General features: G+C 69.8%; 42 protein-coding genes (1 of these 42 running past the window's edge). 22 read left to right on the forward strand and 20 right to left on the reverse strand.

From position 1 onward, the window contains the following. The first annotated feature begins 34 nt into the window (after positions 1–34). Both FF041_RS39175 and FF041_RS21045 read left to right on the forward strand, forming a co-directional pair. Positions 35–7,018 carry a non-ribosomal peptide synthetase gene (locus FF041_RS39175; protein ID WP_323392301.1) on the forward strand — a complete coding sequence of 2,328 codons (6,984 nt, stop codon included), beginning with the start codon at positions 35–37 and terminating at the stop codon, positions 7,016–7,018. Between the two features lie 153 nt (positions 7,019–7,171). Next, positions 7,172–8,161, forward strand: a complete 990-nt coding sequence (locus tag FF041_RS21045) for a 2OG-Fe(II) oxygenase family protein (RefSeq protein WP_194292111.1) — start codon at positions 7,172–7,174, stop codon at positions 8,159–8,161. Positions 8,162–8,391: 230 nt separating this feature from the next. Here FF041_RS21045 and cmcH read toward each other — a convergent pair whose 3' ends face one another. From cmcH to FF041_RS21065, 4 genes are all read right to left on the reverse strand, one after another. Then, positions 8,392–9,957: a 3'-hydroxymethylcephem-O-carbamoyltransferase gene (cmcH, locus tag FF041_RS21050; RefSeq protein ID WP_153524213.1), complete on the reverse strand. Its 1,566-nt coding sequence runs from the start codon at positions 9,955–9,957 to the stop codon at positions 8,392–8,394. Positions 9,958–10,220: 263 nt separating this feature from the next. Next, complete coding sequence (locus tag FF041_RS21055) at positions 10,221–11,159, reverse strand: 2OG-Fe(II) oxygenase family protein (RefSeq protein ID WP_153524214.1); 939 nt, start codon at positions 11,157–11,159, stop codon at positions 10,221–10,223. Positions 11,160–11,299: 140 nt separating this feature from the next. After that, complete coding sequence (locus FF041_RS21060) at positions 11,300–12,274, reverse strand: CmcJ/NvfI family oxidoreductase (protein ID WP_228388457.1); 975 nt, start codon at positions 12,272–12,274, stop codon at positions 11,300–11,302. Between the two features lie 46 nt (positions 12,275–12,320). Further along, positions 12,321–13,031 (reverse strand): CmcI family methyltransferase, encoded by a 711-nt coding sequence (locus FF041_RS21065; protein ID WP_153524215.1) that lies wholly within the window; start codon positions 13,029–13,031, stop codon positions 12,321–12,323. Positions 13,032–13,963: 932 nt separating this feature from the next. On the opposite strand from FF041_RS21065, the gene FF041_RS21070 reads away from it, so the two are divergent. The 4 genes from FF041_RS21070 (at position 13,964) to FF041_RS40370 (ending at position 21,240) form a co-directional block, all read left to right on the forward strand. Beyond that, complete coding sequence (locus tag FF041_RS21070; protein WP_153524216.1) at positions 13,964–14,899, forward strand: 2OG-Fe(II) oxygenase family protein; 936 nt, start codon at positions 13,964–13,966, stop codon at positions 14,897–14,899. Positions 14,900–14,913: 14 nt separating this feature from the next. Then, positions 14,914–16,452, forward strand: a complete 1,539-nt coding sequence (gene amaB, locus FF041_RS21075) for an L-piperidine-6-carboxylate dehydrogenase (RefSeq protein ID WP_153524217.1) — start codon at positions 14,914–14,916, stop codon at positions 16,450–16,452. A gap of 330 nt (positions 16,453–16,782) precedes the next feature. Further along, the gene (locus FF041_RS21080) at positions 16,783–18,180 is read left to right on the forward strand and encodes an MFS transporter (protein WP_153524218.1); all 1,398 of its coding nucleotides are present in this window, start codon (positions 16,783–16,785) and stop codon (positions 18,178–18,180) included. Positions 18,181–18,714: 534 nt separating this feature from the next. After that, complete coding sequence (locus tag FF041_RS40370; protein ID WP_323392302.1) at positions 18,715–21,240, forward strand: D-alanyl-D-alanine carboxypeptidase; 2,526 nt, start codon at positions 18,715–18,717, stop codon at positions 21,238–21,240. A 174-nt stretch (positions 21,241–21,414) separates the two neighbouring features. On the opposite strand, the gene bla is transcribed toward FF041_RS40370, so the two are convergent. Further along, positions 21,415–22,362 (reverse strand): class A beta-lactamase, encoded by a 948-nt coding sequence (gene bla, locus FF041_RS21090; protein ID WP_153524219.1) that lies wholly within the window; start codon positions 22,360–22,362, stop codon positions 21,415–21,417. 408 nt (positions 22,363–22,770) lie between these two features. Between bla and FF041_RS21095 the strand changes: the two genes are divergently transcribed. Together FF041_RS21095 and FF041_RS21100 are read left to right on the forward strand one after the other, a co-directional pair. Beyond that, a complete protein-coding gene (locus FF041_RS21095; protein ID WP_153524220.1) occupies positions 22,771–23,961 on the forward strand; it encodes a glycoside hydrolase family 5 protein in 1,191 nt (396 codons plus the stop codon). A gap of 230 nt (positions 23,962–24,191) precedes the next feature. Further along, complete coding sequence (locus FF041_RS21100; protein WP_153524221.1) at positions 24,192–25,082, forward strand: NAD(P)-dependent oxidoreductase; 891 nt, start codon at positions 24,192–24,194, stop codon at positions 25,080–25,082. A 192-nt stretch (positions 25,083–25,274) separates the two neighbouring features. Here FF041_RS21100 and FF041_RS21105 read toward each other — a convergent pair whose 3' ends face one another. From FF041_RS21105 to FF041_RS21115, 3 genes are read right to left on the reverse strand one after another with little or no spacing between them, the layout of a single operon-like run. Beyond that, positions 25,275–25,937, reverse strand: a complete 663-nt coding sequence (locus FF041_RS21105) for a M15 family metallopeptidase (protein WP_153524222.1) — start codon at positions 25,935–25,937, stop codon at positions 25,275–25,277. Further along, positions 25,934–26,386: a hypothetical protein gene (locus FF041_RS21110; protein ID WP_228388459.1), complete on the reverse strand. Its 453-nt coding sequence runs from the start codon at positions 26,384–26,386 to the stop codon at positions 25,934–25,936. The genes FF041_RS21105 and FF041_RS21110 overlap by 4 nt, the downstream gene beginning before the upstream one ends. Before the next feature lie 12 nt (positions 26,387–26,398). Continuing rightward, on the reverse strand, positions 26,399–28,813 hold the full coding sequence (locus tag FF041_RS21115) for a glycoside hydrolase domain-containing protein (RefSeq protein ID WP_323392304.1): 2,415 nt from the start codon (positions 28,811–28,813) through the stop codon (positions 26,399–26,401). Between the two features lie 757 nt (positions 28,814–29,570). On the opposite strand from FF041_RS21115, the gene FF041_RS21120 reads away from it, so the two are divergent. After that, positions 29,571–30,251, forward strand: coding sequence for a tetratricopeptide repeat protein (locus FF041_RS21120; RefSeq protein WP_153524223.1), 681 nt, complete (start codon positions 29,571–29,573; stop codon positions 30,249–30,251). 6 nt (positions 30,252–30,257) lie between these two features. Beyond that, positions 30,258–31,532, forward strand: coding sequence for a glycosyltransferase (locus FF041_RS21125; RefSeq protein WP_153524224.1), 1,275 nt, complete (start codon positions 30,258–30,260; stop codon positions 31,530–31,532). Between the two features lie 35 nt (positions 31,533–31,567). On the opposite strand, the gene rfbD is transcribed toward FF041_RS21125, so the two are convergent. The 4 genes from rfbD to rfbA are packed head-to-tail and all read right to left on the reverse strand — an operon-like array spanning position 31,568 to position 35,057. Continuing rightward, positions 31,568–32,503, reverse strand: coding sequence for a dTDP-4-dehydrorhamnose reductase (gene rfbD / locus FF041_RS21130; protein ID WP_153524225.1), 936 nt, complete (start codon positions 32,501–32,503; stop codon positions 31,568–31,570). Then, entirely contained in the window at positions 32,500–33,474 is a 975-nt protein-coding gene (rfbB, locus tag FF041_RS21135) for a dTDP-glucose 4,6-dehydratase (protein WP_153524226.1), read from the reverse strand. Before rfbB ends, rfbD begins: the two co-directional genes overlap by 4 nt. Then, positions 33,459–34,082, reverse strand: coding sequence for a dTDP-4-dehydrorhamnose 3,5-epimerase family protein (locus FF041_RS21140; RefSeq protein ID WP_323392306.1), 624 nt, complete (start codon positions 34,080–34,082; stop codon positions 33,459–33,461). The genes rfbB and FF041_RS21140 overlap by 16 nt, the downstream gene beginning before the upstream one ends. 45 nt (positions 34,083–34,127) lie before the next feature. Next, entirely contained in the window at positions 34,128–35,057 is a 930-nt protein-coding gene (rfbA, locus tag FF041_RS21145) for a glucose-1-phosphate thymidylyltransferase RfbA (protein ID WP_153524227.1), read from the reverse strand. A gap of 502 nt (positions 35,058–35,559) precedes the next feature. Between rfbA and FF041_RS21150 the strand changes: the two genes are divergently transcribed. After that, on the forward strand, positions 35,560–36,876 hold the full coding sequence (locus tag FF041_RS21150) for a collagen-like domain-containing protein (protein ID WP_323392308.1): 1,317 nt from the start codon (positions 35,560–35,562) through the stop codon (positions 36,874–36,876). Between the two features lie 172 nt (positions 36,877–37,048). Here the strand turns inward: FF041_RS21150 and FF041_RS21155 are convergent, their stop codons facing one another. Beyond that, complete coding sequence (locus FF041_RS21155; protein WP_153482571.1) at positions 37,049–38,155, reverse strand: magnesium and cobalt transport protein CorA; 1,107 nt, start codon at positions 38,153–38,155, stop codon at positions 37,049–37,051. 164 nt (positions 38,156–38,319) lie between these two features. On the opposite strand from FF041_RS21155, the gene FF041_RS21160 reads away from it, so the two are divergent. Beyond that, on the forward strand, positions 38,320–39,447 hold the full coding sequence (locus FF041_RS21160; RefSeq protein WP_153524228.1) for a winged helix DNA-binding domain-containing protein: 1,128 nt from the start codon (positions 38,320–38,322) through the stop codon (positions 39,445–39,447). Between the two features lie 83 nt (positions 39,448–39,530). Here the strand turns inward: FF041_RS21160 and FF041_RS21165 are convergent, their stop codons facing one another. The 3 genes from FF041_RS21165 to FF041_RS21175 form a co-directional block, all read right to left on the reverse strand. Further along, the gene (locus FF041_RS21165) at positions 39,531–40,862 is read right to left on the reverse strand and encodes a diaminopimelate decarboxylase family protein (RefSeq protein ID WP_153524229.1); all 1,332 of its coding nucleotides are present in this window, start codon (positions 40,860–40,862) and stop codon (positions 39,531–39,533) included. Between the two features lie 89 nt (positions 40,863–40,951). Further along, positions 40,952–41,356 carry an SAV_915 family protein gene (locus tag FF041_RS21170; protein WP_407698180.1) on the reverse strand — a complete coding sequence of 135 codons (405 nt, stop codon included), beginning with the start codon at positions 41,354–41,356 and terminating at the stop codon, positions 40,952–40,954. Between the two features lie 231 nt (positions 41,357–41,587). Beyond that, positions 41,588–42,457 carry a response regulator transcription factor gene (locus tag FF041_RS21175; protein ID WP_153524230.1) on the reverse strand — a complete coding sequence of 290 codons (870 nt, stop codon included), beginning with the start codon at positions 42,455–42,457 and terminating at the stop codon, positions 41,588–41,590. A 125-nt stretch (positions 42,458–42,582) separates the two neighbouring features. Here FF041_RS21175 and FF041_RS21180 point away from each other — a divergent pair, with 125 nt between their 5' ends. Both FF041_RS21180 and FF041_RS21185 read left to right on the forward strand, forming a co-directional pair. Then, a complete protein-coding gene (locus FF041_RS21180; RefSeq protein WP_153524231.1) occupies positions 42,583–44,262 on the forward strand; it encodes an AMP-binding protein in 1,680 nt (559 codons plus the stop codon). Between the two features lie 89 nt (positions 44,263–44,351). Next, entirely contained in the window at positions 44,352–46,061 is a 1,710-nt protein-coding gene (locus tag FF041_RS21185) for an AMP-binding protein (RefSeq protein WP_153524232.1), read from the forward strand. Positions 46,062–46,173: 112 nt separating this feature from the next. Here the strand turns inward: FF041_RS21185 and FF041_RS21190 are convergent, their stop codons facing one another. From FF041_RS21190 to FF041_RS21200, 3 genes are all read right to left on the reverse strand, one after another. Beyond that, a complete protein-coding gene (locus FF041_RS21190; protein WP_153524233.1) occupies positions 46,174–46,680 on the reverse strand; it encodes a GNAT family N-acetyltransferase in 507 nt (168 codons plus the stop codon). Between the two features lie 147 nt (positions 46,681–46,827). Next, on the reverse strand, positions 46,828–47,772 hold the full coding sequence (locus tag FF041_RS21195; protein WP_153524234.1) for a hypothetical protein: 945 nt from the start codon (positions 47,770–47,772) through the stop codon (positions 46,828–46,830). 97 nt (positions 47,773–47,869) lie between these two features. Then, entirely contained in the window at positions 47,870–48,709 is an 840-nt protein-coding gene (locus FF041_RS21200; RefSeq protein WP_153524235.1) for a TIM barrel protein, read from the reverse strand. A 123-nt stretch (positions 48,710–48,832) separates the two neighbouring features. Between FF041_RS21200 and FF041_RS21205 the strand changes: the two genes are divergently transcribed. The 8 genes from FF041_RS21205 to FF041_RS40095 all read left to right on the forward strand — a co-directional run bounded on the left by FF041_RS21205 (position 48,833) and on the right by FF041_RS40095 (position 57,050). Beyond that, entirely contained in the window at positions 48,833–49,084 is a 252-nt protein-coding gene (locus tag FF041_RS21205; RefSeq protein WP_323392311.1) for a hypothetical protein, read from the forward strand. After that, positions 49,081–49,473, forward strand: coding sequence for a helix-turn-helix domain-containing protein (locus FF041_RS21210; protein ID WP_153524236.1), 393 nt, complete (start codon positions 49,081–49,083; stop codon positions 49,471–49,473). The genes FF041_RS21205 and FF041_RS21210 overlap by 4 nt, the downstream gene beginning before the upstream one ends. A gap of 207 nt (positions 49,474–49,680) precedes the next feature. After that, a complete protein-coding gene (gene uraD, locus FF041_RS21215; RefSeq protein WP_323392312.1) occupies positions 49,681–50,232 on the forward strand; it encodes a 2-oxo-4-hydroxy-4-carboxy-5-ureidoimidazoline decarboxylase in 552 nt (183 codons plus the stop codon). Between the two features lie 28 nt (positions 50,233–50,260). Further along, complete coding sequence (gene uraH / locus FF041_RS21220) at positions 50,261–50,671, forward strand: hydroxyisourate hydrolase (RefSeq protein ID WP_153524237.1); 411 nt, start codon at positions 50,261–50,263, stop codon at positions 50,669–50,671. Positions 50,672–50,679: 8 nt separating this feature from the next. After that, positions 50,680–51,588, forward strand: a complete 909-nt coding sequence (gene pucL, locus FF041_RS21225) for a factor-independent urate hydroxylase (RefSeq protein ID WP_153524238.1) — start codon at positions 50,680–50,682, stop codon at positions 51,586–51,588. A gap of 122 nt (positions 51,589–51,710) precedes the next feature. Continuing rightward, positions 51,711–53,087, forward strand: a complete 1,377-nt coding sequence (locus FF041_RS21230) for an 8-oxoguanine deaminase (protein WP_153524239.1) — start codon at positions 51,711–51,713, stop codon at positions 53,085–53,087. Positions 53,088–53,296: 209 nt separating this feature from the next. After that, positions 53,297–54,736, forward strand: coding sequence for a nucleobase:cation symporter-2 family protein (locus FF041_RS21235; RefSeq protein WP_323392315.1), 1,440 nt, complete (start codon positions 53,297–53,299; stop codon positions 54,734–54,736). Between the two features lie 160 nt (positions 54,737–54,896). After that, on the forward strand, positions 54,897–57,050 hold the full coding sequence (locus FF041_RS40095; protein WP_267133210.1) for a HEAT repeat domain-containing protein: 2,154 nt from the start codon (positions 54,897–54,899) through the stop codon (positions 57,048–57,050). A 159-nt stretch (positions 57,051–57,209) separates the two neighbouring features. Here the strand turns inward: FF041_RS40095 and FF041_RS21245 are convergent, their stop codons facing one another. Then, a protein-coding gene (locus FF041_RS21245) for a TIGR03086 family metal-binding protein (RefSeq protein WP_153524241.1) crosses the window boundary here: on the reverse strand, positions 57,210–57,671 show its 3' portion. It continues 201 nt past the right edge of the window; the window shows 462 of its 663 coding nt (coding positions 202–663); its start codon lies beyond the right edge, outside the window; it ends in the stop codon at positions 57,210–57,212.

A 57,671-nucleotide genomic window follows, 5' to 3' on the forward strand; every position in this document is an offset into this window, starting at 1 on the left:
CGCCAACCAGCTCGCCCACTATCTCCGCTCCGTCGTGCAGCTGAAGCCGAACGACCTGGTCGGCCTGGTGCTGGACAAGAGCGAGCTGATGATCACCGCGATTCTGGCGGTGTGGAAGACCGGGGCGGCCTATGTGCCGATCGACCCGGGCTACCCCGACGACCGCATCGCGTTCATGCTGGAGGACACCTCGGCACGGCTGGTGGTGACGGGCCAGGCCCACAGCGAGCGGCTGCGCGGGCTGCCCGGCGCGGACGTGCTGCCGGTGATGGACATCGAGCTGCTGCCGATGGGCTACCGGTCGACCGAGAACCCGGTCACGGCGGTCACCAGCACCGACCTGGCGTACGCGATCTACACCTCGGGCACCACCGGCAGGCCGAAGGCGGTGCTCGTCGAGCACCGGGGAGTGGTCAACCTCCAGGCATCCCTGGCGAAGCTGTTCACGCTCGACAGGAGCGAGGGCGAAGAGGCCCTGCTGTCGTTCTCCAACTACGTCTTCGACCACTTCGTCGAGCAGATGACCGACGCCCTGCTCAACGGGCAGAAGCTGGTCGTCCTCGACGACACGATGCGCACGGACGCCGAGCGTCTGTACCGGTACATCAACGACGAGAAGGTCACCTACCTCTCCGGAACGCCGTCGGTCCTCTCGCTGTACGACTACTCGACGACGACGTCCCTGACCCGGATCGACGCCATCGGCGAGGACTTCACCGAGCCGGTGTTCAACAAGATCCGCGGAATGTTCCAGGGCACCATCATCAACGGGTACGGCCCCACCGAGATCTCGATCACCAGCCACAAGCGGCCGTACACGGTCGGCGAGCGCCGTTCGACCAAGAGCATCGGCCACCCGGTCGACAACTACACGGCCTACGTGCTCAACAAGTCGATGCAGCGCGTCCCGGTCGGCGGGATGGGCGAGCTCTACATCGGCGGCGTCGGCGTCACCCGCGGCTACCTCAACCGGGACGATCTGACCACGGACCGATTCGTGGACAACCCGTTCCAGACCCCCGAGGAGAAGGCATCGGGGCGGAACGCCCGCGTCTACAAGACGGGCGACCTGGTCCGCTGGCTTCCCAATGGCGAGCTGGAGTGTCTGGGCCGTACCGACCTCCAGGTCAAGATCCGCGGCCAGCGCGTCGAACTCGGCGAGGTCGAGGCGGCCCTGTCCTCCTATCCCGGAGTGACCCGCTCCCTGGTGATCGCCCGCGAGCACCAGGACGCCGGGCTCACCACGCAGAAGTACCTGGTCGGCTTCTACGTCGGCGACGGCGAGCTCGACGAGCAGGACCTGAAGCAGTGGATGCGCCGGAAGCTGCCCGAGGCCGTCGTCCCCTCCCGCGTCCTGCGGATCACCGACATCCCCGTGACCCCCAGCGGAAAACTCGACGTCAAGCGGCTCCCGGAGACGGACTTCGCGCCGGGCGACAGCGCCGAGTACATCGCGCCGTCCAACGACGTCGAAGCCAAGCTGTGCGGCATCTGGTCCACCGTGCTCGGCGTCCCCCCGGAGCGCGTCGGCGTACAGGACGACTTCTTCGCACTCGGCGGCGACAGCCTCCGCGCGATGGTGCTCGCCCAGGCCATCACCACCGGCTTCGGCCGCGGCCTCGGCGTCGCCACCGTGCTCCAGCACACGACCCTCGGGGCCCAGGCGAAGCACATCCGGGAATCGGCCGCACAGGCCGACGACGAGCACATCGAGCCGGCCGCCGGATACGCCGCCACCGGCGCCGAGCACCCCCCGGTGTCGCTCGCCCAGGAACGCCTGCTCTTCATCGACGAATTCGAGGGCGGAACCGCCGCCTACAACATCCCCTTCGTCCTCCGGATCGCCACCGGCGACGGCGTGGACCAGGACTCGATCACCCACGCCCTGCGGGCGCTGGTGCGGCGCCACCCCGCGCTGCGCACCCTGCTCACCACCGACGACGACGGCGTCCGGCGGCAGCGCATCCTGCCCGGGGACGACGCCTCGGCCGCGTTCGGCGTCCCCGTGCACACGGCCGGCGGCGTCGCCGAGCTGGACGAGAAGCTCGTCGAGCACTCCGGATATGTGTTCCGTCTCCACGAGGAGCTCCCCGTCCAGGCGGACCTGTTCGAGCTCGCCACGGGGCCCGGCAGCCTGTATCTGAGCATCGTGCTCCACCACAGCTGCTTCGACGGCTGGTCCTGGAGCGGCTTCCGCGAGGAGCTGGCCGCCCTGCTCCACGGGGTGCCCGAGACCGAGCTCGGCACGGTCCACGGAACCTACGCGGACTTCGCCGTATGGCAGCGCCAGTATCTGAGCGGCCGGCGGCTGTCGGCGCTCACCGACTACTGGACCGACGCGCTGGCCGGGTTCGAGACGGTCAGACTGCCGCTGGACCGCCCGCGCCCGCCCCGGTTCGACTACCGCGGCCGGGAGATCGAATTCGACCTCGACGAGCGGACCATGGACGCCCTGAAGGCCCTGGCCCAGTCGGAGCGGGTGAGCCTCTACAGCGTGCTGCTCGGCGCGTGGAACCTCATGCTCCACCAGTACACCGGCCAGCGCGACTTCGTGGTGGGAACCCCCTCCGCCAACCGGGGGCGCCCGGAGTTCGACCGTACGGTCGGATTCTTCGCGAACCTGCTCGCGCTGCGCACCCGCATCGACGCGGAGGCGACGCTGACGGAGTACGTCCGCTCGGTCGGCGCGGACGTCGTGGCGGCACAGGTCCACGGCGAGCTGCCGTTCGAACAGCTCGTCAAGGAGCTCCAGCCGGAGAAGGACCCGAGCCGCCACCCCGTCCTCCAGATCAACTTCACCCTCCAGAACGTCACGGACCGCGCCCACGGCACAGCCCCGTCGGAGCAGCGGCCGGCGCTGATCGACTACAAGCCGGACGGCGGCGGCTGGACGGCCACCAAGTTCGATCTGTCGGCCACCATCACCGACACCCCGGACGGGCTGACGGGCAATCTGACCTACGCCGCGTCCCTCTTCGACGACGAGAGCGCCGAAGGGTTCATCGCCACGTTCCAGCACATCCTCGGGGAGTTCGCCCGGCTCGCCCCCGCCGGGGGCCGGGCCAGGCTCGCGGACGTCACCGGCCTGACCGAAGCGGAACGGGCGGCGCTGCTGGCCGGCGCCGGGACCGCGGCCCCCACCGCCCCGTCCCGGACGCTGCCCGCGGTGTTCGAGGAGCAGGCGGCGGCCTGGCCGGACGAGATCGCGGTGGTGTACCGCGACACCCGGCTGACCTACCGCGAGCTCAACGAGCGGGCCAACCGGCTGGCGCACCATCTCCGCTCCGTCGTGCAGCTGAAGCCCGGCGACCTGGTCGGCCTGGTGCTGGACAAGAGCGAGCTGATGATCATCGCGATTCTGGCGGTGTGGAAGGCCGGGGCGGCGTATCTGCCGATCGACCCGGGCTACCCCGACGACCGGGTCGCCTTCATGCTGGAGGACACCCGGGCGCGGCTGGCGGTGACCGACCGGGCCCACGGCGCATGGCTGCGCGGGCTGCCCGGCGCGGCGGAGCTCCCGGTGGTGGACATCGACACGGCGCCGCTGGACCACGGGCCGGCCCAGAACCCGGTCACCGCGGCCACGAGCACCGATCTCGCCTACGCGATCTACACCTCGGGCACCACCGGCAAGCCCAAGGCGGTGCTCGTCCCGCACCGTGCGGTCGACAGCTTCCGGGAGCAGCTGGCCGGACGCTACTTCGCAGCGCCCGACGCCGGACGCCAGGGCGTCCTGTTCCTGGCCAACTACGTCTTCGACTTCTCCGTGGAGCAGCTGGCGCTGTCGGTCCTGGGCGGCCACACCCTCATCGTCCCGCCGCCCTCGCTCGTCCACGACGACGGTTTCTACGACTACGCCAACCGCGCGGGACTGACCTATGTGAGCGGTACGCCGACCCAGATCCAGCAGTTCGACCTCGCGCGGCTGACGGGACTGAGCACGGTGCTCGTCGCCGGAGAGGCGTTCCACGAGCACCACTTCGAGAAGATCCGGAGCGAGTACACCGGACCGATCGTCAACGCCTACGGCACCACGGAGACCGCCGTCTACAACACGGGCCGGCGTTTCGAGCCCGGCGAGCCGTACCGGAACACCATCGGAGCGGCCCTCGGCAACACCCGGCTCTATGTGCTCGGCGACTCGATGAACCTGGTCCCCCCGGGAGCGGTCGGCGAACTCTACGTCGCCGGCGAATGCGTCACCGACGGATATCTCAACAGGCCGGAGCTCACGGACGAGCGCTTCCTGCCGAACCCGTTCCGGACCGAGGCCGAGCACCGCGACGGCCGCTGCGCGGTCCTCTACCGGACCGGCGACCTGGTCCAGCGGAACCGGAACAGCGATATCCAGTACGTGGGACGCAACGACGCACAGGTCAAGGTCAACGGCCTCCGCATCGAACCCGGCGAAGTGGAAGCGGTCCTCGCCGACTGCCCGGGGGTACGGGAGTGCGCCGTCGTCGCCGCGGCGGACGAGCGCACGCCCGACAGCAGGCTGCTCGTCGGCTACTACGTGGCGGACGCCGGCGCGACCGTCGACGAGGACGGGATCTTCGCCGCCCTGCGGGCGAAGCTGATGCCCAGCATGGTCCCCTCGCTGCTGGTCCGGCTCGACCGGCCGCTGCCGATGACCGTCAACGGAAAACTCGACGCCAAGGCCCTGCCGAAGGCGGCCCTCTCCGCGAAGCGGGAGACCTACACCGCCCCGCGCAACCGCACCGAGGCCCGGCTCTGCCAGCTGTGGAGCGCCCGGCTGCCGGGCGGCACGGTGGGCATCGACGACGACTTCTTCCGGTCCGGCGGCGACAGCATCAGCGCCCTGCATCTGGCGAGCCAGGTGCAGCGGGAGGTCAAGCGGAAGGTCAGCGTCAAGGACGTCTTCGACTTCCCCACCGTCCGGCTGCTGGCCGACAACGTACTGGCCGCCCCGGCCGCCCCCGCCGGGGCCGAGGGCGACGGAACCGAGGCCCCCGAGCAGGGCCGGCTGAGCGGCGACTGCCCGCTGCTCCCCGTCCAGGAGTGGTTCTTCGCCAAGCCGCTCGCGGACCGCGGCTGGTGGAACCAGAACTTCGCCGTCAGGACCCCGCAGCTCGATGTGACGAGGCTGCGTCAGGCCCTGGCGGAGCTGATCGACCACCATGACGCGTTCCGGCTGCGCTACACCACCGGGTCCGGCGACGACGGCCACCGGATCACCCAGACCTACGACGAGGGCCGCCAGGACGTCGTCCTGCGCGAACTCAACGTCAGCGGTCTGCGGGAGGAGGACATCAGCCGGCGGCTCGCCGACTGGCAGAGCGGCTTCGACCTGGAGCGCGGCCCGGTCCACTGCGTGGCGTATCTCCACGGCTTCGAGGACGGGACCGCCCGGGTCTGGTTTGCCCTGCACCATCTGATCGTCGACACCGTCAGCTGGCACATCCTCGCCCAGGATCTGGAGATCCTGTACCACGGCGGGCAGCTGGAGGAGAAGACGAGCAGCTACCGCCAGTGGGCCCAGGCGCTGAGCCGCTATGTCCCCAGCGAGGACGAGCGGCGGCTCTGGGCGGAGACCGCCCAGAGCATGGCGTCGACGGCGCCGGCCGCGCTGTCGCCGGCTTCGAGCGGCGCGGCGACGCACCGCGAGGAGTTCGCCCTGAACCCGTCGGACACCCAGACCCTGCTCACCGAGAGCCACCGGGCGTACGACACCACCATGAACGACCTGCTGCTGACGGCGACCGGATACGCGCTGCGGTCGATCACCGGGCTGGCGACGAACCATGTCACGGTCGAAGGCCATGGCCGGGAGCTCTTCGACGGGGCCCCCGACGTCCGGGACACGGTCGGATGGTTCACGACGATGCATCCGCGGGCCGTCGAGGCGGACCCCGACGATCTCGGGCGCAGCATTCTCGGGACGCGGGAGGCCGCCCGCCGGGTACCGCACCACGGTGTCGGATACGGCGCCCTCTTCGGCCGGTACGGCGGCGAGCGCGCGCCGCTGCCGCTGGTCAGCTTCAACTATCTCGGGCGGATCTCCGACGAGGGGGAGGGGACGCCGGACCTCCCGGTGGGCTGGCAGCTCGACTCGGCGATGTCGGGCAGCGACATCTCGGACCGCAACCGGGGAGCCGACCAGTTCAGCGTCGATGTGACGATGAGGTGCACCGGCGGCCGGCTCGTCACCGTGGTCGACAGCCGGCTGGACCGGGCCGTCACCCAGCGGTTCACGAGCGAGCTGAAGGTGTGGCTGGAGCGGCTGACGGCCCATACGTCGGCCGTGGCGAGCAGCGGGAGCGAGCGGGAGCAGGCGGGGCCGGCGGAGGCGCCCGCGGGCGTCTTCGATCCGTACATCCTCGTCAACGAGGAGAGCGCGGAGCGCACCCTCTTCGTCTTCCCGCCCGGCGAGGGCGGCGCCGAGAGCTATCTGAGCAATATCGCGCAGCGGCTGCCCGGCTACCGGCTCGTGCTGTTCAACAATGTGCATCTGCACTCCCCGATGGAGTCGTTCGAGGAGCTGGCCCGGTTCTATCTGGGGCACATCCGCAGCCTTCAGCCCGCCGGCCCGTACAGCTTCCTCGGCTGGAGCTTCGGCGGAGTCCTCTCGCTGGAGGTGTCGCTTCAGCTGGCGCGCGCGGGCGAGAAGATCGACAACCTGTTCCTCATCGACCCCTACTTCGACGCGCGGAATTCATCGGCCCGGATCGGGCTTCCCGGCGTCGAGGACATCCTCGATCCGATCAACTACCACTACACGCCGGACCAGGAGGATCTGGAGCGGCTCAGGGCTGGACTCGGCCGGCTGATGATGTTCAAGGCGGGCGAGCCGAACGAGATCGTCCGCGACGAGCAGCAGGCCCGGCTGTTCGAGTTCTATCTGCGGTCGCCCTACAACGGCCTGGACTCGCTCCTGCCGGCCGAGTCGATCGAGATCCACCAGCTGAGTGGTGAGACCCACCATTCATGGGTACGGAACGAGCGCCTGGTCACCGGCATATGCGAACGCGTCTCCGCGTCGCTGTCGGAAACCCGGTGAAGTGAACAGACGGATGGCGGAGCCGGCGTCGGCCGGCTCCGCCCGCGTCCAGCAGATAGCGGTCGCGCGCTCGTACGGCGCGACCGCCCGGGAGGGCGTGCCGCGCGCCCTGCCCAGTCACCAGCGCCAGGTGCGGAGTACACGGAGGTTTGCATGCCCATTCTGATGCCGTCGGCGGAAGTTCCGACCATCGACATCTCGCCGCTGTCCGGAGACGACGCGAAGGCGAAGCAGCGGGTCGCGCAGGAGATCAACAAGGCTGCCCGCGGGTCCGGCTTCTTCTACGCGTCGAACCACGGTGTGGACGTACAGCTGCTCCAGGACGTGGTGAACGAGTTCCACCGGAACATGAGCGACCAGGAGAAGCACGACCTGGCGATCAACGCGTACAACAAGGACAACCCGCATGTGCGCAACGGCTACTACAAGGCGATCAAGGGGAAGAAGGCCGTCGAGTCCTTCTGCTACCTGAACCCGTCGTTCTCCGACGACCACCCGATGATCAAATCCGAGACCCCGATGCACGAGGTGAACCTCTGGCCGGACGAGGAGAAGCACCCGCGGTTCCGGCCCTTCTGCGAGGACTACTACCGGCAGCTGCTCCGGCTTTCCACGGTGATCATGCGGGGGTACGCGCTGGCGCTGGGCCGGCGCGAGGACTTCTTCGACGAGGCGCTCGCCGAGGCCGACACGCTGTCCTCCGTGTCGCTGATCCGCTACCCCTATCTGGAGGAGTATCCGCCGGTCAAGACGGGCGCGGACGGTACCAAGCTGAGCTTCGAGGACCATCTGGACGTCTCGATGATCACCGTGCTGTACCAGACCGAGGTGCAGAACCTCCAGGTCGAGACGGTCGACGGCTGGCAGGACATACCGAGGTCCGACGAGGACTTCCTGGTGAACTGCGGTACGTACATGGGCCACATCACCCACGACTACTTCCCGGCCCCGAACCACCGGGTGAAGTTCATCAACGCGGAGCGGCTGTCGCTGCCGTTCTTCCTCAACGCCGGGCACAACAGCGTCATCGAGCCGTTCGTGCCGGAAGGCGCGGCCGGGACGGTGAAGAACCCGACGACGTCGTACGGGGAGTACCTTCAGCACGGCCTCCGTGCGCTGATCGTCAAGAACGGCCAGACCTGAGCCGTCGAAGGGCCCGCTGAGGGCCGGTGAGACCGATGATGTGGTGGACGGAGTCTCCGTCCACCACATCAGTCGTTTCCGGGGCGCCGCGGAGGTCCCGGCGAGAAGCGGAGAGCGGGACGCGCACGCCTGCCGCTGGGCATGCCGAGGGCAGCGGGCATGCCGAAGGCGGCGGCCCACCAGCTCGGCCGCCGCCCTGTCGCGCCTAGGTCGTGTCTAGGAGACCGTGACTAGGAACCCTCGACGCGCTGGTACCAGGTGTCGCCCACGACCATGTCCCGGATTCCCCGCGATTCGCAGTAGAACGCGAGATCGGACGTACGGTTGATGAAACCGTCCCCGTTGAAATTCAGCGACGTGTTGCACAGCACGCCGTATCCGCGCTTGGCGGCGAACGCCGTCAGCAGCCGGTGCAGCCGGGGGTTGCCCGAGTCCCGTACGGTCTGGACGCGGGCCGAGCCGTCGACGTGCGTCACGGCGTGCAGACCGCTGTTCTCCCGTACATGACGGAAGTACAGCATGTGCGGATCCTCGAAGTCCTGGTGGAAGACGGCTCCGAGGTCCTCGACCCGGGCGACGGGCGCGATGGGCCGGTAGTCCTCGCGCTGCTTGATGGTGTTGAGCCGGTCGCGGGTGTCCAGGGCGAACGGATCGGCCAGCAGCGACCGGTTGCCCAGGGCGCGCGGCCCGATCTCCCAGCGGCCCTGCACCCAGGCGACGACCCGGCCGGCGGCCAGGGCCGTGGCCAGGGCGTCGTCGTCGAGCGGCATGGAGCGCCAGCGGGCGGCGTCGGGCTGGGCGTCGGTGACGAAGTCGAGTCCGCTGTACACGTTCCAGTCGATGTGGGGATCGCCCGTGAACGTCGAGAGCGCGTCGATGGCGGTGCCCAGCGCCGAACCGGAGTCGTTGGTACAGGGAGCGACGAAGACCGAGGAGAAGTGACCGAGGTCGGCCCACTGGCTGTTCCAGTCGCAGTTCAGCCCGCAGCCGCCGGAGATGTACAGCGGGCTGCCCTCGGGGGTGTGCTCGCGCGCGGCCTGGGCGAACGTCTCGAAGAGGCGCTCGGTCAGCAGCGCGGCGGCGTTCTTGCACTCGATCGACTCGACGCCCGCGTTGAACAGGACCGAGTCCCGGTACTCGGCCTTGGGCGCCGGGTACATGGAGTCCTGCTTCAGTATCCGCTCGACGACATCCCTGATGTCGGGGCTCGCGTCCGCCGAGTTGCCGAACGCCGCCAGGGCCATCAGCTTGCCGGCGTCGTTCAGGCGCGGCTTCGCCCCGGTCTCGGCGAAGGTCGGGTCGGCGAGCCCGAAGAGGAAGGCGTAGCGCGCACCGGGCTCCGAGAGAACCGGGACCTTGCGGATGATCCGGTTCTGGGAGTCGACGAGATAGAAGGCGCCGACGTCGCCCTCCCAGACGAGGACCGTCCGCACGGGTGCGGCGTCCCTCGGAGCCATTCCGAGCGCCATGTAGATATGCGACCGCTCATGCGTCGAGCTGAAGAACTTGACCTCTTTGCCGAAGAAGCGGGAGGTGGTGACGGTGGGCTCCTGGATGCCCTCGTACCCCGCACCGGTGTACGAGATGCCCCGGGGGCGCAGGTCGCTCCAGCCGCCGAGCGCCACCACGTCCGGAATGGCGTCCAGCCGCTCGGCGATATCGAGGATGGTCGTCGGCAGCAAGGGCGTGTACCGGGGGCGTGAGTCCTTCTCCGACTCAAGCGAGTAGAGCAGCTGACGATTGTCGATCGCGGCGACGGCGCCGTCGTGACCCGGCTTCAATGCAACGACGAGCATTCCTATCCTTCCAACGCACTGGACCATCGTCGATGGTCAGGTGTGATCTGATTCCCTGGCCTGGCTGAGGCGGCGGCAGCGCCTTCGTGCGGGAGGGCTCTCGACGACCGCGCTCCTGGGGTGAGTGACCGCGACGGCGGGCGAACGGCCGTCCAGCGGCATGAGCCGGACCAGGACCTCGCGGACCCGTTCCGGCTCATGTAGCTCGCGTGTCCCCCGCCTCGGTCACAGCGTCATCAACACTGTGTCCCTCGCGGCGGTGCCTACGACTCGGTGGTCGCGTGCATCGTGACGTAGTTGGTCCCGATCCACTCCCCGAACGTCGCGGTCTCGGCGTCGAGGCTGACGTCGAGGCCGTACGACCGGGCCTTGGGGACCGAGAACGAGAAGTCGGTCGAGGGGCGGAGGAAGAAGACGCTGGACGTCCGGCCGCTGCCCTCCCGCATGCTGGCGTCCGGGGACCTGACGTGGTGGTTGGGCGCGGGGACCGCGCCCTGGGTGGCCAGCGGGGCGATCGCGCCGCACAGCACGACCACGGCGTCCTGCACGACCGGCAGATCCACCATCTTGCCGCCGATCTCGGCCTGGAGGCTCACGAACCCGTTGGCGCACGGGGTCTGGTGGATGAAGGTGATGATGGAGAGGTCGTAGTGCGGGGCCATCCGCCGTGGCTCCTGCTCGGCGGAGCGGTGCTCCGGGACCTCGGGGAAGTACCGCAGCCGCAGCACGGGGTCGCAGTCCAGCAGCTTGTCCATGTCCCCGGCGTCATAGGTGCCGGCCGAGTTCAGGACCATCCGCGCGGTTTCCTGCGCGGCGGCGTAGAGGCTGTCGAAGTACTCCGTCCACACGGTCTCGAACCGCTGCGAGGGGAAGAGATTGTCCGAGATCCCCATGGAGAAGGACATCGAGTAGTCCGTGTAGGTGCCGGTGTTGGTCACCTGGGCCGTGCTCTCGGCCTCCAGCGCGGAGTAGCCGCGGCGCATGGTCGCTATCTTCGTGGTCACGGCCTGCTTCTCCTCAGGAGTGCCGTGAGCGAAGAAGTCCATCGCCGTGTCCGTGGCCAGCTGGTGCTCTTTCTCGCCCGCACCGTAACCGGTGAGGTAGAAGACGCCCATCTCCGTCACGCACTTGCGGAACTTCTCCTGGTCGACGCCTTTCCGCAAATCGGCGAGACTGAAGATTGGTACCGTCGTGTCTGCCATGTTCACCTGCTCCTTCTCAGCATTTCTGGCACCCCCGACAGCCGTTCGGCCTCGCCCTCGGTTTATACGGGTGGATACCGGTGCATCCGGGCACGTTATATGCCGCCCGGCCGTGGACTCGGTCCGCGGCCGGGCGGCGATTATTTATGGAAGAGTAGTGCGCGCATTTCCAGGGAAGTTCGCAGATGTCCCGTGGTCGGTCCTTTTTCGTCGAAAAAGGCCGTGTGCGGACAGAGGCCGGCTACATCGGCGAGGCCGGGCCGCTCCGTGTCTTCGCCGAAAAGCGCCAGGTCACGACTTGCGCTGTCGTAACACTTGAAGAACATCACTTCATCGGGCGAGAGCGATCCCCAGTAGTACCAGCGGTGGCCGGGGTTGTACCGGACAGAGTAGTTCTCACGGTCCTTGAGCCACGCGGGGAAGTCCAGCCGGGTCGCCACCAGATCGGCGGAGAGATTCACCGACCGGTAGTCGCAGACGGCGAGCGGAAAATTCCGAACGGGCTCGATCAGCGGTCGCCAGATGTTGATGATCTGAAACCTGCGGAATCGGCGTCCTGGCTCCCCGTACTCCGCGGCGCGGGCCAGGGCGCTCTTCGGGCTCTGGTCGACATGCACACGCAAATGCGGTGATTGGGAGGACGGATCGCCCGGAATTCCTGCGTCCTCGCGCCGCACGGTAGCGTCGAAGAACTCTATCGTGTCGGCGCCGGTGAGGGATTTCAAGAGCTCTTCCGTCTCACGCTGATAGCGTTCGATCGACGGTGCGGAGCGCTCCACGAGGTCTCGGTGATCCACCCGAGTAGGGGCCGTGATCTTTTCGAAACCCATGGTGTCGAGTTTCGGCAGGATCGTGCTGCCGCGCACATCGGTGATGGTTGTCTCGGTGGCGACCTTACGGAAATTGAAGAGCACCTCGGGCGGCTGGGATACGGCGTCGATGCACCAATCGTCGTCTCCGCTCGTCGGTGTGAGCGGTGCGCTGTAGTACAAGAGACTCGATATGGCTGACATGACCACCCATTCCGCTGAACCTTGAAGCTCTCTTTGCTGCCCGAACGCGATTGCGTGCGGGCTGGCAGGGATTCCCGGTCCGCCCTGTGCCGCGGCCTGCATACGCGTATGCCTACGCGTATGCCTGGGCGTACGCGTGCGCCTACGCTTACGGCTTCGGCGTCGACCGGCGGAAGACGCCGCGGTCCAACTGGGAGCCGGCGTTGCTGTACATCATGTCCATGGTCAGCACATCGCTGAATGCCGCGAGATACTCGGTCAGCAGCTTGGGGGTGTACCGGTACCAGTACGGAATCATGTCCTCGATAATAAAATAGTCACCCTGTTCGAGCAGATGGTCGACCGCCCATTTCATGATGTTGAACGTGTTGACGTGTGCGTCGTCGATGACGATCAGCGGGTGAAGCGCTTCGCGGAGGGGCTCGAAGGTCTTCAGGTCGGAGCAGTCGGCCTCGTAGAGGGTGATGTTCGACATCTCGGATTCGGGGATCTGACATCGGGAGAGATCCCGGTCGATTCCGATGACCTGGCAGTCGAATCCCATGAGCTTGGCCATGTCGCGGAACCAGACCAGCGAGCCGCCGTTGAATACGCCCAATTCAACGATCGTGGCGGGGCGCAATTCACACAGCATATCGTGGTACGCTGCCTGCGCATCCGGGTCCTTGAGCATCTTCAAGCCGCGCCACTGATAGCGGGCGAAATCCGAGTACCCAAGATCGCGCGGCGCTTCGGCCCACTTGTCGAGAGGCCAGTCGCGCGGCCTGTCCGTGAGAACGGGCGGGTGGTAAGCCGGGTCTTCTCCTAGGCCCCGGAATGTGTTCAAATCTATGAAGTCTTCACGAGAGTAGTCGTTCATAGCGCTCTCCCTTGGGTTTTAGATGGGCTATTGCTGATCTTGCGGTGTCGGCACGGGGAGCTCGATCTCCCTGATACCGCGGTGACCGGCTGTCGGCGACCGCCGGGTAGCGCGGGCGGAGCAAGCGGGGCGCTCGGCGCGCAGACGCGGGGCATGACGCGGCTCTCCGGTGTCGAGCGGCAGTGCCTGTATCGCGAAATTATGGTCCAGCCAATTTCGATTCGCCCGTCGAACCGGTCCCGTCCGGCGATCTGGACAGTACGTTGTCGGCAAATAGATGGGCTGTCAAGACCCGATGATCACGATAGTTTTTTGGTGATCGGGAGTGCGCATGAGAGCAATTTCTGGCGTGCCATGACGGTGAACTGGTTATTTTGGACTCTCAATGCTGGCCCACACTGCTCTTGAGATCCTCTTCGAGCTCTCTCGGAGTACTCTTCATGGTTTTCTGTCAACGCAGGGAAAGGGCCTGTTCGAGATCGCGTGACGGCTGCTACTGTGCTTCACGTCGATCGAATGCCGGCGGGCCTTGTTTATCTGAATTCAGCGGGAGATACACGATATGGCCGTTGCCGACCGGGATGGCGCCTGCGGCCGAGTGCCGCTCGGCCTCACTGTCGTCAACCTTGACTCCGACTCCGGCGGATCGCCGCCGCGCAGGGCCTTCGAGCACATCACCGCCCACCGCACCCGCCTCGCCGCCGAGCCGGCGGAGCGTGACCGTGACCGGGGCCGTCGGCCCCGAGGCGTCCGTACCGCGCGTCCGCGCCGGATGAGATCCCGCCGACCGGCCACGATCATTCAGCGCTTGCGCTGAAGGGGCCGACGGGAAACCGGCGCCCCGATGCGGGACCGGGAACCGGTCCGCCGATGCGTCTATTGCTTTCCACTGTGTTGTTGACCACCGGTTATGAGAGGAGCAGTGAGTGTCGATGGACACGACGGTGCCGACGTTCAGCCTGGCCGAGCTTCAGGAGGGGCTCCACCAGGAGGAGTTCCGCAGCTGCCTGGCGGAGACAGGTCTCTTCTATCTGACGGACAGCGGCCTGTCGGACGCCGATCAGAAATCCGCCAAGGACGTCGCCATTGACTTCTTCGAGCATGGCACCGAGGAGGAGAAGCGGGCCGCCACCTCCACGATTCCCACCATTCGCCGGGGGTTCACGGGGTTGGAGTCGGAGAGCACCGCACAGATCACCAACGCCGGAACCTACTCCGACTACTCGATGTGCTACTCGATGGGGCTGGCGGACAACGTCTTCCCCCCGGGGGACTTCGAGCGGGTCTGGACGCACTATTTCGGCCGTATGTATGACGTCACCCAGGAAGTGGCGCGGCAGGTCCTGAAGACGACCGGAACCGAACCGGTGGGCGGCGTCGAGTCCTTCGTCGACTGCGAACCCCTGCTGAGGTTCCGGTACTTCCCCGAGGTCCCCGAGGACCGCAGCGCCGAGGAGCAGCCCCTGCGGATGGCGCCGCACTACGACCTGTCGATGGTGACGGTGATCCAGCAGACGCCGTGCCCGAACGGGTTCGTCAGCCTCCAGGCCGAGATCGGCGGCGCGTTCGTGGACCTGCCGGCCAAGCCGGACGCGGTCCTCGTCTTCTGCGGAGCCATCGCGACCCTGGTGACCGGCGGCCAGGTGAAGGCCCCGAGGCACCATGTCGCGGCGCCGAACCGGGACCAGATCGCCGGCAGCGGCCGTACGTCCAGCGTCTTCTTCCTCCGCCCCGACTCGGACTTCAGCTTCTCGGTCTCCCTGGCCAGAGAGTGCGGATTCGATATCAGCCTGGACGGGGAGACCGCCACGTTCAAGGACTGGATCGAGGGCAACTATGTGAACATTCGCAGGACGTCCGAGGCATAGAGAGAGCAGCCGCAATGCTTGCAGCAGCAGTCAGCAGTACCGATGGCATACGCACCAGGGCGAAGACCGCTCTGACGCGCTGCGGAGTCGACCTCGCCGTGTTCAAGGGCGACGCCATCACCGCCCGTACACCGATCACCGGCGGGGATCTCTTCGCCCTCCGTGCCGACGGGCCGGAAGCCGTCGACCGGGCCGTCGAGGCCGCGCAGGCGGCGTTCCACGACTGGCGTACCACCCCGGCTCCCCTGCGGGGCGCGCTGATCAAGCGATTCGGCGAACTGCTGGGCGAGCACCAGCAGTATCTCGCCGATCTGGTCACCGTCGAGGCCGGGAAGATCCGCTCCGAGGCACTGGGCGAAGTGCAGGAGATGATCGACATCTGCGACTTCGCGGTGGGCCTCTCCCGGCAGCTCTACGGCCGCACCATGCCCTCCGAGCGCCCCGGCCACCGGCTGATGGAGACCTGGCACCCCCTGGGGGTGGTGGGGGTGATCTCCGCCTTCAACTTCCCGGTCGCCGTGTGGGCATGGAACACCGCGGTGGCCCTGGTCTGCGGTGACGCCGTGGTCTGGAAGCCGTCGGAGCTCACCCCGCTGACCGCGCTCGCCTGCACCGCGCTGCTCGACCGCGCCATCGCCGAGACCGGCGTGCCGGCCGGCGTCCATCAGCTCGTGCTCGGTGCGGCGGAGGCCGGCGCACGGCTCGTGGACTCCCCGCGGGTGCCGCTGATCAGCGCGACCGGCTCGACCCGCATGGGCCGCGAGGTGGCCCCCCGGGTGGCCGCCCGGTTCGGCCGGAGCATCCTGGAGCTCGGCGGGAACAACGCCGCCGTGGTGACCCCGTCGGCGGACCTCGATCTCACCGTCAACGCCGCCGTGTTCGCGGCGGCGGGCACGGCGGGCCAGCGGTGCACCACGCTCCGCCGGCTGATCGTGCACGAGTCCATCGCGGACACCGTCGTCGAGCGGCTCGTCCGCGCCTACGGTCAGCTCCCGATCGGCGACCCGTTCCAGGACTCCACCCTGGTCGGCCCGCTGGTGAACGAGGCCGCCCACACCCGGATGCGCGAGTCCCTCGACCGCGCGGTCGCGGAAGGCGGCACCCTGTGCGCCGGCGGCGAACGGCAGCTCGCCGAGGCGGCGCCGGACGGCTACTACGTCCAGCCCGCCATCGTACGGATGCCCGCGCAGACCGCCGTGGTGCGTGAGGAGACCTTCGCGCCGATTCTGTACGTCCTCACCTACCGCGACCTCGACGAGGCGATCCGGCTGCACAACGACGTACCGCAGGGGCTGTCGTCCGGGATCTTCACGGCCGACCAGAGCGAGGCGGAGCGGTTCCTGGCGGCCGACGGCGCGGACTGCGGCATCGTCAACGTCAACATCGGAACCTCGGGCGCGGAGATCGGCGGCGCGTTCGGAGGAGAGAAGGAGACCGGCGGCGGACGCGAGTCCGGTTCGGACTCCTGGCGGGCCTATATGCGCCGCGCGACCAACACGGTCAACTACTCCGGGCAGGTCACGCTGGCGCAGGGCGTGAACTTCTCCCAGTAGAGCGGCTGCCGGACCGCACGGGGCTCCCGCCCCCCCGGCCGCATGGCCTGTTCCGGGGCGGCCCCGTACACCCCCGGCTTGATGGGTGCCGCCCGTGGCCGGGGGCTCGACCGAGCCCCCGGCCACGGCCCCGCGCCAGGGCACCCGAGCCCCGCGGGACCGGGGGAGCGGAGCAGCCCTCCTCCCGGGGCCCGGGACAAGGGCTTGTCATCGCACGGAGTGCGCCCATGCCCACGCCCATGCCCATGCCCACACCCACACCCACACCCATGCCCGCGCTCGCCGGAGCGCGGTGATCGATACGTATACGTAACGGGGGGAAAGTCAGCCATGCAGGGGAGATCTGCCGCCGTGACGGCGCTCGCGTTGGCATGTGCGGCGCATTTCCTGGTGGTGTTCGACGTCTCGGTGATGACCGTCGCGCTGCCCTCGATCCAGTCGGATCTCGGGTTCGCCCCGGAGAGCCTGCAATGGGTGGTGAGCGGCTACACCCTGGCCTTCGCGGGCCTGCTGCTGCTGGGCGGGCGGCTCGCCGACCTCTATGGTCACCGGCGGGTCTTCGTGAGCGGCCTCGCGGTGTTCACCGTCGCCAGCCTCATCGGCGGGCTCGCCGTCACCCCGGCGATGCTGATCGCGGCCCGCGCGGCGCAGGGGATCGGCGCGGCCGTGCTCGCCCCGCTGTCCCTGACCCTGCTGACCACCACGTTCCCCGAAGGCCCGCGGCGCACCCGGGCGCTGACGATATGGACCGCGGTGGGCCTGGCCGGCGGGGCGTCGGGCAATATGCTCGGGGGAGTGCTGACCGAGTATCTGTCCTGGCGCTCGGTCCTGCTGATCAATGTGCCGATCGGGGTTCCCGCGATGCTGCTGGCCGTCCGGGTGATCGCCCGGCGGACCGGCCCCCAGCGACGGGTCCGCCTCGATCTGCCCGGGGCGGTGCTGGCCACGGCCGCGCTGACCCTGCTCACCCTCGGCGTCGCCCAGGCCCACACCCACGCCTGGTCCGACCCCCGTACGGCGCTGCCCCTCCTCGGCGGGCTCGCCGCCCTCGCCGCGTTCGCGGTCGTCGAGACGAGGTACGCCCCGACACCGCTGATACCCCCGCGCCTGTTCGGACTCCCCGGGATCGGCTGGGGCAATCTGGCGATGCTGCTGGCGGGGGCGAGCCAGGTCCCGGTCTGGTACTTCCTGACCCTGACCATGCAGGACGTGCTGCACTACAGCGCCGCGCAGACGGGCCTCGGCTTTCTGCCGCACGCGGTGGTGATGCTGGTGGTCGGGCTGCGTCTCATCCCCTGGCTGATGCAGCGGGTGCAGGCCAGGACCCTGATAGCCGCCGGGGCGCTCATCGCCGCGTCGGGATTCTGGTGGCAGAGCGCCATCACCCCGGACAGCGGCTATCTCACCGGCATCTTCGGCCCGGCCGTGGCGATCTCGCTGGGGGGCGGACTGCTCAGCACCCCGCTGATCACCACCGTCACCGCGGGCGTCGACTCCGCCGACGCGGGCGCGGCCTCCGGGCTCATGAACACCACCCGGCAGTTCGGCGGCGCGTTCGGCCTCGCCGTGGTGCTCACCCTCACCACGACCGCCTCCGGCACGCCCGCCGCACTGGCGGAGAGTTACGGAAACGCGTTTCAGGCCATCGCCGTGATCCTGCTCGCCCTCGCCGCGCTCACGCCGGTGCTGCCCGTTCTGCGCGAGCGCCAGCACGCCGCCCAGCGCTGACGAACGGCCTGCCCATGGGCGCCGGCGGGGGAGGGGACACCGGTCATCGGAGTGCGGGCCGGTGCTCGCGATGGTGTGGCGGGCCGCCCGCCGAGCCACGCGGAGAGGCGCCCAACTCTCGGCCGGGTCAGCCCGATCGCCTTCGAACAGTGATCGGTTAAGCTGGCCGCCGCCGGACAGTCGACGGTGTCAACGCTTCGGGAGCACGCCCGTATGCCGGACCGACGCCCTCGGCAGGAGTTCGGCAGACGACCCACTCGAACGACATCACCACCCAGCCGGCGTGCGTCCCTCGCACATTCACCCACGAGCAGTTCTGGGCATATCGGATCGCCAGAGATCCCGGATTGTCCGGCGATAAGCACCAGCCCCCGGCATCAGGACACGCGCCGTAGCCAGTCCGGGCAGGAAGCAGTGTTGCGGCGTATGAAGGAGACATCAATGGCGGGCCGATGCCCCGACACACCCGATCAGAACAACTCGCCGAAAGAGACCTCCGGCAAGGGACGTGACACGAGCCGTGAGGCGGCCCCCGTGACGCGCGCCGAACCGTCCGGGGAGAAGGCGTCGTCGGGCGCTGCGGGGGAAGAGCCGGCGCGCACGGCGGCCGACCGCGCGACCACGCCCGAGACCGCGGCGGCGTCCGGATTAATCGCCATCGAGTCCCCGGCGGCGCTGGACGCCTCCGAGGCGTCGCGGGACAGCGATGACGAGGTGAGCACTCCCGCCGGGGAGACCGCGGACGGGGCCGAGCCGGTTGGCCCGGCCGACGCGGACGTCGATGCGGCAGCGGGAGGGAACGCCGGAGTGTCCGGGGCCGTGGACGAGAGCGCGGACGCGGGAGCAGGAGACGGAGACGGAGCCGGAGCCGGAGCGGGAGACGGAACCGGAACCGATGTACGCGGGTCCGCCCCCGCTCCTCGGTCCGAGGCGGCCTCGGAGGGGCGCACCTCCGGGGCAGAGGACACCGATGCGGAGGTCTCCGACACGGGACTTCCCGACGCGGGAGTCCCTGACGCGGGAGTCCCTGACGCGGAGGACGCCGATACGGAGGTCGCCGAGACGGCCGAGACCTCTGTGACAGTCCAGCTCCGTGTGCCCGCGAAGACAGCCGGGACAGCCGGGACGACTGTGCCGGGCAAGACGCCTGTGTCAGCGGAGCGGAACGAGCGCGGAGCCGGTCGCGAGCCTTCTTCCGGCGATACGGAGTCCTCGGACGTCACTCAGGTGTTCGCGGCACCGGTCGTCCGGGACAAGACCGTCGCACCCGGCGGACCCTCCGCCGGCCGGGAAGCGGGGGACGCCAAGGGCGCTTCCGGCGATGCTGAGGCCGGCGATGCCAAGGACGCCTCCGCGGACGGATCGAGCGGCGACGCCAAGGGCGCCACCGCCGATTCCGCTACCGCCGAATCCGCCACCGCCGAATCCGCCACCGCCGAATCCGCGACAGGCGACGCCGAGGACGCTCCCGCCGGGCCAACCGCGGATACGCGAAAGCGCTCCGGCTCCGTGGACGCCGACACGGAACTCGTGGCGGTGAACTTCGCCGGCACGCCTCCGGCCGAGCCGGTGGCGCGTAAGCGCCCCGTGCCCGCCGCCGTGTCCACGGCGAAGGCCAAGGCCGGCTCCCCGGCCGTCGCCCCTGCCCCGGGAGCCCCCTCCGGGCGTTCCTCCGTACAGAGCGATTTCGGCCAAAGCAATTCGGGTCAGAGCGGCTCCGGCCCGCGGCCCGCCGCCCAGAGCGTCATGCCGCCGCCCCCGCTCGACCTGCTCGCGCAGCTGACCAACACTCCCGCGCCGCCCCCATCCCCGACCCGTACCCTGGTGCGCAGGCTCAAGATCTGGACCCCGCTCGTGGCACTGCTCGGACTCGTCCTCCTGGCCGCACAGATACTCCGCCCGCTCCCCGAGCCGGTTCTCGCCTTCGACAAGGCCCCGTCCTCCTACACCTTCGGAGGCGGTGAGCTCTCCATCCCCTGGCCCGGTGAGGGGCAGGCCGCCGTCACGGTCGCGGGCTCGGGCGCGGTCGAGACGTTCGGAAAGCAGAAGCCCGTCCCGACGGCGAGCATCGCCAAGATCATGACGGCCTATGTGATACTCCGCGACCACCCTCTCAAGAAGAACGAGAAGGGCCCCCTGATCACGGTCGACGCCCAGACGGTGGAGGACGGCAAGGCCCCGGACGAGTCGCGTATCGAAGGGCTCAGGGTCGGCCAGACGTTCAACCAGCACGACATGCTGAAGATGCTGATGATCCCGTCGGGCAACAACATCGGCCGGCTGCTGGCCCGCTGGGACTCCAAGTCCCAGCGCCAGGAGCCTTTCATCAAGAAGATGAACGACGCGGCCAAGGACCTCGGGATGAAGGACACCGTCTACACCGACCCGAGCGGTCTGGAGAAGGAGACCGTCAGCACCGCCGTCGATCAGCTCAAACTGGCCGAGGCGGTCATGAAGTTCGGCGCCTTCCGTGAGGTCGTGGCCCTGCCCAACGCCGATATCCCCGGTTTCGGGCGTATCTACAACAACAACGACCCACTGATCATGGCCGGGCTGAGCATCAGGGGCATCAAGACCGGCTCCAACACACCGGCCGGAGGCACGCTGTCCTGGGCGGCCTACAAGACCGTGGACGGCAAGGACCAGCTGATCCTCGGCACGATGATGGATCAGCACGCCCCTCCTCCGGACCCCAACGGCGCCAACAGCCTCGTTCTGGTCCAGGAGAGAAGCAAGAAGGTCATCGCGGAGGTGCGGGAGGCGCTCACCTCCGCCACCGCGATCAAGAAGGGCCAGGTTCTCGGCCATGTCGATGACGGCTTCGGCGTCCGGACACCGGTCGTGGCGACCAAGAGCGTCAAGGCGGTGGGTCTCGTCGGCCAGAAGCTGAAGCTCACCGTGCGCGGTGACGGAGAGACCATCTCCCCGACCGCGAAGGCCGGCACCGTGGTCGGCGAGTTGACCCTGGGCACCGGAGCGGCGAAGCGGAAGGTGCCGGTGGCTCTCGACGCCGACCTCGTGGAGCCGTCCTTCCGTACGAAACTGACCCGGCTCGGATGAGCCGTACGGAGCGGTCCGGTGCCCACTTCCCTGGGTGCCGGACCGCTCCGTGCTGATCAGGCGGCACACACGTGCGGGGCGGGTGGCGGAGCACCTCACCGCGAGCCCTTCAGCTGAGCCCTTCAGCCGAGCCTTTGAGCGGAGCACTTCACCGGAGCCCTTCAGCCGAGCCGCTCAGGTGAGAGCGGAGACGATCCGCGCGGTGGCTTCGGCGATCAGGGTCTCCTTGGGCGGGGTGTCCTGTCCGGGGCGGTCGGACATGATGGCCACCACGAGCGGGGCCTGTCCGGGCGGCCAGACGACGGCGATGTCATTGGCCCTGCCGTAGCGGCTGGTTCCGGTCTTGTCCGCCACCGTCCAGGCCCGGGGGACTCCGGCCCGGATGCGCTTGTCGCCGGTCGTATTGCGTTCGAGCCAGTCCTTCAGCAGGGCGCGCTTGTCAGCGCTGAGCGCGTCGTCGAGCACGAGTCTGCGGTAGTCGCCCCCGATCGCCCGGGGCGTGGTGGTGTCGCGCGGGTCCCGTGGGGGGACGCGGTTCAGCTCGGGCTCGTAATGGTCCATCCGGCTGACGGTGTCGCCGAGCCCGCGCAGATAGGCGGTCAACCGCGCCGGACCGCCGATGTCGCGCATCAGCAGATTGCCGGCCGTGCCGTCGCTGTGGCGGATGGCGGCGTCACAGAGCTGTCCGATCGTCATTCCGGTCCCGATATGGTCCCTGGTGATCGGCGAGATGGAGTTGACGTCGGCCTGGGTGAAGGTGACGCGCTCGCTCAGACGGCTGAGCGGGTTCCGGTGCAGGACCGCCGCCACGGCGAGCGTCTTGAAGGTGGAGCAGAACGCGAAGCGTTCGTCCGCGCGGTAGGCCACCGTGGCGCCGGTGCCGGTCGCCAGGGCGTACACGCCCAGACGGGCGCCGTGTTTCCGTTCGAGAGCCGCCAGCTGCGAACTGTCCAGGACGCGGGAGGGGCGGCGACTCGGCGCCGGGGAGCCGGTGGAAAGGCGATCCGGCGCCGGGGCCGCCCCGGAGGCTGAGCGATCACCCGTGGCGCACCCCGCCAGCGGCAGGAGCGCTGCTGCTGCCAGCAGAGCACGGCGGGACGGACCGGACTGCTCGAACGACATGCGGGAGTACCTGCTTTCACTCGCCCGGGGCCCTGCGCGATCACGGTCTCAGGGCGAGACACACTACTGGCGTCCCCCCGGACCACCGGGGATCGCCGCGCTCCCGCCGGGTGCGCGGGCCCTGGGAACCGGAGTCGAGGGGCCGTGGGGAGGGTTCTCGCACAGGGGGATGAAGGGGTACCCGGCGAAGTCCCGGGTGGACGCGGTCCGGTGAGCCACGAGGCCCCCGGGGCGGGTGAGGTCGTGGGATGCTCACCATGATCGTGGATTTCCGCGATACCCGTCGCGCGTTCCACAGGGGAGTCTCGACATGCCGCGGGAGCCTCTCGGGCGGGCCCCGGGGAACCCAACCCGGCCCCGTACCGCGCGACCGGCGGTGGGTCCACCACGGAGACAAGGGAGACTTCTATGTCCGCACAGAACCGGGTACGAGCGCTCGCGGGCGCGGGAACCGTCGCCGCCCTGCTGGCCCTCGGCCTCACCACGGCGCCCTCCGCCCCGGCGGCCCAGGCGGAACCCGTCCGGGCGGTACCGGCCGGAGCGGTCCCCGCCCCGGCCGCCGGCACCTCGGCCGCCGGCGCCGAGGCCCAGGCGGTGCGGGCCCCCGCCGGCTCCCCCGTCGCGATCAACGGGCAGCTCAAGGTCTGCGGCACCAAGCTCTGCAACCAGTTCGGCAAGCCCATCCAGCTCCGCGGGATGTCCACGCACGGCATCGGCTGGTTCCCCCGCTGCTACACCGACGGCTCGCTCGACGCGCTGGCCACCGACTGGAAGGCCGATGTCCTGCGCGTCTCCATGTACGTCGACGCGGCCGACAAGGGCTACCTGGAGGACCCGGTGAAGTACACCAACCAGGTCCACAGCCTCATCGAGAAGGCTTCGGCGCGCGGTATGTATGTGATCGTGGACTGGCACATGCTGGGGAGCGACACGGTGGACCTGGGGGACGGCGACCCCTGGACCTATGTCGCGCACGCCAAGCGGTTCTTCAAGGACATCGCCGAGCGCCACAAGGACAAGAACAACCTGCTGTACGAGATCGCCAATGAGCCCAACGGCAAGAACCACGTGGGCCAGCGGGTGGACTGGTGGACGATCAAGACCTATGCCGAGGACATCATCCCGTACATCCGCCAGTACGACGCCGATACCCCGGTGCTCGTCGGCACCCCCGACTGGGCTTCCTTCGGCCTCTCCGGCGGCAGCGATGAGAACGAGGTCGTGAACAACCCGCTCCGCATCGCGAACATCATGTACACCTTCCACTTCTACGCCGCGTCGCACCGTGAGTGGTACTTCGACGGTCTCACCCGTGTCGCGGACAAGCTGCCCGTCTTCGTCTCCGAGTTCGGCACCCAGAACTACCTCGGCGAGGGCGCCAACGACTTCGCCATGACCCAGCGCTATCTCGATCTGATGGCCAGCAAGAAGATCAGCTGGGTGAACTGGAACTTCTCGGACGACCACCGCAGCGGAGCCGTCTTCAAAGAGGGCACCTGCAACGCGGGCGGCCCCTGGACCGGCACCGCCCCGCTGAAGGAGGCGGGCGCCTGGATCCGCGGCAAGATCCGCACCGCGGACAACTTCCCCACCAGCTGACCGGCGCCCCTCCCCGGCCACGCGCCCGCCCGGGTCCGCTTTTTCACGAAAGCTCCTGCTAACAAAAAAGTGAGTACCTAACAAAATAGTAGGTACTTGATGGAATATGCGTGAAGCTCCAGCATGGAACGTGCGCCGCGCCGAGGACATCTGCTGACCGGCGCGGACGCACTTATTCGGGATTCCTCTGACGCTCAACTCAATGAGCCGACTGTGTACTGGAGCGAAACATGGCTGGGGACAACCGCACACCCGTGACGGTCATCGGGCTGGGTTCGATGGGGCGGGCGCTGGCCGAGGCGTTCATCGACGCGGGGCATCCGACGACGGTGTGGAACCGCACGCCGGGCAAGGCCGCCCCGCTGGTGGCCAGGGGAGCGGTCCACGCGGAGGCCGTGGAGACGGCGGTCGCGGCGAGCCCGCTGGTCATCACCTGTCTGACGACCTTCGAGGACACCCGCCGGGCTCTGGAACCGGCGGCCGTCGCGCTGAACGGGCGTGCCCTCACCACCTTGAACAGCGGTTCCCCGGCCGGCGCGCGTGAGACGGACGCCTGGGCCGCCGGCCACGGCGCCCGGTTCCTCGCCGGGGCGGTCAAGAACGTGCCGTCGGCCGTGGGAGCGGCGGACACGCTGCTGTACTACAGCGGCGACAAGACCGTCTTCGACGAGTACGAGACCACCCTGCGGGTGCTGGGCGGCGACACCGTCCACCTGGGCGGCGAAGCCGATCTCGCCGCCCTGTACGAGATGTCCGTGGGCGCCATCCTGCTGCCCGCGCTCGTCGGCTTCTTCCAGGGGGCCGCCGCCGTCCAGGCGCGCGGGCTGGAGGCGGGCACCATGGTGCGGTTCGCCGGGAAGTGGCTGGACATGATCAAGTCTCTGCTGCCGGTCTACGCCAAGGAGATCGACAGCGGCGACTACACGGACGCGGCCTCCTCCGTGAATCTCTTCCTTGAGGGAGCGGCCTACGATGAGGAACTGGCCAGGGAGACGAACGTCGACGCAGCTTGGCTCGCTCCCCTGCACGACCTGGTGAAGCGGGCGGCCGACGCGGGCCACGGCGACCACAGCATCTCGGCCCTGACCGAGGTGCTCAGGAAGCCGGCACAGGCGGTGTAGCCCAGCGGGCGTCCCGAAGGACGAGCCGCGACGACGCCCTCCCCGGACGACGGAGTCGGCCTCCAGGACCACGACTGAGTTCTGGAGGCCGACGTCACGGCAGGTCCGAATCCGACCAGCGGATCGTCCGGGGCCAGGGCCATGCTCTCGACCGGTGGTCATCGGTTCGCTCTGCGACTGGTTCTGCGCTTTCTACGCAGCGCGCCGCTGAAACGCGCGTGCCGCGCTGCGGCGCTTCGGGGCGAACGCGTCGATCGCGCCGGCGCCCTCGTTGCCGGGGCCTGCTTCCCATCCGCGGATCTTGCGGGCGACGCCCTTCAGGCGGGGGTGGCCGGGCTTGACGGCGATCTCGAAGTGGGACTCCTTGGGCGTCGTGAAGTCGCCGCCCCAGGCGACGACGCCGTCCAGCTCGGCGAGGATGTCCCGCACCACGATCAGCTCGTGGGGGTACAGGTTCCCCTTCGAGCCGGCCGGGTAGGCCAGGGGGCGGATCGCGATCGCGGTGCCGGACAGGTGGTTCGACTCGTAGTCCGCCTTGACCTTGCGGTTGTCGGTCCAGCCGCGGACATCCCCGGAACGCAGCGAGTCGATCTCGTAGTTGAAACGTCTCGCCACGTGCAGAAGGACCGTCGCGGCATCGCCGTCGGCGAGCCGGACCGTGGAGTCGCTGCCCTCGATGCGGAACGATGTGGCCGTCCGAAGGACCTGCCAGCCGTTCCTCGACCGGCCCGCGGACCACGCGGGGTCGGCCGCCGGGGCCGCGGCGGCTTCGCCGACGGTGGTGAGAGCGAGGGCGCCGACCACGCCGGCGGAGGCGCCGACGAAGCGGCGCCGGGACAGGTCGGTCTTGATCATGAACGAAGTTCCTTTCGTTTCACGGCCAGTGCGCGGGACACGCCGAGCCAGCCGAGCACGACGATGCAGAGCACCGCGATGACGAAGCAGGCTACGACGGTCGGGTTGACCCATGAAGGGACGAGGTCGTAAGACGCGTTGCACTTGTTGTGCAGAGGAAACATGCGCCGAGGCTCATCGGTGTGGGCCGCGCGGTAGTCCGAGTCGTACGGCTGATAATGAGTGAGCTCACACGCCTCTCTGGTGTCGAGCCCTCCGGCGGAGACTCCGAACACCCACGCGGCCGCGCCGGTGAAGAGGGTGACGGACAGGAGTCGAAGCCACCACATCGGACGGGTCCAGAAGCGTTCACACAGCCCCTTGAAGAGCTGGACGACATTCCAGAGATTCCAGGCGAACCACACGGTCAGTAAGAAGAGTACGGCGAAGAACAGTGCTGTTTCCTTCATGCCTTGTTTCTACTACTGGTGCCGCTGTGCGCGCGCACGGGCCTCTCGGAGGAAACGTTGGTGGTTGGCGCGGTACGTGGCGGCCATGCGGCTCTCCAAGCCGCGCCGGGCGTTGATGGCGTCGACGAAGCCCTGGCAGAAGCCGTTGACCTTGTCCGTTCCGCCGGGGTAGAGCTTGTAGTCGTTCGGGAGAACGGCGCCGCTCAGAGTGATGAGACCGGCTTGGGCCATCATGATCTTCGTATTGGTGCCGCACAGGGCGTAGTTCGCGGAGTTCTTGCAGGCGGTCGAGTTGCCCCAGCGCTGGATGAAGTAGTTGTTGAAACGGCGCAGGCCGCCGCCGGTGGCGGCGTAGTGCTCCGTCACCGCCTGGACGATGGTCTTATTGCCCCGGACGGCGCGCGCGATGTGGTATCCGTCAGCGTCCTCGATGAAGTCGGTGAAGCTGAAGGAGGAGGTGACGCCGGGAACCGCGAGCTTGGCGTGGCCGAAGTCGAGCGGGTTGGGGTACTCCGTCTCGGAGTTGCGCCAGTCGGTCCAGAACGTCATGAGGTCGCCGGCCCAGCCGCCGACGTCGCCGCCGTTCGCCTCGCCGAGGCTGCCGGGGTGGTCGATGAGAAGGTGAGCATTGGCCGTGGCCATCAGGTGCTCGGCGCCCAGCGAGTACCCGGTGAACGGGTCCTTGAAGAACTTCTCCACCTTCATGCCCTTGGAATTGGCGAAGTCCCTGAAACCGGTGTCGAATTCGCCGATCAGCAGGTTCCACCTGTAGTCGCCGTAGTCCTTGTGGCGGATGTACTCCATGACGAGCTCGCTGCGCCTGGTCCCGGTGGCCCCGTACTCGCCGGCGAGCTGGTACAGCCTGGTGACGTAGGTGATGAAGCTGTCCGCCGGGCCGGCCGGATCGTTGACGGAGGAGACGCTGGTGTCGATGTTGGAGATGACGTTGCGGTCCAGGTCGAAGGTGTCGGCCCCGTTGGTGACCTTGAATTCCTTGATCTGGTTGAACGCCCAGTTCTCCGGCAGGGGGAAGCCGAGGTTTCCGGAGAAGCCCCAGGACATGCCGGAGACGAAGGAGGCGCGGGCGGACGTCTTCGCCGTGACGTTGATGCAGACGTTGCGGGACCCGTAGACGCCGTGGTTGTACTTCTTGTCCTTGCTGGCGAGGCCGGCCTGGACGCCGTGGAAGTACTTGACGATGCCGTTGGGGCTGCCGTCGATCTCCTCCTGGGTGGCGTCGTAGTCGACGGCGAAGTAGATCGTGGTTCCGCGGTTGAAGCCGTAGCCGGTGGCCAGCTGGTGGGCGTTGAGAGCGTGCTGGTAGCCCTGGGTGTAGCTGAAGTCGCTGAGCTGGCGGGCGTTGTCCTGGTAGATCGGGAAGACCCTCAGGCCGGCGTCGAAGATGGTCTGCAGCTCACCCGGCTTGATCTCCTTGTCGAGGGTGGAGCCGGGCGGGTCGTATATATAGCGGCCGACGACCCGGTATTTGTTGTCGAACAGCCACTTGGCGCGGGAAGCGGTGATCTCGAACCGGGTGTCGCTGCCGGTCGCGTCACGGTCGGGGTCGCCCATGGAGACCAGGAGCTGAGCCCAGGTCTGATAGTCGCCCCTGCCGGACTCCGTCAGCTTGCTGAAGGCCTGGAATTTCGTCACCCAGGTTTGGATGGCGCTGTTCCAGGAGTCGGTGACGTTGGTACGCGAGGGATCAGAGCGGGGGATCGGCTCGTTGAACACGCAGGCCGAGGAGAAGAGCAGCATGAAGATGCCGGATGAGCCGGGGCCGACGGTGTTGGCCTTCAGGCCCGCCTGGGTCGCCGGGCCGAAGTTGCCGGTCGGGGTCAGGTTCAGCTCGTACTGGATGGCGTACATCAGCGACTTCTGGACGTCGCGGGAGTAGATACCGTCGCAGGGGCCGATGTTGAACTCGCTGCGGCTCCAGTAGCGGCCGTTGAGCCACTGCTGAATGGAGCGGATCTTCTCGCTTCCGCCCATCACGACGACGTAGGCGTCCATGTTGAGGATGGCCCTGGCGATCTTGGCGTTGATGACGCCGGCGCCGCCGATGCCCATGTCGCCGCGGATCTTCTCGACGGCTGCGCGGGTGACGCCGGTGAACCACCCTTCGCTGCCGGGCTCCACGGCCCAGTAGCCTTTGCACCACAGGCCGAACTCAAGAATGGAGACGATGTTGCGGTTCTGCTCCCAGCCGAACCCGATGTCGCCGAGGGCTGCGAACTTCGCGTAGGTGGTGGCGCCGAAGGAGGCGACGAGGGGGGTGATGCCCAGTTCGTGCTGGAGGCCCATGATCAGGGAGTTCATGGTGGACCAGCCGGTGTTGCCGGTCTCGGGGCAGCGTACGTAGCCGGGGACGTTACCGTACGTTAAGTTCACCCATTTCTGGGCTCTGAGAACCTGCTCATCCGCCACGGATGGCACCTTCCGCTTGTATGAGATGGCACGGCGCCGGAGACGGGTCGACCCGGCGCTGTGACGGGTATCGTACTAAGCGGAACTCTCTCTTCCTACTATCACATAAGATAATTGACGATGCGTCAGGTGATATGGAGTCGGTCACTCCTCTTGGGTAGCCCGTGCAGCCGGTCCCGCCCGCCGCTCGGCGGTGTCGTCGCTCAGGGCCGGTCCCGCCGCTTCAGCGCCACGTATGGACTGACGCAGACCATGGCCATCAGGGATCGACCCGCCGTACGGGGTGGTCGTTCGTCCGCGGACCGCCGAAGGCTCGCGGGCTCGTCACCCGTGCGGAGATGTGGAGGGCGATCGGGCTCGCCCGCCACGCGCCGGACGAGGTGACCCTCCCGGACCTTCTCTCTGCGAGCGTCCTGCCCGTCGCTGTTCTTCCGGCGGGCATCGTCTGCCCGCTCATGTCGGGTCGAGATCTGCTGACCTCTGCTCCGGAAGGGTGATCCGCCTCGTGCAGGCTCCACCCTCATCAAACGCATAACGGGCGAAACCTCCGCAATCCAGCGAGGAACATAAAATATAATCACCCATGAATTGCGTGAATCGGACACTCTCTGGGTGAGGGGCCCGGCGGGTTCTGCGTACGTTCGAGTGGTCTACGGGAAGCGGGGCCCCCTGGGAGATGACGGCACGGCGGGCGCGTCGTTACCTTGACCGCCGTATCCCACATCTACGCGAATGGTGATAAGTGCGAAGAATTTGGATGGGAGCCGGAGCGGCACTCACGCTCGCCGCCGGCGCGGTCGTCTGGGCCGTCATGACGCATTCGAACCCGCCATCGAGCGACGCCGCGTTCGACAACGTGAACAACAACAGACTCAAGACCGACGCCTTGTTGGAGTCCGGTCTGCTACAGGCCCGCTACCAGGACATCCCCAACGCGAAGGCCACCTTCAAACGCGTCCTGACCCTGGACCCGAAGAACAAACTCGCCTGGTACAACCTTGGCGTCCTCGCCCAGAACGAGGGCCACCGGGCGGACGCCCACAAGGCATACGACGCGGCCCTGAAGACCGACCCGTCGTATACCTCGGCGCTCTTCAACAAGGCGCTGCTGCTGAAGACGGACGACCCCGACGGGGCACTCAAGCTCCTGCGGCGGGCCGTCGCCGCCGACCCGAAGGCGGCCACCGCCTACTTCCACATCGGCGAGACGCTGGCCCGGAAGGGCCGGGACGAGCAGGCGCGGGACGCCTACCGCCAGGCCGTCGAGCTCAACTCCTCCCTGCGCTCCCAAGTGCCGGAGTCCTACCGGGAGTCGGTCGCCTCCGGCCGCTCGTCCAACGAGAGCACCGAAGCCGACGAGAGCACCGAAGACGCCGCGAACTCCGAAGCCGACGAGAGCACCGAAGACGCTGTGAACTCCGAGACCCCAGACAGGTAGCCGCAGATGACGTCGACCACGACACCCAAGTTCTCCATCTTCACCCCCAGCCACCGGCCGCGATTCCTGGACGAGTGCCTGGCGACGCTTCAGGCCCAGTCCTGCCGGGACTGGGAGTGGATCGTCCTCCTCAACAACGGCGCCCGGTGGCGGCCCGAGCAACCCGACGAGCGGGTCCGCGTGGAGATCGCCGACGAGATCCGGGGCGTCGGCGCGACCAAGCGCAGGGCCTGCGAACTCGCCTGCGGCGAGATCCTGGTGGAACTCGACCACGACGACCTGCTGGCCACCGACTGTCTGGCCGAGCTGGGGAAGGCGTTCGACGACAACCCGGACGCCGTCTTCGTCTACAGCAACACCGCCCAGATCACCGAGGACGGCGGGCGGGACGACACCCGGTTCAACGAGACGCACGGCTGGCAGTACGAGGAGGTACTCGTCGACGGCCGGCAGCTGCTGGCCGCCAGGACCATGGCGCCGACGCCGCACAACGTCTCGTACATCTGGTACGCGCCCAACCATGTGCGCGCGTTCCGCAGGGACGCCTACACGAAGGTCGGCGGCTACGATGCCACCCGCTCGGTCCTGGACGACCAGGACCTGATGTGCCGACTGTTCCAGGTGGGCGACTTCCACCACATCGAGCGCTGCCTCTACCTCCAGCGCATGCACGCGGCGAACACCCAGCGCGACGCGGAGGTCAACGCGCACATCCAGCGGGAGACGGTCGCCCTCTACGACAAGTACGTCGAGGCCAACGCCCTGGCCTGGAGCCGGCGTCACGGGCTGCTCGCGCTGGACCTCGGCGCGGCCCACCGGAAGCCTCCGGGCTACCTGGGCGTGGACCAGTACCCGGGGGACGGCGTGGACATCGTGGCGACGCTCCCCGACCGGCTGGACCTGCCGGACGGCTCGGTCGGCCTGATCCGCGCGGTGGACTTCCTGGAGCACGTACCCGCGAAGGTGCCGCTGATCAACGAGCTGTACCGGCTGCTGGCGCCCGGCGGAATGCTGCTGACCACGACACCCAGCTCGGACGGGCGCGGGGCCCACCAGGACCCCACGCACGTCGCGTTCTACAACGAGAACTCCTTCTGGTACTACACAGATGACCAGTACCGGGCGTTCGTCCCCGAGATCGAGGCGCGCTTCCAGAGCTCCCGTCTGGTGACGTACTTCCCGACGGAGTGGCACTCCTCGAACAACATCTCCTACGTGGTGGCGAACCTCATCGCCATGAAGGAGGGCGCGACACGCTGCGGCGGACCGTTGCTGGTCTGAGACAGTGCCCCGGCCCCCGGCTCGTGCCCGGGCCCTCACCCTGCCACGAGGGTGAGGGCCGCGGCACGAGCGGCGGCGGCCGGTTCCGCGAACCGGGGGGTCTCCAGGGCCGCCGCCAGCTGGTCCCGCCAGCTCGGCTGGCAGGAGACCCCGGCGCGCGCCCATCCGGCATGTCCCAGCACCCCGTACGCCGGCCGGACAGCGGGTCTCGGGAACGCGGCCGAGCCGACGGGGCGGAGGCGCTCGGGGTCGAGCCCGCTCAGCCGGTACACCTCCCGGGCCAGCCCGTACCAGGTCGTGCGCCCCGCCGCCGTGCCGTGGTAGACGCCCGCCGGGGCCCGTCCGGCCAGCGCGGCACGGCCGAGCACGGCCAGTTGCCGGGCGAGCACCGCCGACCAGGTGGGCTGGCCGTACTGGTCCGCGACCACGTCCACGGTCGCTCTCCTGGAAGCGAGTTCGAGCATCGTGGCCACGAAGTTGTGCCCGTGCGTGCCGTAGAGCCAGGCGGTGCGCACGGTGTAGCCGGTGCGCGGGAGCAGTTCGGCCACCATCCGCTCCCCGAGCAGTTTGCCCCGGCCGTACGCGTTGAGCGGCCCGGTCGGCGCGTCCTCGGCATACGGCCGGCCGGCGTCGCCGGGGAGGACGTAGTCGGTGGAGACGTGCAGCAGGACCGCCCCCGTCTCGGCGCAGGCGTGTGCGAGATGCCGTACGCCCGTGCCGTTGACGGCGGTCGCCGCGGCCTCGTCCGCCTCGGCGCCGTCCACATCCGTCCAGGCGGCGCAGTTGACGACCACGTGGTGTGCGGCGACGGCGGCGCGTACGGCCTCCGGGTCGGTGATGTCGAGCTCGCCGCGGGTCCGCCCCGTCACCTCGGCGCCCGGGGCGGCGGTGAGTTCCGCCAGTACGTCCCGGCCGAGTATCCCGCCCGCGCCGGTCACCAGCCACGCCGTGCTCGCGGTCGTTTCCGTCATGCTCGCTCCGCCCCGGCCTTGAGCGGCTCCCACCAGCGGCGGTTCTCCCGGTACCAGTCGACCGTGTCCGCGAGGCCCTCCGCGAACGGGACTTCCGGCGCATAACCGAGCTGTTCGCGGATCTTGCTGTCGTCCAGTGAGTAGCGCAGGTCGTGGCCCTTGCGGTCGGCCACCTGGGTGACCTGGTCCCAGCGGGCGCCGACGGCGTCGAGGAGCAGTCCGGTGAGCTCACGGTTGCTGACCTCGGTCCCGCCGCCGATGTGGTAGACCTCCCCGGGCTTGCCGCCGCGCAGGGCGAGTTCGATGCCGCGGCAGTGGTCGGAGACATGCAGCCAGTCGCGGATGTGGCGACCGTCGCCGTAGAGGGGGACGGTCCTCCCGTCGATCAGGTGGGTGATGAAGAGCGGGATGACCTTCTCGGGGAACTGGTGGGGCCCGTAGTTGTTGGTGCACCGGGTGATCACGACGTCCAGACCGTGGGTGCGGTGGTAGGCGAGGGCGAGGAGATCGGCCGCGCTCTTGGTGGCGGAGTACGGGGAGTTGGGCGCGAGCCGCCACTCCTCGGTCCATGAGCCCTCGCTGATCGAGCCGTACACCTCGTCCGTCGACACCTGCACGAACCGGCCCACGCGGTGGCGCAGCGCCGCGTCCAACAGGACCTGGGTGCCGACGACATTGGTGCGGACGAATGGCCCGGCTCCCTCGATCGACCGGTCCACATGCGACTCGGCCGCGAAGTGCGCGACGGCGTCCTGACCCGCCATCACCTGGTCGACCACATCGGGATCGCAGACGTCGCCGCGGACGAAACGGTACCCGGGACGGTTCGCGACGGACGCGAGGTTCTCCTCGACCCCGGAGTAGGTGAGTGCGTCGAGGACCGTGACATGTGCCGCCGGATCGGATCGCAGCCAGCCGCGGACGAATTCCGAACCGATGAACCCGGCCCCGCCGGTCACGAGGAGACGCATGGTTCTCCCTGAGCTCCGGACCGCAGCCGTCGCCGGTGAGCGACGCACTCCTCGTAGGTGGGCAACAGGCCCCGCAGCCCGGCTTCCGCCAGCGTGGGCGCCGCGGCGTCCTTGTCGGAGAGTTCCGGGGTGAGATCGTCGGGCCATGGGATCGCCAACTCCGGATCGAGTGGGTGAATCCCGAACTCCCGCTGCGGCGCATACCCCTCGGAACAGAGGTAGACCACGATGGAGCCTTCCTCCAGCGCCATGAAAGCGTGGCCGAGGCCCTCCGAGAGGTACACGGCCCGGTGCTCCCGGTCATCGAGGCGCACCGCCTCCCATGTGCCGAAGGTCGGGGAGCCGGTGCGGATGTCCACCACCACGTCGAGCACCGCCCCACTGACGCATGTCACATACTTGGCCTGCCCCGGCGGGACCGCGGCGTAGTGGATTCCCCTCAGGGTGCCGCGCCCGGACCTGGAGCAGTTCGCCTGTTCAAGGCGGAGCGGGTGACCGGTCAGCGCACGGAACCGGTCGGCCTGGTACCACTCGTGGAAGCGTCCCCTCCGATCCGTGAACACCCGTGGTCCGTCCACCCAGGCGCCTTCGATACCCAGCGGTCTCACCTGTAGCGTTCCTTCCGTCTCCGCAGGCTTTCCGTAGGCTTTCCGTCAGAGGGTCGCCACGGGCTGTGCCTGCGATCCGCCACCCCGCGGTGATACGACGGCGCACTGGCCGTCTTGGTCCAACAGGTCCCGCAGGTACTGCCCGTACCCACTCGTGAGGAGCGGACGGGCCAGGGTGCGGAGCTGGTCGTCATCGATCAAGCCGACCCGCCAGGCCGCTTCCTCCACACAGCCGATCTTGAGGCCCTGGCGCTCCTCGACGACCCGGACGAACTCCGACGCCTGGACCATGGACGCGAAGGTCCCCGTGTCCAGCCAGGCGGTGCCCCGGTCGAGCCGGGTGACGCGGAGTTCGCCGGCCTCCAGATAGGCGCGGTTGAGGTCGGTGATCTCCAACTCGCCACGTGCGCTGGGCCGCAGCCCGCGGGCGATCTCCACGACGCGGTTGTCGTAGAAGTACAGTCCGGGCACGGCGTACCGGGACCTCGGGCGGGCGGGCTTCTCCTCGATGGACAACGCCCTTCCGTGGTCGTCGAACTCGACCACGCCGTAAGCCGAAGGGTTCGCGACCTGGTACGCGAAGACATGGCCGCCGCGCGTCCGGCCCTCCTGCGCCAGCCGGCCGCTCAGCCCCGAGCCATGGAAGATGTTGTCACCGAGGATCAGCGCGACGGATTCGTCCCCGATGAAATCGGAACCCAGCAGAAACGCCTGGGCGATTCCTTCCGGACGCTCCTGCGTCACGTAGTCGATGCACAGACCGAGCTGACCGCCGTCGCCGAGCAGTGAGCGGAACTGCTCCTGGTGTTCGGGGGTCGTGATGACGAGCACTTCACTCACCCCCGCCAGTACCAGCGTGGAGAGCGGATAGTAGACCATCGGCTTGTCGAACACCGGCAGAAGCTGTTTGGAAACGGAGCGGGTCAGCGGCCAGAGCCGCGACCCGGTACCGCCGGCCAGCAGAATTCCACGCATTGGCAGTCAGGGGCGCGATGCCGGTGCAGGCCCGCTTCCCCATCCCCCTTTCGATCCGTACGTGCGCTTTCCCGCATACGGCTTACCGGTGATCTTCTTGAGATGGTTGCGCTGCCTTCGGGCAGCGGATTTTGCCACGCGGGCAGCACAGGCCGCGCCCTTCTGCGGGCCCTTCCCTCCCTCGGGGCGTCATGAGGAGGCGTTACGGCCTCCATATTCCGACACGCAACGGAGTTTGCAGCCGCTCGATCCTCTGCAACACCGCCACTTCACCGCTTTGCGTCTCTATTCGGGTGATGTTTTCCATCTGTCGCGAGCCGTGTACGCACCTGGCCCCGGTGTTTGCCAAAAATGACCCGATTCATCATTCCCTATGAACGTCGCACAAATGCTCCGTTAAGGTCAACGGTTGCCCTCATCGGTAGCTGTGCGGGGCCCTCTGGCTGCCTCTCACCTGGTGGCTACGGCCCGTCTCCGCCATTTCTTCGCGAAAGGAATTCTGGTGAACCGTAAAACTATCGGCCGCAACCGGGTGAGAGCTGTCACCATGGTTTCGGCAGGTACCTTGGCCGCCGTGCTCAACGTCGCGCCGAGCGCGGTGGCCATCGCCGATGCCGTCGAGCGCTCGGGCAGTCAGCACAGCCTGGGCCTGCCAGGGCCGAACGGCGCCATGACGGCGAGTGGACAGAGCCGCGACCTCGACCGGCAGAGCGAGCTCGGCCCCGAGGGGGGCGGGGGCAAGGGTCCGCAGGGACCGCGGGGTCCTCAGGGTCCGCAGGGCGCGCAGGGTGCTCAGGGGGCCACCGGCGCACAGGGTGCTACCGGTGCGCAGGGTGCGAACGGCGCGCAGGGACCTCAGGGCACGCAGGGCTCGCGGGGGCCCCAGGGAACGCAAGGCACCAACGGCACCAACGGCACCAACGGCACCAATGGCGCTCAGGGTCCCCAGGGCGCGCAGGGTGCCAACGGCACGAACGGTACGAACGGCGCGCAGGGTGCCAATGGCACGCAGGGGCCTCAGGGCTCGCAGGGTGCGAACGGTACCAACGGCACCAACGGTGCTCAGGGGCCCCAGGGCGCGCAGGGCACCAACGGCACGAACGGCACCAACGGTGCGCAGGGTGCCACCGGACCCCAGGGATCCCAGGGTGCCAATGGCACGCAGGGGCCTCAGGGAACGCAAGGTGCGAACGGCACCAACGGAACCAACGGCACGCAGGGTCCCCAGGGCTCGCAAGGTGCCAATGGGACGAACGGCACCAACGGTGCGCAGGGTGCCACCGGACCCCAGGGATCCCAGGGTGCCAATGGCACGCAGGGGCCTCAGGGAACGCAAGGCACCAACGGCACCAACGGTGCGCAGGGTCCCCAGGGCACGCAGGGTGCCAATGGAACGAACGGCACCAACGGCGCGCAGGGCGCGCAGGGCGCCACCGGACCCCAGGGACCTCAGGGCACCAACGGAACCAACGGCACGCAGGGTCCCCAGGGCACCCAAGGCACGCAAGGCGCCACCGGCGCGCAGGGTCCGCAGGGCCCGGCGACGCTGAGCACCTATGTCATCAGGGGCCCCCAGGCCACCCCGGTGCTCATCGGCGTGGGCGTGACGTCGACGGCCAACTGCCTCGCCGGCGACGTAGCCACCGGCGGCGGCTTTGACACCTTCGGGCTTCTCAGCGCGATCAACATCATCGAGAACGCGCCGATTCCCAAGGCTGCCGGCACTCAGGCCCCGGCGGCTACCGGATGGCAGACCCAGGCCTCCGTCACGGTGCTCGGCGGCGGGTTCCAGTCCTATGTGGTCTGCGTGGACCAGTAGTCCGAGACGGCGCGCGCCGGTCTGAGGTACCGGCTCGTCGTCGGCGACGTAGACGTAGACGTAGACGTGTACGGACTTGCCAACCGGTGCGGTGGAGCTGCCTCCGGCGGCTCCACCGCACCAGCGGCGGGGACCGTGGCCCCGGGCAGGAGGCATCCCGAGGTGTCGCCGTTCAGAGCCAGTCCCGCCGCTTGAACACCACGTACAGACTGACGCAGACCACGGCCATCAGGGCGACCGCGAAGGGGTACCCGCCCACCCAGTGCAGCTCCGGCATATGGTCGAAGTTCATCCCGTACACCGTCCCGACCAGCGTCGGAGCGAAGAGGATCGCCGCCCACGACGAGATCTTCTTGATCTCCTCGTTCTGCTCGAAGCCCGCCTCGGCCAGCGCCCGCATCTCCGCGTTCTGCTGCTGTGTCACCAGCGTCGCGTTCACCGTCAGGATGTCCGCGAGCGCCTGGCGGAAGCCGTCGACCCGCTCGCTGATGTGGGTGACATGGTCGGCGACATCGCGCAGATAGCGCTGGAGCTCCTCATGGGTCCCGTACTTCGCGAAGCCCGCCATCAGCCCGTGCAACATCCCCACCAGCGGACGGGTCGCCCGCTGGAACTCGACCATCTCGCGGGCCAGTTCGTAGATACGGCGGGAGACCGCGGGATCGTTGCCGAAGACCTCGGTCTCGATCTCGTCGATGTCGATCTGCACACCCGCGACCACCGGGGCGTACCCGTCGACCACCGTGTCCAGGATCGCGTACAGCACCGCCTCCGGGCCCAGCGCGAGCAGTTCCGGGGTCCCCTCCATACGGCGGCGGACCGCCGACAGATCAGGGGCCGCACCATGGCGGACCGTGATCAGAAAGTCCTTGCCGACGAAGACGTGCAGCTCGCCGAAGTCGACCTCCTCCTGGGCGTCGAGATAGCGCGCCGCCCGCAGCACCACGAAGAGGGTGTCCCCATAGCGCTCCAGCTTCGGGCGCTGATGCGCCTCCAGGGCGTCCTCGACCGCCAGCTCATGGAGATCGAACTCCGCCGCCAGCGAGAGCAGCTCCGCCTCCGTCGGGCGGTGCAGTCCGATCCAGGCCATTCCATCCGGATACTCGTGCAGCCGGCGGTAGGTCTCGGCGAGCGAATCCGGCGCCGAGACCCGGAGCCCGTCGCGGTAGAGCACCGCTTCCACCACGCTGCCCCGGTCCTCGCGCCCGGACGGCGGCACGGGCGGTACGGGAGCATCCGCCGCGGCGGGGGGCCGGTAACGCCTGGGGTACAGGGACATCGGGCTGCTCGCCTCCATCCGTGACAGAGCGACACTCGCCTCCATCCGCGACAGAGCGACAACGGTGCGCCCGGGCAGGATATCCGGGGCACCCGGCTCCGGCACGGTCTGCGCCCGGATATTGCGGACAGGAACTGTCCGCAAGCCTCCGTATCGTGGCTCCCATGGCCACCACGACCACACCGCCGCTGCTCGGCGTCCGCGCCCTCAACCGCGCCACCCTCGCCCGCCAGCGGCTGCTGCGCCGCGCCCCCCGGACCGAGCTGTCCGTCGCGGGGGCCGTCGAGCAGCTGGTGGGCCTCCAGGCCCAGAACGTCAAACCCCCGTACTACGCCCTCGCCGCCCGGCTGGAGTCCTTCGACCCCGGGGAGCTCTCCGCGCTGATGGCCTCCCGCGCGGTGGCACGCCTGGTCACCCTGCGCTCCACCCTTCACACCCACACCGCCGAGGACTGCCTCACCCTGCGCCCCCTGCTCCAGAGCGGCGGACCGGACCGCGAGCTGAGGAACTTCCGCGCCGGACTCGCCGGGGTCGATCTCGACCTCCTCCGTACCCTCGCCCGTGAACTGGTCGAGGAGGAGCCGAGGACCATGGCGCAGCTCCGCGAGGCGCTGCTGAGCCACTGGCCGGACGCCGACCCCTTCGCGCGCTCCGTCGCCGCGCGCTGTGTACTGCCCCTGGTGCAGACCACCCCGCGCGGCCTCTGGGGCCGGAGCGGGCAGGTCACCCTCACCACCGCCGAACGCTGGTTCGGACGGACAGCGGAGCGGGAAGCCACCGCGAGCGAGCTCGTACTGCGCTATCTGGCGGCCTTCGGGCCCGCCTCCGTCAAGGACATGCAGACCTGGTCCGGGCTGACCCGGATGGGGCCCGTCTTCGAACGGCTGCGGTCACAGCTCGCCGTCTTCCGGAACGAGAAGGGCGTGGAGCTCTTCGACCTCCCCGACGCGCCCCGGCCCGACGAGGACACGCCCGCGCCTCCCCGCTTTCTGCCCGAATTCGACAATCTGCTGCTCTCGCACGCCGACCGTGGCCGGGTGGTGGCCCGCGACGAGCACAAGGCGCTCACCTGGCGCGGCAACCAGTCCTATCCGACTCTTCTCCTCGACGGATTCCTCGCCGGGATCTGGCAGCTCACCGAGAGCGGGGGGACCGTGACCCTCACCGTGCGGACCTTCGCCCCGCCCGCCCCCGCGCAGCGCGACGCGATCGCCGCCGAGGGGGAGCGGCTGCTCACCGCCATGTCCCCGGCCGCCTCGTACGACATCCGGTTCGGTACGGTCCCGGGCTGACGACGGCGTGCGTGCCGTACGGCCCCGGGCTGACGATGGCTTCCGGTTCGGCGCGGCCCCGGGCTGACCCGCCCGGCGCTCCGTCACAGGCCCACATCGCGGGCGCGGTGGTCGTCGAACGTCTCCCGGCGCACCAGCAGCCGCGACCGTCCCCCGCGGACCGCCGCCACCGCCGGTCCGCCGGTCAGGGCGCGGCCCGACACCGGCGACATCCGGTACGCGCCCGACACGGGCGCCGCCAGCACATCACCGGGCCGCAGGTCCTCCGGCAGCTCCACCGGCCCGGCGAGCACCTCGCCCGCCTCGCTGTCCCCGGCCACCACCGTCGTCGCCCGCGTCGGCCCCTCCGGCGAACGGCCCACCAGCCGTACGGCGTGCCGCGCGCCGCACCGGTCGGCCCCCGGGGCGTCGCCCGTCCCGCCGTCCACGGACGCGAAGACCCGGCCGTCCATGCGCCGGACCGCCAGCACCCGATGGAGGACGACCCCGGCCCCGGCCAGCACCGAACGGCCGGGCTCCACGGTCAGCCGGGGCAGCGGATAGTCGAACTCCGCGCAGCAGCGGATGAGCTCGTCGTGGATACGGCGGCCGTACGCGGCCGGCGCCGGCACCGGCTGTCCGGGCGGGCACGCCACGGCGAAGCCGCCGCCCAGATCGATCTCCGGCAGCGTGATCCCGTACCGGTCCCGGATTCTCGCCATGAACGCGATCATCCGCCGGACACTCCGCGCATACGGCTCGGGGGAGGTGATCTGCGAGCCGGGATGGCTGTGCAGACCGATCAGTTCGAGACAGGGCTGCCCCAGGATGCGCGCCACCGCCTCCTCGGCGTCCCCGTCCGCGACGGAGAGGCCGAACCGCTGCGCCCCGGCGACCGCGTGGATCCTTCCGGGGCCGCCCGCGTCCGGCCGCACCCGCACCATCACCTGCTGGGGCTCCGGGCCCGGAACCCGGGCCGCCAGAGAGGCGATCTCACACCCCGAGCCGATGACGATCCGGCCCACGCCGAGCCGTAGCGCGGTCCGCAGATCATGCGGCGACCTCGCATGGCCGTGCAGCACGATCCGGTCGGCCGGAAAGCCGCGTGTCGCGGCGAGTTCCCGCTCGCCCGCAGAGCCGACCGCGAGGCCGAGGCCCTCCTGCTCCATCCAGTCCACGACGGCCCGGCACAGAAACGCCTTGGCCGCGTACACCACCTCGGCGTCGGGCAGCGCGCGCCGCCAGGCCCGGGCGCGGGAGCGCACCTCGTCCTCGTCGAGGACGTACAGAGGGGTGCCGTACCGCTCGGCGAGCCCGGCGAGCGGCACCCCGCCCACCGCGACGTCCCCGCCCGGGGCGGGCACGGCCGACGCGGGCCACGCCGAAGGCGCGGTGAAGCCGGGGTCCGGCACCGTGGTCACTGATACCGCCGTCATCCGTACACCTCTGTTCTGTCGGCTGTTCTGTCCGCGGATTCCGATGAACCGGATAGGCCGAGCGGGCCCTGTGCGAGCGGGGAGGCGGATCAGCCGGGGAAGGCGCGGGCCGCCGTCCCCAGGGAAGCGTCCATGGCGTCCGGGTCCCCGCCGCCGCGCACACAGATCCGGAGCGGGGCCCGCACCGCGCGGACCACGGGGGAGGGGGCGGCGAACCGGGGGTCCACGGTCAGCGTGGTCACCCCGAGCGGCTCGGCGAGCGCGCGCAGCGCGGGCTCCGCCAGCCGGATCCACCGCTGCCGCTCGCCGAGGGTCTCGGTCAGCCGCTCCGGGCAGGTGAACGCGACGGCGGTGCGCACACCGAGCGGTGTGCGCAGGAAGCGCAGATGAAACCCACCGGCGGAGCCGAGCCTGACCGGCACGAACAGCGGCCCCGCCGGGCGGGGTTCGTCGGGGTCGGCGGTGTCCGTTTCCTCATGGTCGCGCATGTCCATGGTGTCCTCCACAGGGATGGCTGCCGCCGGTCGTGTCCGGAGACCCTTCGACGCTATGCCCGCGCCGGGGCCGTACGGCGGTTCCATGACGCGTCGCTGATCGTCCGGGCCCGGTATTTGACGCCCTCTTGGCGACCTGGCCACGGGGTTCGTGTCTCCGGTGCGGCGTCTCGCGGTCGCTGCGCCGCCGCCGGGCTCGCCCGCCCGAGGCCGCGTCTCGCGGCCCAGGCCCTACGGCAGCAGCCCCGCCCGCCGCGCCGCCACCACCGCCTCCAGGCGGGTGTGCGCCCCCAGCTTGCGCATCGCCGCCCGCAGATACCCCTTCACCGTCTCCGGGCGGAGCCCCAGCCGCTCCGCCGCCGCCGCGTTCGTCGAGCCCGCCGCCACACACGCCAGCACATCCACCTCACGGGGCGCCAGCGTCACCGAACCGGCCGCCACCGCTCGCGCGTTCCCGCCCCCGCTCCCCTCCCCGCCGCCCGTACGGGCCTCCGCGCGCGCCGCCGCCAACCGGGCGCAGACCGCGATCAGCTGCTCCCTCAGCAGCGGATCCGCCACCCGGGGCGCCAGCGCCCGCAGCACGCCGTGCACCTCGCGGACCTCTTCCCAAGCCCCCGGCCCGGCCGGCTCGCACGCCACCGTCAGCAGCCCCTGCACCTCCTCCCGCACCAGCAGCGCCTGCTCCACATCACGGGCCGCCGCCACCGCCGCGTCGAAGGCGCGGTCCCCCAGCGGAAGCGGTCGCCGCAGCGCCCCGTACAGCACCCCCCGCACCTTGCGGCGCACCACGACCGGCACCGCCAGCACCGATCGCAGCCCCTCCGCCAGAACCGCCGCGTCGTACTCATGGCTGATGTGCCGGGCCTCGCGGTAGTCGGTCACCGCGCACGGCCGGGACAGCGCCATGGACTTTCCGCCGAGCCCGTTGCCCATACAGATCGCGAGACCGTGCAGCGCGTACGTCTGCGCTCCGCTGATCTGCGCGATCCGCAGCCGCTGGGGGTCGTGCAGCAGTCCTCCGAAGGCGATGGGAAGCCCGGTCGCACGGCGCAGCCGCAGCAGCGCCCCCCGCATCTCCACCGCATCGGCAGCCTCGGACATCTCTCCACTCCCTCCACTCTCCCGCTGCCGCGCCGCAGTGGGTGGTCACCCCCCGATCGGGGGTGGTGAGACGTACGTCACTGATTACACGATGCTACTGAGTGGTGTGGCAATGAGGAGGGCACATGGCGGCAAGCAGCGTCACCGAGGAGTTCCGGGCAGCCCGGGACTTCCTGCTGCGGCACCGAGAGGACTACCGGAGCGCGTACGACGGCTTCGTCTGGCCCCGGCCCGGGGAGTTCAACTGGGCGCTCGACTGGTTCGACGCCATCGCGGACCGGAACGACCGCACCGCGCTGCACATCGTGGAGGAGGACGGCACCGGAATCCGGCTCTCCTTCGCCGAGCTGTCCGCGCGCTCGAACCGGGTGGCGAACTGGCTGCGCGCTCAGGGCGTACGCGCCGGTGACCGCGTCGTCGTCATGCTCGGCAACCAGCACGAGCTGTGGGAGACCGCCCTCGCCGCGATGAAGCTGCGGGCCGTGGTGATCCCCGCGACCCCGCTGCTCGGCCCCCTCGATCTGCACGACCGGGTGGAGCGCGGCCGGGCGGCGCATGTCGTCGTACGCGCCGAGGACCGGGCCAAGTTCGACGCGGTGCCCGGGGAGTACACCCGTATCGCGGTCGGCGGAGGAGCGTCGGACGGTTGGATTCCGTATGAGGAGGCGCAGAGCGCCGACGCCGAATTCCGACCGGACGGGATCACCCGATCCGATGACCCCCTGATGCTCTACTTCACCTCCGGGACCACGGATCGCCCCAAACTCGTGGAGCACACCCACGCCTCCTACCCCATCGGTCATCTCGCGACCATGTACTGGATCGGCCTTCAGCCCGGCGATGTGCATCTCAACATCTCCTCACCGGGCTGGGCCAAACACGCCTGGTCCAATCTCTTCGCCCCGTGGAACGCGGAGGCGACCGTCTTCATCCACAACTACCGCCGCTTCGACGCGGCCCGGCTGATGACGGAGATGGACCGGGCGGGCGTCACCAGCTTCTGCGCCCCGCCCACGGTCTGGCGGATGCTCATCCAGGCCGACCTCGGCCAGCTGCGGATCCCGCCGCGCGAGGCGGCAGCCGCGGGCGAACCCCTCAACCCCGAGGTCATCGAGACCGTACGCCGCGAGTGGGGCGTCACCGTCCGGGACGGCTTCGGACAGACGGAGACCGCCGTCCAGGTCTCCAACAGCCCCGGTCAGCTGCTGAAAGCGGGCTCGATGGGCCGCCCCAGCCCCGGCTACCGGGTGGAGCTGCTCGATCCGGTCACCGGCGAACCCGGCGCGGACGAGGGCGAGATCTCCCTCGATCTGTCCGCCCGTCCGGTAGGGCTGATGACCGGCTACCACGGCGACTCCGAGCGCACCGCCGAGGTCATGACGGGCGGCTACTACCGCACCGGGGACATCGGCTCCCGTGACGCCGACGGATACATCACCTACATCGGCCGCTCCGACGACGTGTTCAAGGCGTCCGACTACAAGATCTCGCCGTTCGAGCTGGAGAGCGCGCTGCTCCAGCACGAAGCGGTGGCCGAGGCGGCGGTGGTGCCCGCGCCCGACGAGCTGAGACTCGCCGTGCCCAAGGCGTACATCGTCCTCGCGGACGGCTGGGAGCCCGGACCGGAGACCGCCCGCATCCTCTTCGCGCACGCGCGCTCCGTCCTCGCCCCGTACAAACGCGTTCGGCGCATCGAATTCGCCGAACTCCCCAAGACCGTCTCCGGCAAGATCCGCCGGATCGAGCTGCGCGAACGCACGGCCAAGGGCTCGACCGCCGAGTACGACGAGGGGAATCTGCGATGACGGACGAGGTGGATCCGCGATGAGCGACGAGGTGGATCTGCGATTGAGGGACCAGGGAGACCTGCGATGAGCCGCGAGGAGGATCCGCGATGAGCACGGTGCGCACCGGGGCGTCCCGCCCGGCACACAAGGGGGGCCACCGGCCCGATCAGCCCCACGGAGGCCCCGCGGCGAACCCGGACCGCCGCACACCGCTCTCGTACGACCACGGCATCGCCGCCACCCCGCTCCTGGGCGACACCATCGGCCAGAACCTCGACCGGGCCGTCGCCGCGCACCCGGACCGCGAGGCGCTCGTCGTCCTGGCCGGACCCCGCTGGACCTACGCCGAGTTCGGCGCGGCCGTCGACCGGCTCGCGCGCGGATTCCTGGGCATCGGCGTCGCCCGGGGCGACCGGGTCGGGATCTGGGCCGTCAACTGCGCCGAGTGGGTGCTGGTGCAGTACGCCACCGCCCGCATCGGCGCGATCATGGTGAACGTCAACCCCGCCTACCGCGCGCATGAACTGGAGTATGTGCTCAACCAGTCCGGGGTCTCGGTGCTCTGCGCCTCACAGCGCCACAAGGACAGCGACTACCGCGCCCTGGTGGAGCGGGTACGCCCCCGCTGTCCCCGGCTGCGCTCCGTCCACTACATCGGGGACGGCTCCTGGGACGAGCTGCTGGCCGCCGCCGCTCCGGTCACCGCCGGCGAACTGGCCGCCCGGGAGGCCGAGCTGTCCTGCGACGACCCGGTCAACATCCAGTACACCTCAGGCACCACCGGTTTCCCCAAGGGCGCCACCCTCACCCACCACAACATCCTCAACAACGGCTACTTCGTGGGGGAGACGCTCGGCTACACCGAACGGGACCGCATATGCATACCCGTGCCCTTCTACCACTGCTTCGGCATGGTCATGGGCAATCTCGCGGCCACCTCGCACGGTGCGTGCATGGTGGTCCCCGCGCCGTCCTTCGACCCGGCCGCCACCCTCCGCGCGGTCGCCGAGGAGCGATGCACCTCGCTGTACGGGGTGCCGACGATGTTCATCGCCGAACTGAGTCTGCCCGACTTCGCGTCGTACGACCTCACCTCGCTGCGCACCGGCATCATGGCGGGCTCGCCGTGCCCGGTGGAGGTGATGAAACGGGTCGTCGCCGAGATGCACATGGCGGAGGTGTCGATCTGCTACGGCATGACGGAGACCTCCCCGGTCTCCACCCAGACCCGGCGCTCCGACGATCTGGAGCGCCGCACCGGGACGGTCGGCCGGGTGCTGCCGCATGTCGAGGTCAAGGTGACCGACCCGGTCACCGGGGTGACCCTGCCGCGCGGGCGGGCCGGTGAGCTGTGCACCCGCGGCTACAGCGTGATGGCCGGATACTGGGGCGAGCCGGAGAAGACCGCCGAGGCGGTCGACACCGGTCGCTGGATGCACACCGGCGACCTCGCGGTGATGCGCGAGGACGGCTGTGTGCAGATCGTGGGGCGGATGAAGGACATGATCATCCGAGGGGGCGAGAACGTCTACCCACGGGAGATCGAGGAGTTTCTCCACGCCCATCCCAAGGTCGCCGATGTGCAGGTCGTCGGGGTCCCGGACGACCGGTACGGGGAGGAGATCCTCGCCTGCGTCGTCCCCGGCGACCCCGCCGATCCGCCGACCCTGGACGATATCGCCGCCTTCTGCCGCGAACGGCTCGCGCACTACAAGATCCCGCGTCGGCTGGAGATCCTGGAGACCTTTCCGATGACGGTCAGCGGGAAGGTGCGGAAGGTGGAGCTGAGGGAGCGGTACAGCCCCGGGGGCGGCTGACCCCTTCGGTACGCGGGGACGCCCGGTTCCGTTCGGGCCTGGTCCCGTTCGGGCCTGGTCCCGTCCGGGTCCGGGCCCTCCGCCCCGGGCCCTCCGCCCGCTCCGCCGGGGCTCAGAGCTCGCGGCGCATGCACACCCGGGGCCAGCGGTCCAGGCCCAGCTGCCGCTCATGACTCCTGATCTCGCGCAGTCCATCGGTGAGCTCGCTCTCGTCGAGCGTCCGAAAGCCCAGCCGCGCGTAGTACGGGGCGTTCCACGGCACCTCGGCGAAGGTCGTCAGCGTGAGCGCGGGCAGGCCGCCGGCCGCCGCGCGGGCGGCGAGATGGCCGATCAGACCGCTGCCCAGCCGCTGATGAGCGGCGGCCGGGTGGACGGAGACCTGTTCGATATGGGCCGCGCCGTCGATCTCGTCGTGGAGCAGATACGCGAGCGGGAGATCGTCGTCGTCCACGGAGACCCAGGCGTGCCCGCCGGCCCGGTAGCGCTCCAGCAGATCGAGGGCCGGTGGCTCGTCATCGGCGATCTCCGCCATGTCCAGGGCGCGGAAGAGCTCCCCGGCGGCTGTCTCGATGTCCTGGAGCTGGGGCAGTTCGGCGGCGATGGCCGGTCGGATGGGCATGAGGGCAGTATCGCCTCGCGCCCTTCCCGGGCGGAGACCGGGTCTGTCTGCCGGAGGGCCGGTTTCGCCGCCGGTCCGTCTCATGCGCCGGTGCGGCCCGGTTCCGCCGCCGGTCCGTCTCGCGCGCCCCCGTGGAACGGGTCGCTCTCACGCGCCCGTGGAGACCAGTTCCGCCGCTGGTCCGTTCACCGGCTGAGGGCTTCCGGTGAGGTCCATCGCGAAGAGCGGGACCCCCAGATCGTCCGCGCGGGACCGGGCGTCGTCGGCGTACCCCGCGAGCGAGAAGAAGACGGTCGACGCCGATGACGCCAGCCCGTTCAGCCAGAGACACTCGACATCGCGCAGGGTCGCGGGCCGGGTCGAGGGATCGACCTGGGCGATCAGCCCGGGGCCGCGCAGATCGACGGCGGCGGATGCGTTCCCCGAGTGCCGGAGGTCTTCGGGCCGGGCGCCTGGGGGAGGGGACACCTGCTGGACGACATCGGGGAAGCCCAGCCACCGCAGATAGAGCTCGGCCACCGCCACGGCGTCGCGCACCGTCCTTATGGCGACCGGCCGGAACGAGGGACGTGGGGCGCCCGCCGTGCGCGGCAGCGGAATATGCGACGGCGGGGGCTGGAGCGGCGGCCCTGCCGGCGGACTGTCCGGCGAGGTCCCCGTCCACTCGGCCGGCGGGATTCCGGTCGTCCAGTCGGTCGGCGCGATCCCCGTCCAGCCGGAGGGCGGGAGAGCGGCCGGGGCGTCCGCCGGGTCCGCGGGTTCCACACCCCAGGAACCACCCGTGCCGCGGAAGCCTTCATGGTTCGGCCCGTCCGGCCCGTGTCGGGCGTCCGCCGGACGGACCGGCAGCCGTAGCAGCGTCCCGCACGGGCAGCCCAGCTCCGGCTGCGGCCAGTGGTCCCGGCGTCCGCACTCCAGGCAGCGCACCCGCACCCAGTCCTCGTCCCAGGTACGGCTGACGACCCGCTCCGGTTCCACGCCGTGCAGCAGCGGCGGGGAGAGCGGGGCCCCACAAGGGCAGGGGTAGACCGGCGACACGAAGAGATGGTCGCGCAGACAGGACGGACACCGCACCGGCACGCCATCGGTCATGGCCCGCCCACCCCCAAGTCGCCAGGTACCACGCCGTCCATCGTCCACCAACGCCGCCGGCGGAGCGAGCGAGTTCGGCTCACTGCTCCTCCCCGTCTCACCGGGCCGCGCGCGCCATGGCCGGGAGCCAGTCGAAGGCCCCCGGGCCCGTATGGTCGCCCGCCGTGTACTCCAGGCCGACCCGGCCCGTGTAACCGGCCTGCGTCAGCTCGTCCAGCAGCCGCTCCAGCGGAACCGTTCCGGTGCCGGGGGCGCCACGGCCCGGGGCGTCGGCGATCTGGACATGACCGGTTCTGCTCGCGTACGCCCTGATGTCGGCGCTGAGGTCCGCCCCGTTCATCGACAGATGGTAGAGATCGAGCAGAAAAGCGGCGTTGCCGAGGCCGGTGGCCGTGTTCACCCGGTCGACGACCTCGACCGCCGCCTCGGCGCTCAGCAGCGGATAGCGCGGGGACTCCACCTTGTTGAGGGCCTCGATCAGCAGGGTCGCCCCGACGCGGTCGGCCGCGCGGGCGGCGAGCGCCAGATTCTCCAGGGCGAGCGCGTCCTGTGTCCGGGGGTCGACCCCGTCGACCCGGTTGCCGTAGAGCGCGTTGAGCGCGGTGCAGCCCACCGAGGCGGCGAAGTCCGCGACCACCTCGACATTGGCGCGGAACCGGTCGGACTCCGCGCCCGGCAGCGACAGCGCTCCCCGGTCCGGGCCCGGGAGCCGTCCGGAGTAGAAGTTGAGCCCCACCAGCCGGGTGCCCGCGCTGTCGAGCGCCGTTCTGAGGGCGTCGAGTCCGGCCCGCTCCGGGGTCGGGGCGTCGATCCAGGGCCACCACATCTCGACCTCGGTGAAACCTGCCGCCGCGGCGGCGGCCGGGCGGTCGAGCAGCGGGAGTTCGGTGAAGAGGATCGATATGTTCACATCGAAGCGCTGGTCGGCATACCCCATGAGGGCCTTTCGCCCCTTCCGTACAGCGGACATTCCATTCTGCCCAACGGGAGACTGAGGGCGGCCGAGGGGCCCTGTCAAGGGGACGTCCCTATTCCGCTCCTGCCGCGTTAGGTTGTGCCCGTGCGATTGAGAGTGGAGTTCACGACCGAGCCCTTCGACCTCGACGAGGCCCCGGCCCATGCGGTGGTCGCCCGCGAGGTGATAGAGGGGGCCGGGCTGGACGCCGTGGACGTCGGGCCGTTCGGCAATACGGCGGAGGGCGGCGCGGACGCCGTCATCGCCGCCGTCGGCGCACTGCTGCGCCGTGGTCTGGAGGCCGGTGCGACCAGAGTCTCCCTCCAGGTCAACGTGGTGGACGGGGAGGCGCGATGACCCGCTCGCCCGGGGGCTCCCCGGACGAGCATCCCCTGGCCCTCGCGGTACGGCCGCTGGCCGACGCGCTGGGGGCCGAGATCATCGCCCCCGGGCAGGCGGGACCCGACGACGTGGTGCTCGCCTGGGAGGGCGAGAACGTCATCGCCGTACGGCTCCCGCAGCTCTCCGAATCGCTGGATCGCATACTCGCCGCGCTGGAGCGCAGCCATGGCATGCCCCTGTCCGAACTGGACCGCAAGACCAAACAATCGGTCGTACGGAATCTGGAGGCGCGGGGAGCCTTCTCCGTACGGCATGGGGTGGAGACGGTCGCGAGTGCGCTCGGAGTCAGCCGCTTCACCGTCTACAACTATCTGAACAGGGAGAACGCGGCCCGAGGCGGCTGATCCGGTGCGCACCGGCGGGCCGGGGGTGCGCCCGGCGGGCCGCGGGGCCGCTGGACCCCGGCGCCGCCCGGGCGGCGGGATTCCCTCCCGCCGACTTTCAACAAAGTGTTGACGTTGGGTTGTCGGGGGCGTTAGCTATGCGCATCCCGTTCGACTTCCCGTTCGACGTCTCGTTCGACGCACAGCGAAACAGCCACGGAGGCTCCTGTGAGTCCGAGTTCACCGTGCCCTTCGGGAGAGTTCTCCGGGGGAGAGACCCCCGGGACCTTCGCGAGCCTCTCCCGCTTCAACTCCTCGGCGGAGGCCGACGCCCTCGCCGCACTCCGCGAGGTGTGCGCCAGCTCGGCCTGGGCCGGACGGCTGCTCGCCGGACGCCCCTACGCCGACACCCCGTCCCTCCTCGCCGCGAGCGACACCGCCACGGCGGAGCTGACGGCGGACGATCTCGCCGAGGCGATGTCCGCCCATCCGCCGATCGGCCGTCCCGCGCCGCCGGGCGCCGCCTCCGCCCGCGAACAGAGCGGGATGACCGAGGCGTCCGACGCCCTCAGAGCCGAGATGCACCGGCTGAATCTCGCGTATCAGCGCCGCTTCGGCCATGTCTTCCTCATCTGCGCCACCGGTTTGACCGGTGAACAGATGCGTGACGCGGTACGGGAACGGATCGGCAACCCGCCCGCACGGGAACGGGAGATCGTCCGCACCCAGCTGGGCGGAATCAACCGGATCCGGCTCACCCGGCTCGTAGCGGACGCATGAAGCCCACGAGTCCCGAGGAAGAGAGCCCTTGAGCACGGAAACCACCGCAACCACCGCGTCGGTCTCCACCCATGTCCTCGACACCAGCATCGGACGGCCCGCCGAGGGCGTCCCCGTCACCCTCTCTGCCCGTAGCGGTCCAGAGGCCGAATGGGTCGTGCTCGGCGCGTCGTCGACCGGCCCGGACGGGCGCTGCGCGGACCTCCCGGAACCGCCGGAGGGCACCGCCCAGGTACGTCTCGTCTTCCGGACCGAGGCGTACGTCGCACCGGACCCGCGACCGGCCACCGAGGCCCGACCGGCCGCCCCCCGCGAAAGCGGCGGCGGCGGCGCGTTCTTCCCGGAGGTGGCGGTCGCCTTCGCCGTGGCAGCGGGCGAGCACTATCACGTGCCGCTGCTGCTCAACCCGTTCGGCTACTCCGTATACCGAGGGAGCTAGCAGACCCCATGCCCACGATTCTCGGACAGAACCAGTACGGCAAAGCGGAGAACCGCGTCGTCAGGATCACCCGGGACGGCGCCACGCATCACATCAAGGACCTCAATGTCTCGGTCGCCCTCTCCGGCGACATGGACGAGGTCCACTACTCCGGATCCAACGCCCATGTCCTGCCGACCGACACCGTGAAGAACACGGTGTTCGCGTTCGCCAAGAAGTACGGCATCGAATCGGCCGAACAGTTCGGCATCCATCTCGCCCGCCATTTCGTGACCTCGCAGGAGCCCATTCACCGCGCGCGCGTCCGTATCGAGGAATACTCCTGGGAACGCACCGGGAACACCGCCGGCGGCGCCGCCGAGCCGGGGCACTCCTTCGTGCGCAAGGGCCAGGAGACCCGGACCAGCGAGATCGGCTACGACGGGGAGCGCTGGCGGATCGTCTCCGGCCTCACGGGACTGACCGTGCTGAACTCGACGGACTCCGAATTCTGGGGCTATGTCAAGGACGACTACACCACCCTCGAAGAGGCGTACGACCGGATACTCGCCACCGATGTCTCCGCCCGATGGCGCCATCACTGGACCTCCGACGAGACTCCCATGCCCGATTGGGAGCGATCGTACGAGCAGGCGAGAGAGCATCTGCTCCAGGCATTCGCCGGCACCTATTCGCTCTCCCTCCAGCAGACCCTGTTCCAGATGGGCACACGGGTGATCGAGCACGGCGACGAGATAGCCGAGATCCGGCTCTCACTGCCGAACAACCATCACTTCCTGGTGGATCTCACCCCGTTCGGTCTCGACAACGACCACGAGGTCTATGCCGCGGCCGACCGCCCCTACGGTCTGATCGAGGCCACCGTTCTGCGGGACGGCGCGGAATCGCTGATCCCGGCAGAACCGGCCGAGCTCTGACCCCGGCGGGCCCCGGAGCCGACGGACGGCGACGATCCGGGGGTATGCACGGTACGGATCCGGGCCGGCCCCGGATCCGTACGGTCCCGGACGACGCCTGAGCACAGAAACGAGGACCCGCCATGGCGGCTTCGCGCATCGTCATCGAGAACTGCGCCATCGCGACCGTGGACGCCGACGACACCGAGTACGCGAGCGGTCATCTCGTCGTGGCGGACGACCGGATCGAGTCGATCGGCGCGGGGGCCGCTCCCGATGGTCTGGAGAACGTCGTCCGCCGCGTCGACGGAACCGGCTGTCTCGCCACCCCCGGCCTGGTCAACACCCATCACCACTTCTACCAGTGGATCACCCGTGGCCTCGCCGCCGACCACAACCTCTTCGACTGGCTGACAGCGCTCTACCCGACCTGGGCGCGGATCGACGAGAGCATGGTCCGGGCGGCGGCGCGCGGCTCCCTCGCAATGATGGCCCGGGGCGGGGTCACCACCTCGATGGACCACCACTATGTGTATCCCCGGGGCTCGGGGGATCTGTCCGGCGCGATCATCGGCGCGGCACGGGAGACGGGCGTACGCTTCACCCTCGCCCGGGGCTCCATGGACCGCGGGCGCTCGGACGGCGGACTGCCGCCGGACTTCGCGGTGGAGACCCTCGACGGGGCGCTCGCGGCCACCGAGGAGACCATCGACGCCCACCACGATCCGTCCCCCGACGCGATGACCCAGATCGCCGTCGCCCCCTGCTCCCCCTTCTCCGTATCCACCGGACTGCTCCGGGAGGGAGCCGAACTCGCCCGCCGCAAGGGTGTACGGCTCCATACGCACGGCTCGGAGACCGTGGAGGAGGAGCAGTTCTGCAAGGAGCTGTTCGGCATGGGACCGACCGACTACTTCGAGTCCACCGGCTGGCTCGGGCCCGATGTCTGGATGGCGCACTGCGTCCATATGAACGCCCCCGACATCGCCGCCTTCGCGCGCACCGGCACCGGGGTCGCCCACTGCCCGTCCTCCAACGCCCGGCTGGGGGCGGGCATCGCGCGGATCCCCGACCTGCTCAGGGCGGGCGTCGCGGTCGGCCTCGGGGTGGACGGCACCGCGTCCAACGAGTCGGGCGAACTCCACACCGAGCTGCGCAACGCCCTGCTCATCAACCGGCTCGGCGCCCATCGCGAGAGAGCGCTCACCGTCCGCCAGGCGCTGCGGCTGGGCACCTACGGCGGCGCTCAGGTGCTGGGGCGCGAGGGGCAGATCGGCTCGCTGGAGACCGGGAAGCTCGCCGATCTGGTGCTCTGGAAGCTGGACACGCTCGCGCACGCCTCCATCGCCGACCCGGTGGCCGCGCTCGTCCTCGGCGGGGCCGCTCCGGTGAGCCTCTCGCTCGTGGGCGGCCGGACCGTGGTCGAGGACAACCGGCTGACCACGGTGGACGAGGACGACATCGCCCGTACCACGCGGGACGAGGCACAGCGCTTGGCGCGGATCGCGGCGGACGGCTGACGGGCTGCCGGATTCGTGAACTCACGGACTGACGGGCTCATGGACTGACGGGCTCGTGAACTGACGCGCTGACAGGTTCGCGGGCCGGCCTGCTCGCGGACTGAAGGGCTCACCGGCCGGCCTGCTCGCGTACTCATGGGCCGGGCCTCGCACCGCCTTCTCTGACATCCATGTCCTCATCGCACGGGCAACCCATCGGAGGAACCGTCGTGGCGACAGACCCCAGGCCCGGCCCCGACACGGGCGTCGACACCGGACCCGACACCGACACCGGCCCTGGACCCGGTGAACGGACCGGCGCCGGCGCGGGCGATCCGGCCGGACACCGGCACCCCGTCGATCAGAGCCTCCCGCCCGTCAGACTCCTCGCAGGCGGGTTCCAGCATGTGGCCGCGATGTACGCGGGGGTGGTGGCCCCGCCCATGATCGTGGGGCCCGCCGTGGGCCTGAGCGCGCGGGACACCGCCTTTCTGATGGGGGCGAGCCTGTTCACCGCGGGCATCGCCACCCTGCTCCAGACGCTCGGCCTCTGGAAGATCGGCGCCCGGCTCCCCTTCGTCAACGGCGTCTCGTTCGCGGGCGTCACCCCCATGGTCGCCATCGGCAGGGACCGGGGCGCGGACGGGATCGCCGTCATCTTCGGCGCGATCATCGTCGCCGGTCTGCTGGGCCTGCTGCTCACCCCCTGGTTCTCGAAGCTCATACGCTTCTTCCCGCCCGTCGTCACGGGCACCGTGATCACCCTGATCGGTCTCTCGCTCCTGCCGGTCGCCTTCGGCTGGTCCCAGGGCGGCGACCCGGCCGCCGCCGGGTACGGCTCGATGAAGAACATCGGCATGGCCGCGCTCACCTTCGTGATCGTGCTCGCCCTGCGCGGGCTGCTGAGCGGCTTTCCACGGCAGATCGCCGTACTGCTCGGTCTCATCGCCGGCACGGTCATCGCGCTGCCGCTGGGCATGGCCGACCTCGACGCCGTCCGGGACGCGGACGCGATCGGAATCCCGACCCCGTTCCACTTCGGCGCACCGCAGTTCGAGACGGCCGCGATCGTCTCGATGTGCGTGGTGATGCTGGTCTGCATGACGGAGTCCACCGCCGACATGCTGGCCCTCGGAAAGATCGTGGACCGGCCCGCGGACCGGCGGACCATCGAAAGCGGACTGCGCGCCGACACCCTGGGCAGCGCCCTGAGCCCGCTGTTCAACGGATTCATGTGCAGCGCCTTCGCACAGAACGTCGGCCTGGTGGCGATGACGGGGGTCCGCAGCCGGTTCGTCGTCGCCGCGGGCGGCGGGATCCTGATGCTGCTGGGCCTCTTCCCGGTGGCGGCTTCGGTGATCGCGCTCGTACCGCTGCCGGTGCTCGGGGGCGCGGGCATCGTGCTCTTCGGCACGGTCGCCGCCAGCGGCGTCCAGACGCTGGCGACGGCGGCGCTGGAGAAGGGCGAGAACGGTCTGATCGTCGCCGCCTCGGTCGGCATAGGGCTGATACCGATCGCGGCGCCGCACTTCTACCAGGACTTCCCGAAGGACACGCTGGTCGTGCTGGACTCCGGCATCTCGACCGGATGCGTCGTGGCGATCGTGCTCAATCTCGCCTTCAACCATCTGAGGCGGGGGAACGATTCACCGGAGGTGACGAGGGCCTGACGGTCCGACGGCGCACGCGGCAGGGCGTGACCGAGGCCCGTGTTCGCCAGCCGGAGCCGCGTACGCCGAACAGCCCCGCAGAGCAGGTGAATCGGGCTGCCCCTCCGGGGCGAGTCCCCAGCGCCCGGCGGACGGCCGGGCGTTGTCAGACCCTCATGTCATGCTGCGGAGCATGGATCTTGAGCAGCTTTTCGCCGGCCTGGACAGCGTGCGATGGGGCGACGTCGACCATGCCTACGGCGAGGCGGACGATCTGCCCGGCATCATGCGCGCGCTCGCCGGAGACGAGCAGCAGGCGCGTGACGCGCTCGACGAGCTGTGGAGCAGCATCCTCCACCAGGGCACGGTGTACGCCGCGACCGCGGAGGCCGTGCCATTCCTCGCGCGGCTCGTCGCGGCGGGCGTGCACCCCGTCGAACTGCTGGTCCTCCTCGGCGGCATAGCGGAGAGCGAGGACGCGTACGGACTGCCCGAGCCCGGAGCGTGCCGCGCCGCCGTCGTGGACCAGCTGCCGCTGATACTGCCGCTGTTCGAGTCCGGGGACCCGGAGGTGCGCAGGGCCGCCGTCTGGGCGGCCGGGCGGGCCGGCTCCGTCTCCGTGCTGCCCGCGCTGCGCCGGGGCTGGCGGCGCGCGGAAGAGGCGCCCGGGGTGAGGGCGGAGCTGCTCGCCGCCCTCGCCCATCTCGACCCCGAGGGCACGGCGGCGACGGCGACGGCGGCCGTCTCGGCCGACGCGCCCGACCGGCTGCGCATGGTCGCGCTGCTGGTCTGCGTCGATCTGGGGCTGCCGTGGACGCCCGCGCACCAGGACGCGATGGTGTCGCTGCTGCCCGCCGGACCGCATGTCGTGGACCGCTTCGACCTCCAGCGCAATGAGCCGCTGCACTACACGGTGCACAGGCTGCTGCTGCGGGACACAGACCGGGACCGTTCGGCCGCCTACGACCTGATCGAGGCAGCGCTCCGGCTGCCCGGCGCCGAGGCGCGGGGCGAGGCCCTCTGGGCGGCCGAGCACGCCTGTCTGATCTCCCGCAGCGCCCCGGGGCGGCTGGCGGGCGCGCTGCTCTCCCTGCTGGCCGACCCGTCGTTCACGGATACCGCGTCGCTGCTGCCGGTCCTCGGCAAGCTCGGAGACCAGGCTGCCGGGGCGGCTCCCGCCCTGGCAGCGCTCGCCGCGATGGACGGCGAGCCGGCCGACCGGGCGCTCGAAGTGCTCGTCAGGGTCGCCCCTGAGCAGGCCGGTCCGCTGCTCGCCCGCGATCTGGGCCGGCGGGAGCGCACCATGCGCGCGGTGACCGGGCTCTCCGGGCTGCGTCCCGCACTGCCGCTGCCCTACGGCCCGGAGCTGGTCAACGCGATCCGCATCCGCTTGACCGAGATAGCCGGTTCCGACGAGCCCCGGGGCGGTGACGCGGCGGAGCTGGCCGTGCTGCTGCTCGGCTGGGGCCGCCAGGCGGCGGCAGCCCTGCCCGAAGTGACCGCTGTGTTCCAGCGGCACCCGGCCCGGGTCGCCCGTGCGCTCGCCGCGGTCTGCCCACCCGAGCACCGCGATGAGACGGCGGATCTGCTGCGCCGGGCCGCCGAGTCGGGTGACCCGGACGACCGGTACGAGGCGGCGGACGCGCTGCGCGCGCTCACCGGCGAGACCGGACCGCTGGTGAGCGTGCTCAAGGAGGTGCTGGCGGAGGGGGCCCGGCAGGAGCTGCCGCGAACGGCGGGGGAGCTCGGCTCCGATGGGCTGGTGCTCGTCCCCCATCTGCGGGCCGCGCTGACGCCGCAGGGGGACGGGCCGCGCAGCAACCCCGCGATGAACGCCGATGTGCAGACGGCGCTGGCGCTGTGGCGGCTGACGGGCGATGCGGCGGAGGCGGTGGCGGTGCTCGGGGGAGTGCTGGCGGAGGCGGCGGACGGGATGTGGACCCGCTGGCCCGTGGCCAACGCGGCCAGGGCGGCGGCCTGTATCGGCGCCGCCGGGGCGGCGCTGGCCCCGGCCCTCGGGCCGCTGCTCGACGACCCCGTCCAGGCCCCCGGCGCGGTGATCGCCCTGCGTTCCCTGGGACATGGTCTCGACGACGCCCGCGCGGCGGATCTGCTGCTCTCCTCCGCCGAGCGGAACGCGGAGTGGGCCACGGCCCTCGACGCCCTGGGCGCCCTGGGGCCGGGGGTGCTGACGCCGGAGGTGAGGGCCCGTCTGACCGCCCTCGCCGAGGGCGATCTGCGGGTGGTGGACTCGGGGCTGGAGCCGGAGATAGTCCCCCAGGACGAGCGGCTGCGCATACGGGCCCGGGAGCTGCTGGCGGCTGCCAAGGACTGAGCCTGCCGGAGGACGGGTCCTGAGCCGGAGGCGCGTCCGGCCGCCGGGACGCCGCCGAGGGCTGCGTCGGCGGACGGCCCCGAGCCCGGGGGACCGTCGGGCCGCCGTTCAACGCTCGGGGGCGCCGCCAAGGGCTGAGCCCGGGGGATCGGCTGCCGTTCAGCCGCCAGGGCGCCAGTCCGGCCGCCGGCCGTTGACCCCCACCACACGGTCGAGCAGCGACGCCCCGTCGGGGACCGGGACCACGGGGCCGAAGATCCCCTCCCGGGCGGCATCGGCCCCGTCGTCCCCGGTCGGCCGCATCAGTTCGTAGGACACCCGCAGACTCGCCTCATCGGGTGCGTAGGGCTGACCGGTGGCGCGGGCCAGGTCCCAGCCGTGGACGGTCAGCTCGTTCATCGCGATCCGGCCCGCGATCGCCGAGGGCAGGTCGACGCCTCCGGCCCGGGTCTCCCCGTCCCAGGCGCCGGGCCGCGCCCAGGCCGCGACCAGCTCTTCGAGCCGCCGGGGGAGCAGCTCCCGCCAGTCGTCCGGCAGCACCAGCGGGACGGCTCGGGGGTCGGTGTCGGTCGTCGGGCCGAGGTCCTTGCGCGCGGTGTCCCGGAAGGCGGCGACCAGCCC

This window comes from Streptomyces jumonjinensis (genome assembly GCF_009600885.1).
Taxonomy (GTDB): Bacteria; Actinomycetota; Actinomycetes; order Streptomycetales; family Streptomycetaceae; genus Streptomyces; species Streptomyces jumonjinensis.

Excerpts from the sequence above, each read along its gene's own strand:
- FF041_RS21045 (WP_194292111.1), top strand. The coding sequence starts at position 7,172 with ATGCCCATTCTGATGCCGTCGGCGGAAGTTCCGACCATCGACATCTCG.
- cmcH (WP_153524213.1), bottom strand. The coding sequence starts at position 9,957 with ATGCTCGTCGTTGCATTGAAGCCGGGTCACGACGGCGCCGTCGCCGCG.
- FF041_RS21055 (WP_153524214.1), bottom strand. The coding sequence starts at position 11,159 with ATGGCAGACACGACGGTACCAATCTTCAGTCTCGCCGATTTGCGGAAA.
- FF041_RS21060 (WP_228388457.1), bottom strand. The coding sequence starts at position 12,274 with ATGCAGGCCGCGGCACAGGGCGGACCGGGAATCCCTGCCAGCCCGCAC.
- FF041_RS21065 (WP_153524215.1), bottom strand. The coding sequence starts at position 13,031 with ATGAACGACTACTCTCGTGAAGACTTCATAGATTTGAACACATTCCGG.
- FF041_RS21070 (WP_153524216.1), top strand. The coding sequence starts at position 13,964 with ATGGACACGACGGTGCCGACGTTCAGCCTGGCCGAGCTTCAGGAGGGG.
- amaB (WP_153524217.1), top strand. The coding sequence starts at position 14,914 with ATGCTTGCAGCAGCAGTCAGCAGTACCGATGGCATACGCACCAGGGCG.
- FF041_RS21080 (WP_153524218.1), top strand. The coding sequence starts at position 16,783 with ATGCAGGGGAGATCTGCCGCCGTGACGGCGCTCGCGTTGGCATGTGCG.
- bla (WP_153524219.1), bottom strand. The coding sequence starts at position 22,362 with ATGTCGTTCGAGCAGTCCGGTCCGTCCCGCCGTGCTCTGCTGGCAGCA.
- FF041_RS21095 (WP_153524220.1), top strand. The coding sequence starts at position 22,771 with ATGTCCGCACAGAACCGGGTACGAGCGCTCGCGGGCGCGGGAACCGTC.
- FF041_RS21100 (WP_153524221.1), top strand. The coding sequence starts at position 24,192 with ATGGCTGGGGACAACCGCACACCCGTGACGGTCATCGGGCTGGGTTCG.
- FF041_RS21105 (WP_153524222.1), bottom strand. The coding sequence starts at position 25,937 with ATGATCAAGACCGACCTGTCCCGGCGCCGCTTCGTCGGCGCCTCCGCC.
- FF041_RS21110 (WP_228388459.1), bottom strand. The coding sequence starts at position 26,386 with ATGAAGGAAACAGCACTGTTCTTCGCCGTACTCTTCTTACTGACCGTG.
- FF041_RS21120 (WP_153524223.1), top strand. The coding sequence starts at position 29,571 with ATGGGAGCCGGAGCGGCACTCACGCTCGCCGCCGGCGCGGTCGTCTGG.
- FF041_RS21125 (WP_153524224.1), top strand. The coding sequence starts at position 30,258 with ATGACGTCGACCACGACACCCAAGTTCTCCATCTTCACCCCCAGCCAC.
- rfbD (WP_153524225.1), bottom strand. The coding sequence starts at position 32,503 with ATGACGGAAACGACCGCGAGCACGGCGTGGCTGGTGACCGGCGCGGGC.
- rfbB (WP_153524226.1), bottom strand. The coding sequence starts at position 33,474 with ATGCGTCTCCTCGTGACCGGCGGGGCCGGGTTCATCGGTTCGGAATTC.
- rfbA (WP_153524227.1), bottom strand. The coding sequence starts at position 35,057 with ATGCGTGGAATTCTGCTGGCCGGCGGTACCGGGTCGCGGCTCTGGCCG.
- FF041_RS21155 (WP_153482571.1), bottom strand. The coding sequence starts at position 38,155 with ATGTCCCTGTACCCCAGGCGTTACCGGCCCCCCGCCGCGGCGGATGCT.
- FF041_RS21160 (WP_153524228.1), top strand. The coding sequence starts at position 38,320 with ATGGCCACCACGACCACACCGCCGCTGCTCGGCGTCCGCGCCCTCAAC.
- FF041_RS21165 (WP_153524229.1), bottom strand. The coding sequence starts at position 40,862 with ATGACGGCGGTATCAGTGACCACGGTGCCGGACCCCGGCTTCACCGCG.
- FF041_RS21170 (WP_407698180.1), bottom strand. The coding sequence starts at position 41,356 with ATGGACATGCGCGACCATGAGGAAACGGACACCGCCGACCCCGACGAA.
- FF041_RS21175 (WP_153524230.1), bottom strand. The coding sequence starts at position 42,457 with ATGTCCGAGGCTGCCGATGCGGTGGAGATGCGGGGGGCGCTGCTGCGG.
- FF041_RS21180 (WP_153524231.1), top strand. The coding sequence starts at position 42,583 with ATGGCGGCAAGCAGCGTCACCGAGGAGTTCCGGGCAGCCCGGGACTTC.
- FF041_RS21185 (WP_153524232.1), top strand. The coding sequence starts at position 44,352 with ATGAGCACGGTGCGCACCGGGGCGTCCCGCCCGGCACACAAGGGGGGC.
- FF041_RS21190 (WP_153524233.1), bottom strand. The coding sequence starts at position 46,680 with ATGCCCATCCGACCGGCCATCGCCGCCGAACTGCCCCAGCTCCAGGAC.
- FF041_RS21195 (WP_153524234.1), bottom strand. The coding sequence starts at position 47,772 with ATGACCGATGGCGTGCCGGTGCGGTGTCCGTCCTGTCTGCGCGACCAT.
- FF041_RS21200 (WP_153524235.1), bottom strand. The coding sequence starts at position 48,709 with ATGGGGTATGCCGACCAGCGCTTCGATGTGAACATATCGATCCTCTTC.
- FF041_RS21210 (WP_153524236.1), top strand. The coding sequence starts at position 49,081 with ATGACCCGCTCGCCCGGGGGCTCCCCGGACGAGCATCCCCTGGCCCTC.
- pucL (WP_153524238.1), top strand. The coding sequence starts at position 50,680 with ATGCCCACGATTCTCGGACAGAACCAGTACGGCAAAGCGGAGAACCGC.
- FF041_RS21230 (WP_153524239.1), top strand. The coding sequence starts at position 51,711 with ATGGCGGCTTCGCGCATCGTCATCGAGAACTGCGCCATCGCGACCGTG.
- FF041_RS40095 (WP_267133210.1), top strand. The coding sequence starts at position 54,897 with ATGCTGCGGAGCATGGATCTTGAGCAGCTTTTCGCCGGCCTGGACAGC.